52 protein-coding genes and 1 pseudogene (2 of these 53 only partly in view) are annotated in these 57,192 nt (G+C 69.6%); 33 read left to right on the plus strand and 20 right to left on the minus strand.

Annotated features, from left to right (window positions below):
* Window positions 1–1,673: the 3' portion of a Kelch repeat-containing protein gene (locus tag ACPCHZ_RS09210; RefSeq protein WP_423484440.1), read on the plus strand. 1,321 nt of this gene lie to the left of the window's left edge; only the last 1,673 of its 2,994 coding nucleotides appear in the window; its start codon lies off the left edge, out of view; its stop codon occupies window positions 1,671–1,673.
* On the opposite strand, the gene ACPCHZ_RS09215 is transcribed toward ACPCHZ_RS09210, so the two are convergent.
* From ACPCHZ_RS09215 to ACPCHZ_RS09225, 3 genes are all read right to left on the minus strand, one after another.
* Entirely contained in the window at window positions 1,666–2,274 is a 609-nt protein-coding gene (locus ACPCHZ_RS09215) for an FHA domain-containing protein (RefSeq protein WP_423484441.1), read from the minus strand. The two genes, ACPCHZ_RS09210 and ACPCHZ_RS09215, sit on opposite strands and share 8 nt — an antisense overlap.
* A gap of 127 nt (window positions 2,275–2,401) precedes the next feature.
* Entirely contained in the window at window positions 2,402–3,328 is a 927-nt protein-coding gene (locus ACPCHZ_RS09220; protein ID WP_423484694.1) for a hypothetical protein, read from the minus strand.
* Between the two features lie 207 nt (window positions 3,329–3,535).
* Window positions 3,536–3,931, minus strand: a complete 396-nt coding sequence (locus tag ACPCHZ_RS09225) for a hypothetical protein (RefSeq protein ID WP_423484442.1) — start codon at window positions 3,929–3,931, stop codon at window positions 3,536–3,538.
* 92 nt (window positions 3,932–4,023) lie between these two features.
* Here ACPCHZ_RS09225 and ACPCHZ_RS09230 point away from each other — a divergent pair, with 92 nt between their 5' ends.
* Together ACPCHZ_RS09230 and ACPCHZ_RS09235 are read left to right on the plus strand one after the other, a co-directional pair.
* Window positions 4,024–4,794, plus strand: a complete 771-nt coding sequence (locus tag ACPCHZ_RS09230) for a response regulator transcription factor (RefSeq protein WP_423484443.1) — start codon at window positions 4,024–4,026, stop codon at window positions 4,792–4,794.
* Window positions 4,791–6,305, plus strand: a complete 1,515-nt coding sequence (locus tag ACPCHZ_RS09235) for a sensor histidine kinase (RefSeq protein WP_423484444.1) — start codon at window positions 4,791–4,793, stop codon at window positions 6,303–6,305. The genes ACPCHZ_RS09230 and ACPCHZ_RS09235 overlap by 4 nt, the downstream gene beginning before the upstream one ends.
* Before the next feature lie 60 nt (window positions 6,306–6,365).
* On the opposite strand, the gene ACPCHZ_RS09240 is transcribed toward ACPCHZ_RS09235, so the two are convergent.
* The 3 genes from ACPCHZ_RS09240 to ACPCHZ_RS09250 form a co-directional block, all read right to left on the minus strand.
* A complete protein-coding gene (locus tag ACPCHZ_RS09240) occupies window positions 6,366–6,659 on the minus strand; it encodes a hypothetical protein (RefSeq protein WP_423484445.1) in 294 nt (97 codons plus the stop codon).
* Window positions 6,660–6,766: 107 nt separating this feature from the next.
* Window positions 6,767–7,528, minus strand: a complete 762-nt coding sequence (locus tag ACPCHZ_RS09245; RefSeq protein WP_423484695.1) for an SDR family NAD(P)-dependent oxidoreductase — start codon at window positions 7,526–7,528, stop codon at window positions 6,767–6,769.
* A gap of 5 nt (window positions 7,529–7,533) precedes the next feature.
* A complete protein-coding gene (locus ACPCHZ_RS09250) occupies window positions 7,534–8,739 on the minus strand; it encodes an MFS transporter (RefSeq protein WP_423484446.1) in 1,206 nt (401 codons plus the stop codon).
* An 85-nt stretch (window positions 8,740–8,824) separates the two neighbouring features.
* On the opposite strand from ACPCHZ_RS09250, the gene ACPCHZ_RS09255 reads away from it, so the two are divergent.
* The 3 genes from ACPCHZ_RS09255 (at window position 8,825) to ACPCHZ_RS09265 (ending at window position 11,725) form a co-directional block, all read left to right on the plus strand.
* On the plus strand, window positions 8,825–10,009 hold the full coding sequence (locus tag ACPCHZ_RS09255) for an ROK family protein (RefSeq protein ID WP_423484447.1): 1,185 nt from the start codon (window positions 8,825–8,827) through the stop codon (window positions 10,007–10,009).
* Between the two features lie 244 nt (window positions 10,010–10,253).
* Entirely contained in the window at window positions 10,254–11,141 is an 888-nt protein-coding gene (locus ACPCHZ_RS09260) for a helix-turn-helix transcriptional regulator (RefSeq protein WP_423484448.1), read from the plus strand.
* 188 nt (window positions 11,142–11,329) lie between these two features.
* Window positions 11,330–11,725, plus strand: coding sequence for a hypothetical protein (locus ACPCHZ_RS09265; RefSeq protein WP_423484449.1), 396 nt, complete (start codon window positions 11,330–11,332; stop codon window positions 11,723–11,725).
* A gap of 12 nt (window positions 11,726–11,737) precedes the next feature.
* Here the strand turns inward: ACPCHZ_RS09265 and ACPCHZ_RS09270 are convergent, their stop codons facing one another.
* From ACPCHZ_RS09270 to ACPCHZ_RS09285, 4 genes are read right to left on the minus strand one after another with little or no spacing between them, the layout of a single operon-like run.
* Window positions 11,738–13,615, minus strand: a complete 1,878-nt coding sequence (locus ACPCHZ_RS09270; protein ID WP_423484450.1) for a CheR family methyltransferase — start codon at window positions 13,613–13,615, stop codon at window positions 11,738–11,740.
* 24 nt (window positions 13,616–13,639) lie between these two features.
* Window positions 13,640–14,395: an STAS domain-containing protein gene (locus tag ACPCHZ_RS09275; RefSeq protein WP_423484451.1), complete on the minus strand. Its 756-nt coding sequence runs from the start codon at window positions 14,393–14,395 to the stop codon at window positions 13,640–13,642.
* On the minus strand, window positions 14,385–15,407 hold the full coding sequence (locus ACPCHZ_RS09280; RefSeq protein WP_423484452.1) for a chemotaxis protein CheB: 1,023 nt from the start codon (window positions 15,405–15,407) through the stop codon (window positions 14,385–14,387). Before ACPCHZ_RS09280 ends, ACPCHZ_RS09275 begins: the two co-directional genes overlap by 11 nt.
* 38 nt (window positions 15,408–15,445) lie before the next feature.
* Complete coding sequence (locus ACPCHZ_RS09285) at window positions 15,446–16,312, minus strand: TIGR03619 family F420-dependent LLM class oxidoreductase (protein WP_423484453.1); 867 nt, start codon at window positions 16,310–16,312, stop codon at window positions 15,446–15,448.
* Between the two features lie 89 nt (window positions 16,313–16,401).
* Here ACPCHZ_RS09285 and ACPCHZ_RS09290 point away from each other — a divergent pair, with 89 nt between their 5' ends.
* The 3 genes from ACPCHZ_RS09290 to ACPCHZ_RS09300 are packed head-to-tail and all read left to right on the plus strand — an operon-like array spanning window position 16,402 to window position 19,655.
* Window positions 16,402–16,671 carry a DUF4235 domain-containing protein gene (locus ACPCHZ_RS09290; protein ID WP_264010719.1) on the plus strand — a complete coding sequence of 90 codons (270 nt, stop codon included), beginning with the start codon at window positions 16,402–16,404 and terminating at the stop codon, window positions 16,669–16,671.
* Window positions 16,672–16,693: 22 nt separating this feature from the next.
* The gene (locus ACPCHZ_RS09295; protein ID WP_423484454.1) at window positions 16,694–17,893 is read left to right on the plus strand and encodes an MFS transporter; all 1,200 of its coding nucleotides are present in this window, start codon (window positions 16,694–16,696) and stop codon (window positions 17,891–17,893) included.
* The gene (locus ACPCHZ_RS09300; protein WP_423484455.1) at window positions 17,868–19,655 is read left to right on the plus strand and encodes a thiamine pyrophosphate-requiring protein; all 1,788 of its coding nucleotides are present in this window, start codon (window positions 17,868–17,870) and stop codon (window positions 19,653–19,655) included. Before ACPCHZ_RS09295 ends, ACPCHZ_RS09300 begins: the two co-directional genes overlap by 26 nt.
* Before the next feature lie 9 nt (window positions 19,656–19,664).
* Here ACPCHZ_RS09300 and ACPCHZ_RS09305 read toward each other — a convergent pair whose 3' ends face one another.
* Both ACPCHZ_RS09305 and ACPCHZ_RS09310 read right to left on the minus strand, forming a co-directional pair.
* Window positions 19,665–20,429, minus strand: coding sequence for a DUF4873 domain-containing protein (locus ACPCHZ_RS09305; protein ID WP_423484456.1), 765 nt, complete (start codon window positions 20,427–20,429; stop codon window positions 19,665–19,667).
* On the minus strand, window positions 20,426–21,334 hold the full coding sequence (locus ACPCHZ_RS09310) for an AurF N-oxygenase family protein (protein WP_423484457.1): 909 nt from the start codon (window positions 21,332–21,334) through the stop codon (window positions 20,426–20,428). The genes ACPCHZ_RS09305 and ACPCHZ_RS09310 overlap by 4 nt, the downstream gene beginning before the upstream one ends.
* A 125-nt stretch (window positions 21,335–21,459) precedes the next feature.
* On the opposite strand from ACPCHZ_RS09310, the gene ACPCHZ_RS09315 reads away from it, so the two are divergent.
* The 9 genes and pseudogenes from ACPCHZ_RS09315 to ACPCHZ_RS09355 all read left to right on the plus strand — a co-directional run bounded on the left by ACPCHZ_RS09315 (window position 21,460) and on the right by ACPCHZ_RS09355 (window position 28,755).
* Window positions 21,460–22,512 (plus strand): YihY/virulence factor BrkB family protein, encoded by a 1,053-nt coding sequence (locus ACPCHZ_RS09315; RefSeq protein WP_423484458.1) that lies wholly within the window; start codon window positions 21,460–21,462, stop codon window positions 22,510–22,512.
* Between the two features lie 183 nt (window positions 22,513–22,695).
* Window positions 22,696–23,514 carry a SigB/SigF/SigG family RNA polymerase sigma factor gene (locus ACPCHZ_RS09320; protein WP_423484459.1) on the plus strand — a complete coding sequence of 273 codons (819 nt, stop codon included), beginning with the start codon at window positions 22,696–22,698 and terminating at the stop codon, window positions 23,512–23,514.
* A gap of 202 nt (window positions 23,515–23,716) precedes the next feature.
* On the plus strand, window positions 23,717–24,454 hold the full coding sequence (cobF, locus tag ACPCHZ_RS09325; protein WP_423484460.1) for a precorrin-6A synthase (deacetylating): 738 nt from the start codon (window positions 23,717–23,719) through the stop codon (window positions 24,452–24,454).
* A gap of 31 nt (window positions 24,455–24,485) precedes the next feature.
* Entirely contained in the window at window positions 24,486–24,878 is a 393-nt protein-coding gene (locus ACPCHZ_RS09330; RefSeq protein ID WP_423484461.1) for a phage holin family protein, read from the plus strand.
* A gap of 16 nt (window positions 24,879–24,894) precedes the next feature.
* Window positions 24,895–25,137, plus strand: a pseudogene (locus tag ACPCHZ_RS09335) (DNA-formamidopyrimidine glycosylase family protein); the annotation flags it as partial.
* Between the two features lie 153 nt (window positions 25,138–25,290).
* Complete coding sequence (locus tag ACPCHZ_RS09340) at window positions 25,291–25,758, plus strand: zinc finger domain-containing protein (protein ID WP_423484696.1); 468 nt, start codon at window positions 25,291–25,293, stop codon at window positions 25,756–25,758.
* A 55-nt stretch (window positions 25,759–25,813) separates the two neighbouring features.
* Entirely contained in the window at window positions 25,814–27,382 is a 1,569-nt protein-coding gene (locus ACPCHZ_RS09345; protein ID WP_423484462.1) for a succinic semialdehyde dehydrogenase, read from the plus strand.
* Between the two features lie 29 nt (window positions 27,383–27,411).
* Window positions 27,412–28,161 (plus strand): SDR family oxidoreductase, encoded by a 750-nt coding sequence (locus ACPCHZ_RS09350; protein WP_423484463.1) that lies wholly within the window; start codon window positions 27,412–27,414, stop codon window positions 28,159–28,161.
* Window positions 28,162–28,371: 210 nt separating this feature from the next.
* Window positions 28,372–28,755, plus strand: coding sequence for a hypothetical protein (locus ACPCHZ_RS09355; RefSeq protein ID WP_364975081.1), 384 nt, complete (start codon window positions 28,372–28,374; stop codon window positions 28,753–28,755).
* Window positions 28,756–28,817: 62 nt separating this feature from the next.
* Here the strand turns inward: ACPCHZ_RS09355 and pgi are convergent, their stop codons facing one another.
* Window positions 28,818–30,482, minus strand: a complete 1,665-nt coding sequence (gene pgi, locus ACPCHZ_RS09360) for a glucose-6-phosphate isomerase (protein WP_423484464.1) — start codon at window positions 30,480–30,482, stop codon at window positions 28,818–28,820.
* A 49-nt stretch (window positions 30,483–30,531) separates the two neighbouring features.
* Between pgi and ACPCHZ_RS09365 the strand changes: the two genes are divergently transcribed.
* Together ACPCHZ_RS09365 and ACPCHZ_RS09370 are read left to right on the plus strand one after the other, a co-directional pair.
* Window positions 30,532–31,980, plus strand: coding sequence for an NAD-dependent succinate-semialdehyde dehydrogenase (locus ACPCHZ_RS09365; RefSeq protein WP_423484465.1), 1,449 nt, complete (start codon window positions 30,532–30,534; stop codon window positions 31,978–31,980).
* A 118-nt stretch (window positions 31,981–32,098) separates the two neighbouring features.
* Window positions 32,099–34,126 carry an acyltransferase family protein gene (locus ACPCHZ_RS09370; RefSeq protein ID WP_423484466.1) on the plus strand — a complete coding sequence of 676 codons (2,028 nt, stop codon included), beginning with the start codon at window positions 32,099–32,101 and terminating at the stop codon, window positions 34,124–34,126.
* 97 nt (window positions 34,127–34,223) lie between these two features.
* On the opposite strand, the gene ACPCHZ_RS09375 is transcribed toward ACPCHZ_RS09370, so the two are convergent.
* Window positions 34,224–34,523 (minus strand): chorismate mutase, encoded by a 300-nt coding sequence (locus ACPCHZ_RS09375; protein ID WP_364975070.1) that lies wholly within the window; start codon window positions 34,521–34,523, stop codon window positions 34,224–34,226.
* Window positions 34,524–34,722: 199 nt separating this feature from the next.
* Here ACPCHZ_RS09375 and pcrA point away from each other — a divergent pair, with 199 nt between their 5' ends.
* Entirely contained in the window at window positions 34,723–37,053 is a 2,331-nt protein-coding gene (pcrA, locus tag ACPCHZ_RS09380) for a DNA helicase PcrA (protein ID WP_423484467.1), read from the plus strand.
* Here pcrA and ACPCHZ_RS09385 read toward each other — a convergent pair whose 3' ends face one another.
* The 4 genes from ACPCHZ_RS09385 to ACPCHZ_RS09400 are packed head-to-tail and all read right to left on the minus strand — an operon-like array spanning window position 37,054 to window position 40,288.
* A complete protein-coding gene (locus ACPCHZ_RS09385; RefSeq protein ID WP_423484468.1) occupies window positions 37,054–37,563 on the minus strand; it encodes a hypothetical protein in 510 nt (169 codons plus the stop codon).
* Window positions 37,564–37,592: 29 nt separating this feature from the next.
* A complete protein-coding gene (locus ACPCHZ_RS09390; protein ID WP_423484469.1) occupies window positions 37,593–38,525 on the minus strand; it encodes a hypothetical protein in 933 nt (310 codons plus the stop codon).
* Between the two features lie 2 nt (window positions 38,526–38,527).
* Window positions 38,528–39,187 (minus strand): hypothetical protein, encoded by a 660-nt coding sequence (locus ACPCHZ_RS09395; protein WP_423484470.1) that lies wholly within the window; start codon window positions 39,185–39,187, stop codon window positions 38,528–38,530.
* On the minus strand, window positions 39,188–40,288 hold the full coding sequence (locus ACPCHZ_RS09400; RefSeq protein WP_423484471.1) for a M23 family metallopeptidase: 1,101 nt from the start codon (window positions 40,286–40,288) through the stop codon (window positions 39,188–39,190). It lies immediately after the preceding gene.
* A 248-nt stretch (window positions 40,289–40,536) separates the two neighbouring features.
* Here ACPCHZ_RS09400 and sucC point away from each other — a divergent pair, with 248 nt between their 5' ends.
* From sucC to ACPCHZ_RS09415, 3 genes are all read left to right on the plus strand, one after another.
* Entirely contained in the window at window positions 40,537–41,700 is a 1,164-nt protein-coding gene (gene sucC / locus ACPCHZ_RS09405; protein WP_423484472.1) for an ADP-forming succinate--CoA ligase subunit beta, read from the plus strand.
* Window positions 41,701–41,713: 13 nt separating this feature from the next.
* Window positions 41,714–42,613 carry a succinate--CoA ligase subunit alpha gene (sucD, locus tag ACPCHZ_RS09410; protein WP_423484473.1) on the plus strand — a complete coding sequence of 300 codons (900 nt, stop codon included), beginning with the start codon at window positions 41,714–41,716 and terminating at the stop codon, window positions 42,611–42,613.
* Between the two features lie 144 nt (window positions 42,614–42,757).
* A complete protein-coding gene (locus ACPCHZ_RS09415) occupies window positions 42,758–44,290 on the plus strand; it encodes an acetyl-CoA acetyltransferase (protein WP_423484474.1) in 1,533 nt (510 codons plus the stop codon).
* Window positions 44,291–44,369: 79 nt separating this feature from the next.
* Here ACPCHZ_RS09415 and ACPCHZ_RS09420 read toward each other — a convergent pair whose 3' ends face one another.
* Window positions 44,370–45,218 carry an LLM class F420-dependent oxidoreductase gene (locus ACPCHZ_RS09420; protein WP_423484475.1) on the minus strand — a complete coding sequence of 283 codons (849 nt, stop codon included), beginning with the start codon at window positions 45,216–45,218 and terminating at the stop codon, window positions 44,370–44,372.
* 107 nt (window positions 45,219–45,325) lie between these two features.
* Here ACPCHZ_RS09420 and ACPCHZ_RS09425 point away from each other — a divergent pair, with 107 nt between their 5' ends.
* From ACPCHZ_RS09425 to purH, 7 genes are all read left to right on the plus strand, one after another.
* Window positions 45,326–45,859 carry a hypothetical protein gene (locus ACPCHZ_RS09425; RefSeq protein WP_423484476.1) on the plus strand — a complete coding sequence of 178 codons (534 nt, stop codon included), beginning with the start codon at window positions 45,326–45,328 and terminating at the stop codon, window positions 45,857–45,859.
* Entirely contained in the window at window positions 45,819–47,009 is a 1,191-nt protein-coding gene (locus ACPCHZ_RS09430) for a type III PLP-dependent enzyme (protein WP_423484477.1), read from the plus strand. The genes ACPCHZ_RS09425 and ACPCHZ_RS09430 overlap by 41 nt, the downstream gene beginning before the upstream one ends.
* 57 nt (window positions 47,010–47,066) lie before the next feature.
* The gene (sfnG, locus tag ACPCHZ_RS09435; RefSeq protein ID WP_364975045.1) at window positions 47,067–48,197 is read left to right on the plus strand and encodes a dimethylsulfone monooxygenase SfnG; all 1,131 of its coding nucleotides are present in this window, start codon (window positions 47,067–47,069) and stop codon (window positions 48,195–48,197) included.
* Window positions 48,198–48,367: 170 nt separating this feature from the next.
* The gene (locus ACPCHZ_RS09440) at window positions 48,368–49,231 is read left to right on the plus strand and encodes a DUF5336 domain-containing protein (protein ID WP_364975043.1); all 864 of its coding nucleotides are present in this window, start codon (window positions 48,368–48,370) and stop codon (window positions 49,229–49,231) included.
* Between the two features lie 60 nt (window positions 49,232–49,291).
* The gene (locus ACPCHZ_RS09445; RefSeq protein WP_423484478.1) at window positions 49,292–50,710 is read left to right on the plus strand and encodes a DUF6350 family protein; all 1,419 of its coding nucleotides are present in this window, start codon (window positions 49,292–49,294) and stop codon (window positions 50,708–50,710) included.
* Between the two features lie 10 nt (window positions 50,711–50,720).
* Complete coding sequence (gene purN, locus ACPCHZ_RS09450) at window positions 50,721–51,350, plus strand: phosphoribosylglycinamide formyltransferase (protein WP_423484479.1); 630 nt, start codon at window positions 50,721–50,723, stop codon at window positions 51,348–51,350.
* Window positions 51,347–52,912, plus strand: a complete 1,566-nt coding sequence (gene purH, locus ACPCHZ_RS09455) for a bifunctional phosphoribosylaminoimidazolecarboxamide formyltransferase/IMP cyclohydrolase (RefSeq protein WP_423484480.1) — start codon at window positions 51,347–51,349, stop codon at window positions 52,910–52,912. The genes purN and purH overlap by 4 nt, the downstream gene beginning before the upstream one ends.
* A gap of 10 nt (window positions 52,913–52,922) precedes the next feature.
* On the opposite strand, the gene ACPCHZ_RS09460 is transcribed toward purH, so the two are convergent.
* Window positions 52,923–54,809 carry an LpqN/LpqT family lipoprotein gene (locus ACPCHZ_RS09460; protein ID WP_423484481.1) on the minus strand — a complete coding sequence of 629 codons (1,887 nt, stop codon included), beginning with the start codon at window positions 54,807–54,809 and terminating at the stop codon, window positions 52,923–52,925.
* 153 nt (window positions 54,810–54,962) lie between these two features.
* Here ACPCHZ_RS09460 and ACPCHZ_RS09465 point away from each other — a divergent pair, with 153 nt between their 5' ends.
* A complete protein-coding gene (locus tag ACPCHZ_RS09465; RefSeq protein WP_423484482.1) occupies window positions 54,963–56,348 on the plus strand; it encodes a sigma 54-interacting transcriptional regulator in 1,386 nt (461 codons plus the stop codon).
* Window positions 56,349–56,431: 83 nt separating this feature from the next.
* Window positions 56,432–57,192: the start of a vWA domain-containing protein gene (locus ACPCHZ_RS09470; protein WP_423484483.1), read on the plus strand. 1,219 nt of this gene lie beyond the right edge of the window; the window shows 761 of its 1,980 coding nt (coding positions 1–761); the start codon lies at window positions 56,432–56,434; the stop codon falls past the right edge of the window.

Here is a 57,192-nt window from a genome sequence, read left to right on the forward strand (position 1 = left end):
GCACCATCTGGATCTTCGGCGGCGTGGGCGCGGACAACCGCGTCAGCGGCGGCCACGAGGGCTTCGACCCCGCCATCGACAGCTGGAAGGGTGGCGAGGACCTGCCCGTCCCCGTCCAGCACGCGGCGGCGGTCACCTGGCAGCACACTCCGGTGGTGCTCGGCGGCTGGCGCACCGAGGGCGCCGACGAGAGGATCGCCACCAACCGGGTCTGGCGGGTGGTCAACAGCCGCTGGGTGGAGCTCCCGCCGCTGCTGCAACCGCGGGCCGCCGCGGCGGCCGCCGTGGTCGGTGACCGCATCGTCGTCACCGGCGGGGTGGACTCCGGCGGCAGACTGCTGAACACCACCGAGGTCTACGACGGCACCTCCTGGAAGCCGGCTGCCCCCATCCCCACGCCGCGGCAGCTGCTGGGCGCGGCGTCGGACGGCAAGCTGATGTACGCGGTGGGCGGCACCAACGGCACCGCCGACCTGGCGGCGGTCGAGGCCTACGACCCGATCGCGGACAGGTGGTCGGCCATGCCCGATCTTCCGCTGCCGCGCAGTGATTTCGGCGTGGCCGTCACCGACGCCCGGCTGGTGGCGGTCGGGGGCATGTCCCGCGGGCGGGTCCTCGACAGTGTCGCCGCGCTCGATCTCACCACCTCCACGTGGAGCGACCTGCCGGATCTCGGCACCGCGAGGCACGGTTCGGGGGTCGCGGCGGTGGGCAAGACCGTGTACGCGATCAGCGGGTCGACCGGCGCAGGCGACGACCAGGTCACCTCGTCCGCCGAAGCGCTGGAGCTGGCGCCGCGCAGGCCACAGCCCGCCGCGGCATGGCGGGCGCTGCCGGACGCGCAGACGCCGCGGCTGATGATGGCATCGACCGTGCTCGACGACGAGATCTGGATCGCAGGCGGCATGCTGGGACACTCGCAGTCCCTCGACACCGTCGAGAGCTATGACCCGAAAACCGGTGCGTGGCAGAAGCATCCGCCACTACCGATACCCCTGCACCACGCGACGGCGGCGGCCTTCCGCGGCGAGATGATCGTGATCGGCGGCGCCACCGACACCGTCGCCGAGGCGTCGAACAAGGTCTTCGCGTTGCGCGGCGGCGCGTGGGAGGAACTGCCGAGCCTCGGATTCGCCCGCGCGGCACCGTCGGCGGCCGTCGTCGACGACAAGCTCGTCGTCGTCGGTGGGCAGAACGACAAGCAGCTCGTCACGGCGACCGAGGTGTTCGACGGCGAGTCCTGGACCACGGCGGCCGACCTGCCCACTCCGCGTGAGCATCTCGTGGCGGTGTCGGACGGCACCTACGTCTACACGGTGGGCGGGCGGGCACTGACCGCCGACGAGAACTCCTCGGCGGTCGAGCGCTTCGACCCGGAGGCCGGGACGTGGGAACGGTTGCCGGACATGCCGACTGCGCGCGGGAGCTACGGCGCCGCGCTGGTCGACGGGCGGATCGTGGCCGTCGGTGGCGAGGAACCGACGCGCGTGCTGGCCACCGTCGAGATCTACGACATCGACACCGGCAAGTGGTCCACCGTGGCGCCGATCAACACCCCGGTGCACGGTCAGGTGGTGGCCGCCGTCGGCTCCACCGTGTACTGCATCGGGGGCGCCGACCGGCCGACGCACGAAGGCCCGGTCGCGACGGTCGAGGCGCTCGACTTCACGTAGCGCGCAGCTGAGCGAGGGTGACGGCGCCACGCCGCAGTGCCTCGTTGGCCAGCCGCACCCGCCGGTCGCCCTCGGCGGGGACGGCGAACTTGTCGTAGAGATTCTGCAGGTGTTGTTTGACGGCCGCCTCGGAGACGAACAGTTCGCCGGCCATCTTCCGCACCGATGCCGGTTCCGGGAACGGGTCGTCGGAGACCAGGGGCCGGCACAGGACGACGAGCACGTCGACCTCACGCGGGGTCAGCCGCGGCGGCACCTCGGCGGGCTGGGCGGTGACGGTCTCCTCGTCGAGGGCGCCGCCGGAGTCCCTGACCTCCCAGAAGACCAGCTTCGTCTTCCCGATGCGCACCTCGTCCCCGGACCGCAGGACGCGTTCGGCGGTGATCTTCTCGCCGTTGAGGTGGGTCCCGTTGCGGCTGCCGAGGTCCCGGATGGACCAGGCGAACCCGAGGTTCTCCAGGACGGCGTGCAGGCGCGACACGGTCTCGTCGTGCTCGAGCGCCACCACGTTGGTCGACGACTTGCCAAGGGTCACCCGCTGGCCGGTCAGCGGGACGAGCTCCCGCCCCGACGGCCGGAGGACTTCCAGGTGCGACGACATGACAGTGGGGACCTCCTTCGCAGCAATCTTCGCCCACGGAGCCGGTCCTTGCGCGCAAACACGGCGGACGCGCCACCGCGGGCCGTCGGAGTGGTCCCCGACGACCCGCGGCTCGCCCACCGTCAGATCACGCGCGCGGCGCGCGGTGGGTGGCTCTCCATGCCTGCGGGATCATCCGCTTGACCTTCGCCGACTCCAGGATCGGCGGCCACGGCCATTCGCTGTGCCCGGCGCCGCGCGGCGCCTTCAGGAACGCCAGCCCGAGCACCAGACCGAAGATCACGTGCCCGACCAGCGTGATGGTGAACGTGGCGGGATTCAGGTCGAACATCATCTCCTCGCCGCGCGGCGCCACGACGACGGTGCCGATCAGTCCGCTCCACAGCGGGAAGACGGACATCGCCACGAAGGCCAGCACCGCGTAGACGCTCTTCCACCGGTCGATGCCCAGCGCGAACGCGGCGATGAAGAACGCCACACCCATGCCGCCGCCGTCGCCGATGTAACGCCACACGTAGCCGACCGCGGCACTGCCGTTGGTCTCGGGCTCTCCGGTGACGAACGAACCCATCACGGGGATGAAGTCGCCCATCAGTTTCAAGACGTGCACGGCGAACAACCTCGCCGCGTCGTAGACGATGCAGGCGACCATGCCGGCGATCAGGCCACGCCCGACCACCATGTCGATCCGGTGCGGCGCGAACGCGATGATCGCGCCGAGCACGGCCAGCAGCGCGATGATGACGATCGACGTCGTGCTCTGGTGAACCAGGCCGAACACCTCGACCGGAATGGCCAGGATCGGCATGGATGCCAGCAACAGCACGAACAGCACCCGGGCGATGGCCCACTTGGTGGGCGGGCTCGGCTTCTTGGCCAGGTCGATGTAGCGCTGCCGGACGGTGTCCGACACGGTGCCGATGATCTCGACGGGCCGCAGCCGCACGGTCTTGCCGTCGAAGCCGCTGACGGCCTTCGGCAGCGCCTTCATCGGCACGTCGGGGGAGGGGACGTGAGTCACGAGCGGCTTCACCGGCAGGTCGGCGGTACGCATGCGCACGGTTTCGTCGTATACGGGGCGGCTCGGGCCGGTCGGTGTTGTCGCGAACATCAGACTTCCTTGATTCTGTGCGGTGTACAGCAGGACGTCATCCATCGTCGCGAGGGCGTCCCGCCCGGGTAATCGCCGCCGAGCCAGAATCTCGCGCCGTGGGGGAAGGGTTTGCTGTCCGCCGGGTAAGGGTCGCCGCAGCGCCGGCCGTCAGGGCAGGCGCTCGCGCACCGCGGCGGCGAATCCGTCGCAGTCGGCGACGGTGACCGTGAGGCTGGGATGCCGGAGGCGTCCGGTCGGTTCGATGCCCGGCACCGGCGCCCGGAACTGCAGGCACACCCCGCGGTCGCCGTTGGTCGCGAAGGTGAGGCCGCGGTCGGCGATCGACAGGTGCGCGGCGCCTGCCGTCTTGATGAACTGGTACGGCCCGGTGATCTCGACCTCGGCGACGTTGTCGAACGTCGTCTCCAACCGCCATGGCCCGAACCGGGCGGTGATGCGATCAGGGCCGAGATCGACGCCGCATCGCGAAGGCCAGATGCCGAACGGCAGCGCCGCGATCCGATAGCGGGGGTCGAACCGGAAGTCGAAGGACTGATCTGCCACGGCGACCGCATACCCGCGCGGGCGAGCCGGCGCACATGTGAAATCTCTATGAGACGCGTGACCGGCCCCGTGGCGCTCGCGAGAATGATCGGATGACGACTGTGCCGACCGACAGCGGTACCGGTCCACGCCGGCCCGTCCTCGGGCAGCTGCCGCGGATGTACCGGCCCGACGGGTCACCCATCCGCGTCCTGCTGGTCGACGACGAGCGCGCGCTGACGAATCTGGTCCGGATGGCGCTGCAGTACGAGGGCTGGGCCATCGAGGTCGCGCACGACGCCCGCGAAGCGGTGGACAAGTACCGCGAGCACGGTCCGGACGTGCTGGTGCTCGACATCATGTTGCCGGACACCGACGGCTTCGGGGTGCTGCAGCAGATCCGGTCGTCGGGGACCTACACGCCGATCCTCTTCCTCACCGCGCGGGACTCGGTGCGCGACAGGGTCACCGGGCTGACCGCCGGCGGCGACGACTACATGACCAAGCCGTTCAGCCTCGAGGAGCTGGTCGCGCGACTGCGGGGGCTGTTGCGGCGCAACGCCTACCTCACCCCGGACTCCGAAGAGCACCTGACCGTCGGGGATCTCGAGCTCGTCGGAACGAGCCGGGAGGTGTACCGGGCCGGCGTCCCGATCCCGCTGACCTCGACCGAGTTCGAGCTGCTGCGCTACCTCATGCAGCATCCTCGGAAGGCATTGAGCCGCAACGAGATCCTCCGCCGGGTGTGGGACTACGACTTCGGCGGCAAGTCGAGCGTCGTCGACCTGTACGTGTCCTACCTGCGCAAGAAGATCGACGCCGGCCGGGACCCGATGATCCACACCGTGCGTGGGGTCGGCTATCTGCTGCGGCCCGCGGAATGAGACGCATCTGGCGAAGCTGGACCCTGCTGCGGCAACTCGTCGTCGGCGTCTCGCTGGTGGTGATGCTCGCCGTGGCGACCATCGGGACGATGTCGGTGCTGACGCTGCGGACCTCGGTGCTCGGGATCATCGACGGCCAGTTGTCGGGCGCCGCCGACAACTTCGGCAACGGCGTGGCCAAGTACCGCAGCACGCCATTGCCCACGACGGGTGAGCTGCCGCCGCCGGGCACCACGAAGCCGCTGGCGAACTTCGTCGGCCAGGCGCCCGGGAACGTCATCGCGCTGATCCGCGGCGGCGAGGTGGTCGACTCGGCGTACTTCGTCGACGGCGAGGCGCAACCGGTTCCCGCCGACGCCGTGGAGGCCGTTGCCGACACGGCGCCCGACGGCGCCGAGGCACGCAGCGTCGAACTGCCGGGTCTGGGTTGGTACCGGATGACCAGTCGTCCCGGTGACGGCGGGGAGATCCTGGTGACCGGGGTGTCACGCACCCCGGCGTGGGAGGCGATGATCCGGGAGACGGCGATCGTCACCGGCCTCACCGTGCTTGCGCTGCTGATCACGGCGGGCAGCACGGTCGCCATCGTCCGCTTCGCCCTGCGCCCGCTGCGCCGCGTCGCGGCGACCGCCGCCGAGGTGGCGCTGATCCCCCTCGACCGGGACAACTACGCGATCACCCCGCGGGTGCCCGCGGGGGACACCGATCCGCGCACGGAGGTCGGCCTCGTCGGCGACACGCTGAACCGGCTGCTCGACCACGTGGAGCGGGCGCTCGGCGACGTGGCCGCCTCGGACCGCCGGATGCGGCAGTTCATCACCGATGCCAGCCACGAACTGCGCACCCCGCTGGCGGCGATCCAGGGCTATGCGGAGCTGACCCGGCAGGACAGTGCGGTGCTGCCCGAGACGACGGAGTACTCGTTGGCCCGCATCGAGGCCGAGGCGCTCCGGATGAACGCGCTCGTCGCCGACCTGCTGTTGCTGGCCCGCCTCGACGAGGGGCACGACCTCGACCGCACCGATGTCGACCTCGCCGACGTGGTGGTCGACGCCGTCAACGACGCCGCGGTCTCCGCACCGGCGCACCGCTGGGTGACTGACGTCACGGGCCCGGTTCTCGTGCGCGGCGACCGGGCGCGGCTGCACCAGTCGGTGGCCAACCTGCTGGCCAACGCGCGGGTGCACACCCCGGCCGGCACCACGGTCACCACCGCGCTGACCGTCGGCCGGGACGGTGACGGGGCCGGGCACGTGGAGCTGACGGTCGTCGACGACGGGCCGGGCATCCCGCCCGATCTGCTCCCGCATCTGTTCGAGCGATTCGTCCGGGCGGACAAGTCACGCTCCCGGGAGGCCGGCAGTTTCGGCCTCGGACTGTCCATCACGGCGTCGATCATCGAGGCTCACGGCGGGTCGATCACGGCGGATTCCGGCGGCGGCACGACCACATTCCGCATTCGATTGCCGGCGCTGATCGCGGCGCACGAATTGAAGCCCGTATTGAAATAGAAATGCGAATTCATGGCACGGGAGTCCATGCCATGAATTCGCATCGGTGCGACGCCGGATTCAGCAATTAGCGTCGACCACCACCGTCACCGCCATGTTCCGGGTATCCGAGGGAGGCCCGACGTTGGGGCCGATGGCGGTTGGTCCCCTGCGCACCGAGTCGACCGTGCACTCGGACAGCGGAGCGGTGCCGCTACGATTGACCTGGACGCGATACCCGCTGCTCCGCAGCGTGTCCACGGTCTGCTCGGCGTCCGACCACCCGGTCGGAGCCGCGGTGGCGGTAGCGGCGAGCGCCGGCGTCATCGAGGCCAGGGCGCTCGCGGTGATCGCGGCGACGGCGAATTTCTTCATTTCTTCGTACCTCCGAGAGATTGGTTGGAGAAGCTCGTACAACCAATCTATGAAGGCGTCGAAGAATAGCCCAGCAGCTCATAGGAAACGCATAAAGAATGGTGCGGTCAGGTGATGGTGACGCCGCCGTCCACCACGATCGTCTGGCCCGTCACGTACCCGCCGGCCGGCGAGGCGAGCCACACCAGCGTGGCGGCCAACTCCGCCGGGTCACCGACGCGACCTAGGGCGGCCCGTTCGATCACGCTCTCGAGGTAGCCCGGCTTGTACTGGTCGGTCATCTCGGACTTGAAGAAACCGGGCGCGATCGCGTTGACCCGGATGCCCTTGCGAACGCCCCACTGCTGGGCCAGGTCCCGGGTCAGTCCGGAGATCGCGGCCTTGCTCGCGCTGTAGGCCGCCTGCGGCAGGCCCGCCGTGGTGATGCCGAGGATGCTCGAGATGTTGATCACCGAGCTGCCGGGCTCCATCACCCGTCCGCAGGCCTGCGCTGCCCAGTAGGAGCCGTTGAGGTTGATGTCCACCACCGCGCGGAACTCGTCGGGCGTCTCCCGGGTGGCGGGCACGGCGGTGCCGACACCGGCGTTGTTCACCAACACGTCGACGCGGCCGAACTCAGTCATCGCGGCGTCGACCAGCGCCTGGCACTGTTCTGGGACGACCACGTCGGTGGCGACGGTCAGCGCCCGGCGGCCCGCGCCGCGCACCAGTTCGGCGGTGTCGGCCAGTTTCTCCACTCGGCGGGCGGCGAGCACCACGTCGGCGCCTGCCTCGGCGCACGCCCGGGCGAACGACACCCCGAGCCCGGAGGAGGCACCGGTGACGATGACGACCTTGTCGTCCAGGCGGAACGCGTCGAGTACGGACATGGGGGTCATTTGATCAAATGTCGCCCCAGCGCCACCGAGAGGGTCAGCACGACGAGCCCCGCGACGGCCATCGCAGCCCCTGCGGCGGCGGGCGCGGTGTAGCCGTACCCGGCGGCGATCACCAGCCCGCCGACCCAGGCGCCGGTGGCGTTGGCGATGTTGAGTGCCGAGTGGTTCAGCGCCGCGGCCAGGCTCTGCGCGCCGTGCGCGACGTCCATCAGCCGGGTCTGCAGCGCCGGGGCGACCGCCGACCCGGCGGCTCCCACCGCGAACAGCCCGATCAGCGCGGTGACCGGGTGGTGGGCCGCCGCGACGAACAATGCCAGCACCACGGCGAGCGTCCCGATCGAGGCGTAGAGCGCGCGGACCACCGACCGGTCGGCGGCCCAGCCGCCGACGAAGTTGCCGACCACCATGCCGAGACCGAACATCATCAGCGCCAGCGGGACGAGTTGACGGGACAGGCCGGCGACGTCGGTCATGGTGGTCGCGACGTAGGTGTAGACGGCGAACATCCCGCCGAAGCCGACCATGCCGATGAGCAGCGCCAGCCAGACCTGGACCCGGCGCAGCGCGCCGAGTTCGGTCTTCGGACTCGTCGCGTGCATCGACCGCAGTGAGGGCAGCCAGAACCACAGCGCCGTCACGGTCAGCGCGCCGATGCCGACGACGAGGGCGAAGGCGGCCCGCCAGCCGAGCCACTGACCCAGCCAGGACGCCATCGGCACACCCAGCACGGTGGCCAGGGTCAGGCCGGTCATCACGTGCGCGACCGCCTTGGCGCGGTTCTTCGGCCCCATCAGGTGGGCGGCGACCAGTGCCGCGATCCCGAAGAACGCCCCGTGCGGCAGGCCCGCGACGAAGCGGGCCGCGATCAGGGTGCCGTAGGTGGGGGCGAGGACGGTGATGAGGTTCCCGACCGTGAACACCGTCATCAGGCCGAGGAGCAGCGTCCTGCGGTTCGTCCGGGCGGTCAGCGCGGTGATCAGTGGTGCGCCGACCACCACGCCCAGTGCGTAGGCGGAGATGACGTGGCCGGCGGTCGGCTCGCTGATGCCCAGGCTCGCCGCCATGTCGGGCAGCAGGCCCATCGCGACGAACTCGGTGGTACCGATGCCGAACCCGCCGAGTGCCAGGGCGAACACCGCGAGCCACCGCACGGCCGGGGCGGGCGCGACGACCGAGACAGGCCGATCCAGGGAAACACTCATGCGGCCACGGTAACGAGACTTCTGCCCGTTGGCCAACTGAGTTAGGCACTTGAAAGACGAAAGTGGTCGAGGTTACGCTGCAACTGTGCCCGCACTGCGACTCTCACCGGCGTCCGCCGGCGAGTTGTATGCGCTGATCAGGGAGCGGCGCGACGTCACGCGCGGCGAACTGGGTCAGCTGACCGGGCTGTCCCGTACGGCGGTGTCGGCCAGAGTGGTCGCGCTCGCCGCGCACGGCCTGGTCGACGAGCGGGAACAGGCACCCTCGACGGGTGGCAGGCCCGCGTCGTTCGTGTCGTTCAACGCCGACGCGGGCGTGGTGTTGTCGGCCGCAATCGGGCGCAGCCGGGTCCGCCTCGCGGTGTGCGACCTGGCGGGCGACATGCTCGCCGTCGGCGACATCGATCAGGACCCGGGATGCCGGCCCGACGACCTGATGCCACTGGTCACAGCCCGCCTCGACGAGCTGCTGCGCGAGTCCGGGCGGCCGCGCGACAGGGTCTTCGGTGTCGGGTTGAGCCTGCCCGGCAGCATCGACGGCACCCGCGGCGCGAGCCTGGACTCACCGGTCATGACGGGATGGGACGGCATCCCGCTCGCTCCCTACTTCCGCGACCTCACCGCGGCGCCGGTGGTGATCGACAACGACGCCAATGCCATCGCACTCGCCGAACGCCGCGGGGAGGGTCCGCCGATCGACGACCTGCTGGTGGTGAAGGCGTCGACCGGGCTGGGCGCGGGCATCATCGCCGGCGGCGCGCTCCTGCGGGGCGCCGCGCAGGCGGCGGGGGAGTTCGGCCACAACAAGACGGCGGCGGCCGCGGGCGCGCCCTGCCGCTGCGGCGACACCGGGTGCCTCGAGGCGATCGCCGGGGGCTGGGCCCTGGTCGCGGCGATGCGGGCGCAGGGCCGCGACGTCGGACACCTGCGCGACGTGGTCGACCTCGCCAATGCGGGGGACGCCGAGGCCCGCAGGCAGATCCGCGACAGCGGCCGCCACGTCGGCGAGGTGCTCGCCGGCGCGGTCAACCTGCTCAACCCGGCGGTGCTGGTGGTGGCGGGCGACATGGTGGGCGCCTACGACATCTTCGTCGCGGGCATGCGCGCGAGCCTGTACGGCAATGCGACGGCGCTGGCGACGCGGACGCTGCAGGTGGTGCCCTCGACCTACGGTGACCGGGCCGGCGTCATCGGCAGCGCCGCCATGGTGCTCGACCGGGTGCTCAGCCCGTCGGCGATCGATGCCGCGCTGGCCCGGCCGGCAGATTAGACCACCGTGCCGATGGGCTGGAGAAGTCTGACAAACGTGTGACATCCGGGCCGGGAACGCTGGTACCGGCTAAGCTGGGCGGCAGTCCCGGGGGTTCAGCATAAGCTCCGAACTGCGTCACCCCGCTGAGGTGATCATCATCGACAAACACACGAACATCCACAGCCGGCCGACTCGATCCAGAGTCGAACTGAGCGATCCCACAGAGGTCGGGCCGTATCTCGACGCGGCCTATCAGGCGCGGATGCGTCTCCATCGCACGACCGAACCAGCCGGCGAGTCGCCACTGCTCCGCCACGGGCGGACCGATGCCGGCGCGTTCGTCATCGACGAGATGCGGATGCCGGGCACGGTGGAGGCCAAACCCGACGCGCTGAACCGGGTCATGGTGGTCTGGCCCAGTGCCGGGCGGGTGTCCGGCCACTGCGACGGAATCGACGGCGCGGCAGGTGCGGGCGACGTCGCACTGATGTCTCATCCCGCTCTGCCGTACGACGCACTCTCCGAGGACCTCACCGCGACGGTGCTGCTGCTGGATCCCGCGCTCGTCGTCGGTGCGGCACACGGCAAGCTCCAGTCCGTCCGGTCCCGTTCGCTGCGCTTCGAGCAGTTCACCCCGGTCAACGCGGCCGCCGCCAAGATGTGGCGCGACACCGTGACCTACATCCGGGACAGCGTGCTCGCCGACGATGCGAAGGCGACGCCGCTGGTGCTGGGGCATGCCGGGCGACTGCTCGGCGCGGTGACACTGTCGACCTTCCCGGGCGTCGTCCCGGACGACTCGCCGGCGCATGACCGCACCGACGCCACGCCGCTGCTGCTGCGTCGTGCCATCGCCTACATCGAGGAGAACGCGACCAGCGACATCGCGCTCAACGACATCGCGCTGGCCGTGCACGTCTCGCCGCGGGCGGTGCAGTACATGTTCCGCCGCCACCTGGAGACGACACCGCTGCAGTACCTGCGTCGCATCCGCCTGGCTCAGGCGCACCGCGACCTGATCGCCGGTGACCGCAAACGCGACACCGTGACCGCCATCGCCGCGAAGTGGGGTTTCGCCCACACCGGCCGGTTCGCGGTGATGTACCGCGAGGCGTACGGGCGCAGCCCGCACGCCACCCTTCGAGACTGACGCATCACCTGACGGGGCCTCGATTCGGCGTAGCGTTGGGCTGACTCACCAACGGAACGGATCGCCGTGTCGGCAGCATCCCAGGAGAAGATCGCGCAGCAGCTCGCCGAGGTGACCCGCGAGCTGGGTCGGATCTCGGGTGCCGACCCAGCCGCCGACCGACTCGTCGACAGAGATCATCCTGTCCGATGACGCCCGAGCCGGAGCCCGACGCCGAATCGCCGATCGCCCGCGGCCGGGCCGCCGCCGCCCGTGCGGACGAACTGCGCAGGCGCGGCGACCAACTCGCCCATGGCGTGACGTCCACCGCGAAGACAGTCGAACAGGCTCGCCGCCGTGCCGAACAGGCGCTCGCCCGGGCCGTCGAGGCGCACAAGGCGTCCGCGGGCAGGCACGCGGAGGCGGGCGAGTCGCACCGCCGCGCGGCGGCGGCGCACGAGCAGGCCGCCATGTCCGCCGGTGAGCGCGACACCGGCGACCACCAGGACGCCGCGGCGCGCCACCGGGCCGCCGCGGAACACCACGACGCCGCGGCCGTCGAGCAGACCAGACTCGAGAACGAGGACTCCCGCAGGCTCAATTAGACGCCTACGCACTCATCCTTTCGCCTCCATCAGCAGCAGCGCGCCATTGACGGCACCGCTTTCGACGAAGGCCCGGCAGGTGACCCGTAGCGAGATGGTGCGACCACGTCGGTTCATCGCTTCGATGACGGTCTCGTCGGTGGCGTCGGGGTCGACGAACGCCCGCCCAATCAGTGGCTTCACCTCGGCCATCGGAAGGCCGATGTCCAGGCCGCCGAGCGGCGCACCGGTAGCCTCGTCCGACCGGATGCCCCACAGGTCCTCGGAGCCGCGGTTCCACACGACGACCCGCATCTCCCGGTCCACCACGATGACTCCCAGATGGATCGACGTGAGCAGCGAACCCAGAAAGGATCTCGCCTGGTCGAGTTCGATGCCGCGCTCCCGCAGCGCGTCGTTGATCGTGTGCAGCTCGTCGTTGGTGGACTGCAGCTCCTCGTTCATCGTCTCGAGCTCTTCGTTGGTGGACTGCAGTTCCTCGTTGGTGGTTTCGAGTTCCTCGATGGTGGACTGCAGCTCTTCGTTGGTGGTCTCGAGTTCCTCGTTGGTGGATTGCAGCTCCTCGTAGGCGGATTCGAGTTGCCTGCTGCCCTCGGTCACCTTGTCCAGCAGTCCGCGGGTGGTGGTGACGTCGAAGAACGCGATGGACACCCCGACGGCCGTGTTGTCGGGATCGAGCAGCGGATTGACGTGCACCTCGTACCAGGTGGTGGCGGATCCGGCACGTTGCCACTGGACGTCCTGGATGATCGCCGACCGGCGCTCGGCCTTGGCCTGCTCCAGGTAGTTCCGCAGCTCGATCGGCCGGTAGGACACCTCGAGGTCACGCAGCAGCCGGCCCACGTCGCGTAGCGACAGGCCGAAGATGCGCTCGGCCTGCTCGTTGATCATCGCGACGGTGTCGTCACCGGTCACCACGATCTGCGGCACGGGACCGGTGCGAAAAGCCATGTCGCGCAACGGATCCAGACCGGACAGATCGCCCTGGCGGGCCCTGGGCTTGTTCGGGTTGTACCGCTCCAGATTGGTGTGCGAGCCCGGCGCCTTGCGGAAGACCCGGCTGTCCATGTCCATCGCGGTGAACCGGTCGGTGTGGCTCAGCAGCATCTCGGCGTGCCCGAGGAAGATCACGCCCTGGGGCGCGAGCGCGAAATGGAGCCTGTCGAGCACGTTCTTCTGCGTTTCGGCGTTGAGGTACATCAGGGTGTTCCGGCAGCTGAGCAGGTCGACACGGGAAATCGGCGCATCCTTGACCAGGTCGTTGCGTCCGAAGATCACCCCGCGGCGGAGATCTTTGCGGAAGCCGAACCGGCCGTTGCTGGCCTCGAAGTACTGCTCCCGCAACGCCTTCGGCACCGCCTCGAGGTCCTTCTCGGAGTAATAGCCCGCCCGCGCCGCGGCGAGAGCATTCTCGTCGACGTCGGTGGCGTAGATCTTCACCCGGCGCCGGAAGGCCTCCGGTCCGACGGCTTCGGCCAGCAGGATGGCCATGCTGTACGCCTCTTCACCCGACGCGCACCCGGCGCTCCACACCCGGATGGGGTCGTTGGGTCCGCGATCGGCGAGCAGGGCCGGGATCACGTGATCCCGGACGAAGTCCCACGCCGGCGGGTCGCGGAAGAACGCGGTGACGTTGATCAGGATGGTGTTGAACAGCGCCGCGAACTCGTCGGCGCTGGCCTGCAGCACATCGAGATACTCCTCGAAGCTCTGGTAGCCGGCCTGGTCCATTCGGTGCCGCACCCGCCGCATCAGCGACGTCCGCTTGTAGCCGGTGAAGTCGAAGCCCCGGGAATCGCGCAGGAAGCGCAGCAGGGCCTCGAATGCCTCGTCTGTCTCGCCGTTAACGGTGATGTCCCCGCTGTCCGATTCGTGCCGTGCGCCGACCATACGCCGCGTTCCGAAGGCTACGCGCTACAACCGGTTCTCCGAGCCCACCACCGCCCACACCGTCTTGCCCGTCGGCGTCGGCGCGGTTCCCCACATCCGGGACAGGGCGGCAACCACCTGGAGGCCGGACGGGCCGGGGTCGGCCGCGGGATCCTCGCGCAGGCCGGGCTGGACATGGCTGGCGTCGGCGACCGCCACGGTCACCGCGGTGCCATCGGTCTCCACCCGCAGGTCGGCCGGGCCGTCGGTGTGTGCGAGCACGTTCTCGATCAGGACGGTGACCACCACTTTGGCGACCGGCACCAGATCCTGGTGCGACCACGCCGTCAGCCACAGCGCCACCAGGTCGCGTGATCGCCGCAGGCTCGACGCATCGGCGGGGAGCTCGGTGCGGGCGCGACGCCGGTACGGCCTGGCCGGACCGGACAACGCCTGCAGCGCCTCGTCGACGGTCGGATACACCGGGACATAGCGCGCGACCCCGTTCTGTACGACGGCATCCCGGGAGTCGGCGTGCTCGCAGACCAGTGCGATCGGCACCTCCGGCCAGCGCTGCACGTGCCAGCGGGCACTGGTGAACACCGCAAGCGCGGACTGCGCGGGCACCTCCAGGTGCGCGATGTCCACGATCACCGCGCGCGGTTCGTCCAGGGCGGCCTTGATGATGCTGTCTCGCAGTGGCAGATACGTGGTGGTGTCCAGCACGCCGTCGGGGGTGAGCACCGTCGCCTCGGCCACCGAAGTGGTGGCCACGGTCAGCTCGCCCGGGTCAGCGGTCACCCTGCCCCCCTGCCGACGGGGTCACGGCCGCGAGTCGTTGCCCCAGCACCGTCGCCGCGTGCTCGGCCTCGTCGGCCACATCGGAATAGCGCTTGCCCAACAGACCGGGACCCACATTGTCCGCCAGCTTTCGCGCCATCCGAGCCTTCTCCTGCAGGCTGCGCAGGGCGATCCACAACGCGTTGTCGATCTCGTCGTCGCGCGCGGCGAGCAGCGTCTCGGCCGACCAGGCGTGACCGACCCGGCAGCGGAAGCCGGTCTCGCTCACCGTCATCAGGGAGCCGTTGCAGTCCGGGCAGGTGTACCCCGACGGCGGGCCGAGGGCCTCGGAGTCGATGGACATGTCGAATCTGCTGCCCATGGCGATGCGGTTCTCGAGTTCCATGCCGATGTCGGGTTCCATCTCGCGTTCCTCGGTCTCTCGGTCGGCCAGCGTGGCCAGCAGCGCGCCGATCTCGGTGGCTCGCGCCTGGTGATGGACGACGCCGGCGTTGATGGCGTTGCGCGGCATCGCCGGGAACGCCGCGTCGTCGGGATCCTGGACGACGGTGGTCCCGCCCCGGGAACGGATCGCGGCCAGCCCCAGCACGCCGTCGTCGAGCACGCCGGACATCTGCACTCCGAAGGCCTGCGGCCCGAACGCCAGGGCGACCGAGCGGAACAGGGCGTTGATCGCCGGGCGATGGCCGTTCTCCGTCGGGCCCTCCGAGAGCCTCACGTGATGGCCGACGACGAGGAGGTGGCGGCCTGGTACGGCGACGGTGATCTGGCCCGGCTGCAGGTGTGCGCCGTCGGCGGCAGGGACGGCGGACAGGGGTCCGGCGCGGTCGATGATCCTGGGCAGCACGCTGGGGGAGGTCGGCGGAAGGTGCAGCGTCATCACGACCGCGTAGGGGAGGTCGGCGGGGAGGCCGGCGGCCAGCGTGCTCAACGCCTCCACTCCACCCGCCGATGCGCCGACGGCCACCACGCCCCTGAGGGCGCCGTTGTGCTGCTCGTCCGTACCGGCCATCTATGAGCGGTTACCCATACGGCCGCATCGCAACCGGATTACAGCTTGGCGATCACGTTCTCGGCGAACCACTCCAGATTGCGGATCTTCGCGTCGAGCGGCTCGGTGTCCGGTCCCTTGATGTAGGGGATGCGGAAGCCGACGATGACGTCGGTGACGCCCTTGTCCTCCAGGCGCTTGACGCCGTCGGCACTGAACCCGTCGATCGAGATGACGTGGATCTGGAACGGGCCGTCGCGGCCCTCCTCCTCGCGCAGCTGCTGGATGCGCTTGATCAGGCCGTCGAGTTCCTCCGGGTCACCGCCGCCGTGCATCCAGCCGTCGTTGCGGGCGGCGCGCTTGAGCGCCGCCTCGGCGTGCCCGCCGATCAGGATCGGGATCGGCTCGCTCGGGGCGGGGGTCATCTTGGTCTTCGGGATGTCGTAGAACTCGCCGTGGTACTCGAAGTAGTCGCCGGTGGTGAGGCCGCGGATGACGTCGATGCACTCGTCCATCCGCTTGCCGCGGCGGGCGTACGGCACCCCCATCACCTCGTAGTCCTCCTTCCACGGGCTGGTGCCGACGCCGAGGCCGAGCCGGTTGCCGAACAGCGCGGCCAGCGAGCCGGCTTGCTTGGCCACCAGGGCGGGCGGGCGGATCGGCAGCTTGAGTACGAAGATGTTGAAGTGCAGCCGCGTGGTCACCGCGGACAGCGCACCGATCAGCGCGAAGGACTCGATGAAGGCCTTGCCGTCGAGGAACGTGCGGTCGCCGTCGGGGGTGTACGGATACGTCGAGTCCGACTCGTACGGGTAGGCGATGCTGTCCGGGATGGTCATGGCGTGGTAGCCCGCCTCGTCGGCCGCCTTCGCCAAGGGAATGTAGAACGTCGGGTCGGTCATGGCCTCGGCGTAGGTGAACCGCACGTCGTCTCCTCGTTGTCGGGTGTCCCCGGAATACTAGAACGTGTTCTAGTTCGAGGTTTGGCTTTGGCTCACCCGGGAACTTCGTCAGCGTGAGCGCCGCCAAAACCATGTACAAGCCGTTAGCCCTTGCCAGCAGCATCGTCGGAGGTCTGCTGGCCGGGAAGATCTTCACCGAGATCTGGCAGCGGGCGAACCCGTCCGGCCAGGAGCCGCCGGAACCGATGGATCTGCAGAGCTCCGCGAAGGAGATCTTCATCGCCGCCGCCGTGCAGGGCATGATCGTCGGCCTGGTCCGTGCGTCCCTGGCCCGCGCCCAGGCGAAGGGATTCCACGCGCTGACGAACGAGAATCCCAGCTGAGTCGTCGGGCATCATGACCTAGGTGCACACCCCCCGGCCCAGGGGCTGGCTCACCCGCAACGTCCGGGTGCTGTCGGCGGTGTCGTTCCTGCAGGACTGCGCCAGTGAACTGCTCTACCCGCTGCTGCCGATTTACCTCACCTCGGTGCTGGGTGCGCCGGTTGCCGTTGTCGGCGCTGTCGAGGGTGCCGCCGAGGGCGCCGCGTCTCTGACCAAACTGGCGGCAGGCCCGCTGGGGGACCGGTTCGCCCGCAGGCCGCTCATCGCGACCGGGTACGGCGTGGCCGCGCTCGGCAAGGTGATCGTGGCCGCCGCGGGTGCCTGGCCCGGTGTGCTGACCGGGCGGGTGGTCGACAGGCTCGGTAAGGGTCTCCGCGGTGCCCCACGCGACGCACTGCTGGTGGTGGACGTCGACGTCACCGCACGCGGCCGGGTATTCGGCTTTCACCGGGCGATGGACACCCTCGGCGCGGTGGTGGGACCGCTGCTCGGGCTCGCCGGATACCACCTGCTCGACGAACAGATCGCCCCGCTGCTGTGGGTGGCGGCCGTGCCGGCCGTGCTGAGCGTCGCGCTGGTGTTCCTCGTCCGGGAGAAGCGCCGCGTCGCGCCGCGGCCGCACCGGCAGCCGTTGTTCTCCCGCGTTCGCGACCTGCCGCGGCGGTACTGGCGTGTCACCGCACTGCTGGTGGTCTTCGGCCTGGTGAACTTTCCGGACGCGCTGTTGCTGTTGCGGCTCAACGAGATCGGCTTCTCGGTGCCCGAGGTGATCCTGGCCTATGTCGCCTACAACCTGGTGTATGCGGTGGCGAGCTTCCCGGCCGGGCTGCTCGCCGACCGGATCGGGCGGCCCGCGGTGTTCGGTGTCGGGCTGGTGTTCTTCGCGATCGGGTACGCCGGCCTGGGTCTCACCACCGACCCGATGCTGGCGTGGCTGCTCATCGGCGCGTACGGACTGTTCACCGGCTGCACCGACGGCGTCGGCAAGGCCTGGATCTCGTCGCTGGTCGGTGACGACGTGCAGTCCAGCGCGCAGGGCCTGTTTCAGGGCCTGAGCGGATTCGCCGTCCTGACGGCGGGATTGTGGGCCGGGTTCGCCTGGGGCACCGACGGAACGGTGCCGCTGCTCGTCTCGGGCGCCGTCGGCGCAGTGCTCGCGGTGGTGTTGATCGCGGCCGCCGGGGTAAGCCGACGGCATGGCATCGGAGCAGACAGTCGCTGACGCGCTCGTGGCGCGACTGCGGGACTGGGAAATCACCCGCGTGTTCGGCTATGCGGGGGACGGCATCAACACCCTGCTCGGCGCGCTGCAGCGCTCCGGTGAGCCGGAGTTCGTCGCCACCCGGCACGAGGAGATGGCGGCATTCATGGCATGCGGACACGCCAAATACACCGGTTCTGTCGGCGTCTGCACAGCCACTCAGGGACCGGGCGCGATCCACCTGCTGGCCGGCCTCTACGACGCCAAGCTCGACCGCAGGCCGGTGGTGGCGATCGTCGGGCAGGTGGTCAGCACCGCCCTCGGCAGCGGCTACCTGCAGGAGGTGGACCTGCACGCGCTGTTCAAGGACGTCTGCGCGCAGTACGTGCAGACGGTGTTCGCCCCCGAGCAGGCGTTGATGGCCCTGGACAACGCGATGCGCACCGCGCTGGCGACCTCGACGCCGACGTGTCTGATCGTGCCGCACGACGTGCAGCAGGCGGCGATGCCCGAGCAGCTCGAACACAGTCACGGGGTGGTGCCGTCGGCCGCCGTCGCGGCCAGGCCGCAGGTGCGTGCACCGGAACCGCAGTTGCGCGCGGCCGCGGACGTGCTGAACGCGGGGGAGCGGATCGCCCTGCTGGTGGGCCGCGGCGGCGCAGGCGCGGCCGACGAGATCGCCGCGGTCACTGACATTCTGGGCGCGGGCGTCACCGTGTCGCTGCTCGGCAAGCCGGTGCTCGACGAGTCGGCGCCCTGGCACACCGGCGTGATGGGCCATCTGGGCACCACGGCGAGCGCGCACCTGATGGCCGAGTGCGACACGCTGCTGATCGTCGGCTGCAACGACCCCTGGACGGAGTTCTACCCCGCACCCGGGCAGGCCCGCGCGGTGCAGATCGACGTCGAGGCGCGCGTCGTCGGCGCCAAGTACCCCGTCGAGGCGCCGGTGATCGGCGATGCCGCACACGTTCTTTCGGCCCTGCTACCCATGCTCGCCCGCAAGGACGACCGCGACTGGCAGCGCCGCGTACACGACTGGGTGCGGCACTGGACGGAGATCGCGGCCGACCGCCGCGGCGTGGTGGGAACGGACGCCAACCCCGAGGCCGTGGTGGGCGCGCTGTCGGAGATGCTGCCCGATGACGCACGGGTGGCCGTCGACGTCGGGTCGTCGACGTACTGGTACGCCAGACATCTGCGGCTTCCCCGCGGCGTGCCCGCCCACGTGTCGAGCTACCTGGCGTCGATGGGATGCGCACTGCCCTACGGCATCGCCGCGAAACTCGACGCACCCGACCGGCCCGTCGTGGCGCTGGTCGGCGACGGCGCCATGCAGATGAGCGGACTGCTCGAACTCATCACCCTCGCCGACCGGTGGCGCGAGTGGTCCGACCCGCGATTCGTCGTGCTGGTGCTGCACAACCGCGACCTGACCGAGGTGTCATGGGAGCAGCGGGAGATGGAGGGCAACCCCAGATTCCCGGCCTCTCAGAATGTTCCGGAGTTTCCCTACGCTGCATACGCCGAGCTGCTCGGACTGGGCAGCGCCCGCATCACCGAATCCGGTCAGGCCGCAGAGGCCTGGGAGCGGGCGCTGAGCGCCGACCGACCGTTCGTCATCGAGGCGATGGTCGACGCCGCGACGCCGCTGCTGCCCCCACTGATGCCCGACGAGAAGACGGACAAGGTCGTCGATGCGCTGAGCCGCGAGGACGACGGCGGAACCGCGAGCGATCGGGTCGGCGCTCAGGTCGCCGCCGAGCGCGGTGGGCCGTCTTAACCCGCCGCATCAGGTTTGCGGCAGCGTGACCTCGACGTCGTCGAGCGGGAAGGGCGGAGCGCCGGCGCCCGTCACCGAGTAACCCGTCGGCGTGCGCTCGGTGATGCGGCCATCGGCGTGGCGGTCGCCGATGCCGACGGTCACGGTGCTGCTCACCAGCTCCTCGGGAAGATCACCGAAAAGCGTTCCCTGCCAATGGTATCTGCCGTCGATGGGATCGAGGTGGCCGGAAAGGCGGGCCCGTACGTCGAACTCGTCGTCACCGACGCGCAGCCGGGCCGGTCCGTCGAAGACCTCGTCGTCCAGCGTCGGGTAGGAGCTCATGTGGAACGCCGAGGGGATCTTCCTGGCCAGCCGCCGCCAGGGGATCACCTCGCGGCCGCTGCCGGACTTGTCGTTGTACACCTGCTGGGTGCTGTGGCGCACCTCGATGCGGGTGCTGCCACGGCTTTCCATCGTGCGCAGGCATTCGACGATGTAGCGCGACTTTCCACCGTGGTCTGCTCCGTTGAGCAGGAAGTGGTTCGGCATCCCGTGCACGGCGATGCCGAGGTAGGGCGCGGGGGTGTGCTCGGCCGGCTGCTCATCGACGACGATCTGCGCGTGATGCTCGGCGCCGTCGGCGGTGCGCAGGGTCCACGTGTGCGCGGTGCTGTCGAAGGACCGGTCGGTCACCCCGTTGAGGACGATGACGTCGGTGAGGCCGCTGTGCTGCAACACATCTCGCGTGCGGGAGCCTGATCCGGTGCTGACGATGGCGACGCGGTGGGTCATTGCGGCAGGAAGCCGGTGCGCCGCCACAGCCGCCGCGCGACCGGCCCGAGCAGCCCGACCTCGTCGAGGAAGGCGGCCAGCGGGGCGAAGCCGGTGATCTGCACCTCGCGGCGGTGTGCGCTGGCGCGGACCAGGCGGCGCGCCTCGCGTGCGTCGAGGCCGGCGCGTGCGTAGGGCACCGGGTTGCTGAACAGGTGGCGGAAGAACAGTCCGCCCGCGCCGTTGATGTTGGCCGCCCACACCCTGCCGGCGCGCCGCATGTGAGGTGCGCGCTTGCGCAGTCCGTCGCGGGCGAACTGGATGTGGCGGGCTTCCTCGGTGACGTGGATCCGCATCAGCCGCTGCACCATCGGCTGCAGTTCGGGGTCGTCCATCATCTGGCGCTGCAGCGAGTCGAAGATCTCCTCACCGATCAGGGCGGCGACCCACAGCAGTGAGCCCTGGAACGCCATCGGCAACATGTTGATGATGACGCGCTGGTAGAGCTTCGGGCGGACCGGCCTCGCGCCCACCCGCTCGATCGCCCTGCCGAACATGATCATGTGGCGCGTCTCGTCGCCCAGCTCGGTCAGCTCGTAGTGGGTGGAGCGGGCGGTCGGGTCCTGGTGCATCATCTTGCGCAGCAGTGCCTGGTTGAGGATGTTCTCGAACCAGATGCCCGCCGAGAGTGTGTTGACCAGTTCCTGTCGCGACAGCTCGATCTGCTGCTTGCGGGACATGGTGTCCCACAGCGGAGTTCCGTACAGCGACACGATTCTCGGCGGCAGGTAGAACTTGTCCGGATCGAGCGGTGCGTCCCAGTCGATGTCGACGACCGGGGCGTAGGACTTCTTGACCGAGCCCTTCAGCAGCCGCTCCGAGAACTCCGCGCGGGTAGGGCCAGTGGGCTTCACCGATGCCGTCATCGTCGACTTCCCTTCCGGTCGGTATGTAAGTGAAGCTAGTGACGGAACCGATCCCGGTCAATACCCGCGGTACCGGATACCCACGGTAGGCGTTTGACACCGGATGCCCGGGGTAACGCGCCGGTATGACCGCCACGGCTGACGAACGGAACCGGGTGCCGGACCCCGACGACCCGCGCAAACCAGACTCACCGACCGACCTCACCAAGCGGTCCTGGTTCTACGTGCTGCGCAAGACCGCCCGCGAGTTCCAGCAGGACCAGTGCACCGATCTGGCGGCCGCGCTGACCTACTACGCGGTGCTGTCGCTGTTCCCGGCGTTGGTGGCGATGGTGTCGCTGCTCGGCGTCTTCGGCCAGGGTCAGCGCACCACCGACGCCGTGCTGCAGACCGTCGACGACGTCGCCCCGTCGTCGGCGCTGGACACGCTGCGCGGGCCCATTCAGCAGCTCGTCGAGTCGCCGCAGGCCGGTCTCGGCCTGATCCTGGGCCTGGCCGGCGCGCTGTGGTCGGCATCCGGCTACGTCGGCGCGTTCGGCCGGGCGATGAACCGCATGTACGAGGTCGAGGAGGGCCGCCCGGTGTGGAAGCTGCGGCCGCTGCAGCTGGTGCTGACGCTTGCCGGCGTCGTGTCGGTGGCCGCGGTGGCGTTCATGCTGGCGGTCAGCGGCCCCGTCGCCCGCGCGGTCGGCGATGCGATCGGTGCGGGCAGCGCCGCGGTGACGCTGTGGACCGTGGTGAAGTGGCCGGCGATCCTGCTGTTCGTGGTGCTGGCCGTGGCGGTGCTCTACTACGCCACCCCCAACGTGAAACAGCCGAAGTTCAAGTGGATCAGCATCGGCGCCGGCGTGGCGATCCTGACGTGGATGCTCGCGTCGCTCGGCTTCGGGCTCTATGTCGCCAACTTCAGCAGCTACAACAAGACCTACGGCGCGCTGGCCGGCGTGATCGTCTTCCTGCTCTGGCTCTGGCTCACCAACCTGGCGCTGCTGTTCGGCGCCGAACTCGACGCCGAACTCGAGCGGGGCAGGCAGCTGCAGGCCGGCCTGCCCGCCGAACGCGAGTTGCAACTGCCCCCGCGGGACACCCGCGTCCTCGAGAAGAACGAGGCCGCCGAGGAGAAGGACATCGAGCGCGCCGCCGCGCTGCGCCGGAGCAGGGGCGGCGACCAGGCCTGACCGCAGGTGCGATTAGCGAAGCCAGGTGCACTCCGGTAGCCAATTCACGCAGCGTTCTCTGACGCACAGCTACCGTCGTCAACTGGGATAGCACCTGCATAGGGCAACTTATGGTGATGGTCGGCTACGCCAATTGACGGTCGTCAGCGAAATGCGACCGCGTGCTCTGGGTACTCCTGAGCCATGACCACAGTCGAGCGGACGCGCGAGGAGAGAGTGGGGCGCCGCCGGCCCCAGTCCAAGCCGTCCGATTACGCTGACGTTCTCGTGCTGTTCGCCGGGCTCGCGTCGCTGCCGGAAGGATCGCCCGAACAGCAGCGCCAGCGCGACCGCATCATCGCCCGCTGCCTGCCCTTGGCCGAACACTGCGCTCAGCGGTACGTCGGTCGCGGCGAGCCCCGCGACGACCTGGTGCAGATCGCCCGGCTGGGACTCGTCAACGCGGTGAACCGGTTCGACGTGGACAAGGGCGTCGACTTCCTGTCCTTCGCAGTGCCGACGATCATGGGCGAGATCAAGCGGTACTTCCGCGACAGCGGCTGGTCGGTGAACGTTCCGCGACGGTTGAAGGAGCGTCATCAGCAGCTCGGCGCGGCGGTGGCCGATCTGTCCCAGCGGCTCAACCGCGCACCCACGCCGAGTGAGATCGCCGCTGAACTCGGACTCGACCGCGCCGAGGTGGTGGAAGGGCTGATCGCCGGGAGCTGTTACCGCACGCTGTCCACCGACGCCACGACCGGCGGCGGAGATGACGACAGCGCACCGGCACTGGCCGACACCCTCGGCGGCAACGACCCCGACATGGCGAAAATCGAGAATCGGGAAGCGCTGCGCCCGCTGCTGGCCGCCCTGCCCGAACGGGAGCGCACGATCATCCGGCTGCGGTTCTTCGAGTCGCTCACCCAGACCCAGATCGCGGACCGCCTCGGCATCTCGCAGATGCACGTGTCACGCCTGCTGGCGAAGTCACTGGGCAAGCTCCGCGACGGCATGCAGGCCTGAGCCACGAAATTCGTCGCTGTTGCGGTGTTGGCGTACGGAATCCGTAGACGGCCCCCGAAGTGCGGCGTACCGTCGGACGGGCGGCGGGTGAGCAGGTTGCGTTCCATCCCTTCGTAAGGTGACTACCGGATGCAACCGCAGTGTTGAGACCACAGCCTGGGCCAAAGTCGCCGCCCAATCCCGGTGCCGGATACTTCGCTGCGTGACCCGACGCATCCACGTCATCGGCATCGGCGCGGGCGACCCCGGCTACGTCACCGCCCAGGCCGTCGACGCGCTCAACGACACCCAGGTCTTCTTCGCCGCCGACAAGGGCGACATCAAGAGCGACCTGGTGGCGCTGCGCCGCGACATCTGCGAGCGATTCATCACCACGCCCGGCTACCGGTTCGTCGAGATGCCCGACCCCAAGCGCGCGAACGACGGCGACTATCGGCGCAACGTCGCCGACTGGCACGCCGAGCGCGCCCGGATCTGGGCCGAGGCGATCACGACCGAACTCGACCCGGACGGCGTCGGCGCATTCCTCGCCTGGGGTGACCCGTCGCTCTACGACAGCACGCTGCGCATCCTCGACCTGGTCGGCGAACACCTCGACATCGACTACGACGTGGTGCCCGGCATCACCGCCGTCCAGGCCCTCACCGCGCGACACCGCATCCCGCTCAACGACGTCGGCGAGCCGGTGCTGATCACCACCGGCCGCCGGTTGCGGGAGCAGGGACTGTCCGGCGCCGCGGTGGTGATGCTCGACGCGGACTGCGCCTTCCGGCAGTGTCCGCCCGCGACGCGGATCTGGTGGGGCGCCTACCTCGGCACGCCCGACGAGATCCTGGTGGCGGGCACCGTCGGCGAGGTCGGACAGACGATCGCCGACATCCGCTCCGAGGCCCGTTCGCGACACGGCTGGATCATGGACACCTACCTGCTGCGCCCCTGAGGCACGTCCCGATCGTGGCAGGATCACCGGCATGGGCTTCCTGCTCCGCACCGCGGTCACCGGATTCGCGCTGTGGCTGGTCACCTGGTTCGTGCCCGGGATGAGCTTCGTCGGCGCGGACAACCGGCTGCAGGAGATCGGCATCATCGGTGTGGTCGCACTGATCTTCGGGGTGGTCAACGCGATCATCAAGCCGATCGTGCAGGTGCTCTCGATTCCGCTGTACATCCTCACGCTCGGCCTGTTCCACGTCGTCATCAACGCCTTGATGCTGTGGATCACCGCGTCGATCACCGACCACACCACGCACTGGGGCCTCGCCATCGACCACTTCTGGTGGACGGCCATCTGGGCGGCGATCGTGTTGTCCCTCGTGAGCTGGGTGCTGTCGCTGCTCACGGGCGGGTTGCTGACCGACCGCTGACGGGCACACTGGTCTCATGCCTGAACTCCCCGAAGTCGAGGCACTCGCCGACCACCTGCGTCGCCATGCCGTCGGGCTGCCTGTCGGCCGTGTCGACGTCTCGGCCTTCTCGGTGCTCAAGACCTTCGATCCGCCCGTCACCGCGCTGCACGGTCGCGAGGTCACCGGCGCCAACCGGTGGGGCAAGTACCTCGGCCTGCAGATCGGCGACCTTCATCTGATCACCCACCTGTCCCGGGCCGGCTGGTTGCGCTGGTCGGACAAGCTCGCGGGCGCGCCGCTGAAACCGGGCAAGGGGCCGATCGCCCTGCGCGTCCATCTCGGCACGCCCGGCGAGGCGCCCGGATTCGATCTCACCGAGGCCGGCACCCAGAAGCGGCTGGCGGTCTGGCTCGTCACCGACCCGGACACGGTGCCGGGCATCGCCGGCCTCGGGCCCGATGCGCTCGAACTCACCGTAGAAGACCTGGGCCGGCTGCTGGCAGGCAACAGCGGCCGGCTCAAGACCGTCATCACCGACCAGAAGGTGATGGCCGGGATCGGCAACGCCTACAGCGACGAGATCCTGCACGTGGCACGCCTGTCGCCGTTCGCGACCGCCAGCAAGCTGACCGCCGCGCAGCTGGGCTCGCTGCACGACGCGATGATCTCGGTGCTCACCGACGCGGTGTCCCGGTCGGTGGGGCAGCAGGCCGCAACCCTGAAGGGCGAGAAGCGATCCGGGCTGCGTGTCCATGCCCGCACCGGTCTGCCCTGTCCCGTGTGCGGTGACACCGTGCGCGAGGTGTCGTTCGCCGACAAGTCGTTCCAGTACTGCGCGACGTGCCAGACCGCAGGCAAGGTGCTCGCCGACCGGCGGATGTCGCGGCTGCTCAAGTAGTGCGCTTGCCGGTCACCCGTTCGGGTATCCCTGTCGCCTGACCGGAAGGACTGTCATGACGACATTCAGCACCACCCATCCCCGCGTCGCCGCGCTCCTCACCGACCTGCCCGGCCGGGTCCGCGCGGCCGACCCCAGCCGAAAGCGCGACATCACCGACGCGATGACGGGCCGTCCGCTCGGGCAGGTGCCGCACTGCACCGCCGAGGACGGCGCCGCGGCGGCGGAACGCGCCCGCGCCGTGCAGCAGGAGTGGGCGGCCCGTCCGGTCGCCGAACGGGCACAGGTGCTGCTCCGGCTGCATGACCTGGTCCTCGAACACCAGGACGAGGTGCTCGACCTCATCCAGCTGGAGAACGGCAAGGCCCGCCGGCATGCGTTCGAGGAGGTCATCGACGTCGCGCTGACCGCCCGCTACTACGCCAACACCGCCGAGAAGTACCTCCGGCCGAAGCGCCGCCAGGGTGTGCAGCTGATGCTCACCGAGGTGTGGGAGCACCACCATCCGAAGGGGCTGGTGGGCGTCATCTCCCCGTGGAACTACCCGCTGACCCTCGGCATCAGCGACGCGCTGCCTGCACTGGTCGCGGGCAACGCGGTGCTGGCCAAGCCCGACGACCGCACGCCGTTCTCCCACCTGTGGGCGGTGCAACTGCTCGAACGGGCCGGAATGCCCCCGGGGCTGGTGCAGACCGTCACCGGGCCTGGATCAGAACTCGGCACACCGATCATCGAACAGTCCGACTTCCTGATGTTCACGGGTTCGACGAGCACCGGGCGGACCGTCGCCAAGCAGGCCGCGGAGCGGCTGATCGACTACTCGATGGAACTGGGTGGCAAGAACGCACTGCTGGTGCTCGACGACGCCGATGTCGCGAAGGCGGCCCGCGGCGCGGTCAAGGCGGCCTTCTCCAACGCCGGGCAGCTGTGCATCTCCATCGAGCGGATCTACGTGCCCGATGCGCTGTGGGACACGTTCATCGGGCGGTTCGTCGAGTACACGCGGGCGCTGAAGCTGACACCCGACCTCGACTACTCCGCGGACATGGGCACACTGATCAACGAGAACCAGCTGAAGACGGTTCGCCAACACGTCGACGACGCGCAGTCGAAGGGGGCGACCGTGCTCACCGGCGGTCAGCCGCGGCCGGACATCGGACCGTACTTCTACGAGCCGACGATCCTGACCGGAGTGCGCGAGGGCATGGACGTCTACGAGGACGAGACCTTCGGACCCGTGGTCTCGGTCTACCGGGTGAACTCCGAGGACGAAGCGATCGCCAAGGCCAACGACAGCCGGTTCGGCCTGAACTTCAGTGTGTGGACCAATGATCCGGCACGCGGCAGGCGGGTGGCGGCGAAGCTGCAGGCGGGCACGGTCAACGTCAACGAGGCGTACGCCGCCGCGTGGGCGTCGGTGGACGCGCCGATGGGCGGCATGAAGGACTCCGGCGTCGGCCGCCGCCACGGTGAACACGGCATCCTCAAGTACACCGAGTCCCAGACCATCGCCACCGAGCGTGGGCTGCCCGTCGGTGCACCGCCATGGATCCGCGCGGACCGCTACGCCACGGTGATGACCGCGGGACTCAAGGCGCTGCGCCGCATCCCGGGCGTCAAGTAGCGCAGGCGGCCGGTCGCTACGCTGCTCCGATGACCAGGCAGAGGATCCTCATCACCGGCGCCAGTTCCGGCCTGGGTGCCGGAATGGCCAGGGTGTTCGCCGCCAAGGGCCGTGACCTCGCACTGTGTGCGCGCCGGATCGACCGCCTCGAGGAACTCAAGGCCGAACTGCAGGAACGGCATCCGGCGATCCAGGTGGCCGTCGCCGCACTCGACGTCACCGACCACGACCGGGTGCCGCAGGTGTTCACCGCGCTGGCCGAGGAACTGGGCGGGATCGACCGCATCATCGTCAACGCCGGCGTCGGCAAGGGCGCGCGGTTGGGGACGGGAAAACTGTGGGCGAACAAGGCCACCATCGAGACCAATCTGGTGGCCGCGCTGGTGCAGATCGAGACGGCGCTGGAGATGTTCACCGCCGCGGGCGGCGGGCACCTGGTGCTGGTGTCCTCGGTGCTCGGCAACAAGGGCGTCCCCGGAGTGCGGGCCGCCTACGCCGCCAGCAAGGCCGGTGTCTCCTCGCTCGGCGAATCGCTGCGTGCGGAGTACGCCGGCAGTCCGATCACGGTGACGGTGCTCGAACCCGGCTACATCGAGTCGGAGATGACCGCCAAGGCCGAGACCACCCGGCTGATGGTCGACACCCAGACCGGGACGGTGGCGATGGTCGACGCCATCGAGCGTGAGCGTGGCCGCGCCGCGGTGCCGACATGGCCGTGGGCACCCCTGGTGCTGTTGCTCAAGGTGCTGCCACCGAGGGTCGCCGCGAAGTTCGCCTGAAACGTGACACCGCTGCCAAGATCAAATTCTCGGTAGCCGGTTTAATCACCGCAGCGGCGTGGAAACCCTTCGATCATGAACGCGAAACTTTCGAAGCTCACACCAGTCCTGTTCGCCGGTGTCGCTGCCGCAGGAATCGCAGCTGCACCTATCGCTCTCGCTCAGCCGCCGGCCCCGCCGCCGTGCGCGCCGGGCGTCGCATGCGGTCCCGTGGGTGACGCGGGTCCGAACGGCGCCCAAGCCGCGGTCCCCGGTGGCCCGGCCGCTGCGGCGGGTCCCAACGGCGCTGCGGCTGCCGCTCCCGGTGGCACGGGCGCTGCGGCGGGCCCGGGCGGCGCTGAGGCCGCGGTTCCGGGTGGCCCGGCCGTTGCGGCGGGTCCGGACGGCGCCAACGCTGCCGCGGTTCCCGGTGGCCCGGCCGCCGCGGCAGGCCCGGGCGGCGCTGAAGCCGTGGTCCCGGGTGGCCCGGCCGCCGCGGCAGGACCCGATGGCGCTGAGGTCGCGATCCCGGGTGGACCGTCCGGCTCGGCCGGTCCCGGCGGCGTCAGCGGCTGCATCGTCCCGGGCGCCTGCGGCACCATCCCGGCCGGCTGACACACACTAGCGATTCGGCGCGGAAACCCATGCGCAACGTGGGTTTCCGTGCCGAACTGCCTTCAGGCTGATCGGCCCCGCTCCGTTCGGTAGCGCCGGACGAGGGCGTCGGTGGAGCCGTCGGACAGCGCCTCGGGGGACGCGTCGGCGGTGATCACCGGCAGCAGCGCCTTGGCCTGGGTCTTGCCCAGTTCCACGCCCCACTGGTCGAACGAGTCGATGCCCCACACCACGCCCTCGGTGAACACCTGGTGCTCGTAGAGCGCGATGAGCTGTCCCACCACCGACGGGGTCAGCTTGGTGGCCAGGATCGACGTCGTCGGCCGGTTGCCGGGCATCACCTTGTGCGGCACCACCTCAGCCGGGGTGCCCTCGGCGGCGATCTCGTCGGCCGTCTTGCCGAACGCCAGCACCTGCGTCTGGGCGAAGAAGTTGCTCATCAACAGGTCGTGCATGCTGCCGTCGCCGTCGGCGGTGGGCAGGTCGTCGGTGGGCTGGCTGAAGCCGATGAAATCGGCGGGCACCAGGCGGGTGCCCTGGTGCAGCAGTTGGTAGAACGCGTGCTGGCCGTTGGTGCCCGGCTCGCCCCAGAAGATCTCCCCGGTGTCGGTGGTGACGGGGGTGCCGTCGGCCCGCACCGACTTGCCGTTCGACTCCATGGTGAGCTGCTGCAGATACGCCGCGAACCTGGACAGGTCGTTGGCGTAGGGCAGCACCGCCCGCGACTGCGCGCCGAAGAAGTCGGAGTACCAGAGCCCGATCAGTCCGAGCAGCACCGGGGCGTTGGCCTCCAGCGGTGTGTACTTGAAGTGCTCGTCGATCAGGTGGAAGCCGGCCAGGAAGTCGGCGAAGCGTTCCCTGCCGATCGCCGCCATCACGCTCAGCCCGATCGCGCTGTCGACGGAGTACCGGCCACCGACCCAGTCCCAGAAGCCGAACATGTTGTCGGTGTTGATGCCGAAGTCGTCGACCAGCTTCTTGTTCGTCGACACCGCGACGAAGTGCTTGGACACCGCGGCGTCGCCGAGTGTGTCGGTGAGCCAGCGGCGCGCGGCCGTCGCGTTGGTCAACGTCTCCAACGTCGAGAAGGTCTTCGACGCGACGATGAAAAGCGTTGTGGCCGGGTCGAGTCCGTCCAGCTTGGCGACGAGGTCGGCGGGGTCGACGTTGGACACGAAGCGTGCGGAGATCCCGGCGTCGGCGTAGTGCCGCAGCGCGTCGTACACCATCACCGGGCCGAGGTCGGACCCACCGATGCCGATGTTGACCACCGTCGTGATGCGTTCACCGGTTGCACCCGTCCACTCGCCGCTGCGCAGCCGGTCGGTGAAATCGCCCATCCGGTCGAGCACGTCGTGCACGTCCTTGACGATGTTCTGCCCGTCGACCTCCAACTCCTCACCGCGCGGCAGCCGCAGCGCGGTGTGCAGCACCGCACGGTCCTCGGAGGTGTTGATGTGCAATCCCGAGTACATCGCGTCGCGGCGCTGTTCCAGGCGGGCGGCGCGGGCCAGGTCGAGCAGCAACTCGAGTGTCTTGCGGGTGACGCGGTGCTTGCTGTAGTCGATGTACAGGTCGCCGACCTTCAGCGTCAGTTCGGTGCCGCGTGCCGGGTCGTCGGCGAAGAGCTCACGCAGGTGCACACCACGGATCTCGTCGTGATGGCGCTGCAGCGCCTGCCACGCGGGAGTCGCGGAGATGTCGGGAATGGTGGTGTCGGCACTCATGTTCCCGACCCTAGTGCGGTCTTCCCGCCGGAGGGTTGATGATGGATGCATGGACACCACCGCGCTGCTGAAGTCTGTTCCCACCGGCCTGTGGATCGGCGGTGAAGAGCGCACCACGACGTCGACGTTCAACGTGCTGGACCCCAGTGACGACCAGGTGATCGCGACGGTGTCGGACGCGACCGCCGAGGACGCCGTCGCCGCCCTGGACGCCGCGTGCGCGGTGCAGGCGGAGTGGGCCGGCACCGCACCGCGCAAGCGCGGCGAGATCCTGCGGTCGGTGTTCGAGGCGATCACCGAGCAGGCCGACGACATCGCCGCGCTGATGACCCTCGAGATGGGCAAGGTCTTCGCCGAGAGCAAGGGCGAGGTGACCTACGGCGGCGAGTTCTTCCGGTGGTTCGCCGAGGAGGCGGTGCGGATCGGCGGCCGCTACACGCCGAGCCCGGCGGGCACCGGTCGCATCATCGTCACCAAGCAGGCCGTCGGACCGTGTTATGCGATCACCCCGTGGAACTTCCCGCTGGCCATGGGCACCCGCAAGATGGGTCCGGCGTTCGCCGCGGGCTGCACGATGATCGTCAAGCCGGCGCAGGAGACGCCGCTGACGATGCTCTACCTGGCCAAGCTGATGGACGAGGCCGGACTGCCCAAGGGCGTGCTGTCGGTGCTGCCGACCAGCAGCCCGGGTCCGGTCACCGAGGCCCTCATCGACGACGGCCGGCTGCGCAAGCTGACGTTCACCGGCTCGACGGGCGTGGGCAAGTCGCTGGTCAAGCAGTCGGCAGACAAGCTGCTGCGCACGTCGATGGAACTCGGCGGCAACGCACCGTTCGTGGTGTTCGACGACGCCGACATCGACGCCGCGGTCGACGGCGCGATCCTGGCCAAGATGCGCAACGGCGGCGAGGCGTGCACGGCGGCCAACCGCTTCCACGTCGCCAATTCGGTGCGCGAGGAGTTCACCGAGAAGCTGGTCAAGCGGATGAGCGAGTTCACCCTCGGCAAGGGCCTCGACGAGTCGGCGACGCTCGGCCCGCTGATCAACTCCAAGCAGCTGTCGAAGGTCACCGAACTGGTCTCCGACGCGGTGTCGCGCGGCGCGACGGTGGCCGTCGGCGGCGTCGCGCCCGGTGGTCCGGGCAACTTCTACCCGGCGACGGTGCTGGCCGACGTGCCCGCCGACGCCCGGATCCTCAAGGAGGAGGTGTTCGGCCCGGTCGCACCCATCACCGGCTTCGACACCGAGGAGGAGGGCATCGCCGCGGCCAACGACACCGAATACGGGCTGGCCGCCTACATCTACACGCGCTCGCTGGACCGGGCGCTGCGCGTCGCCGAGGGCATCGAATCGGGCATGGTCGGCGTCAACCGCGGGGTGATCTCCGACGCCGCGGCTCCGTTCGGCGGCATCAAGGAATCCGGCTTCGGTCGCGAGGGTGGCACCGAGGGCATCGAGGAGTACCTCGACACCAAATACATCGCGCTGACGCGTTAGCGCGGGCGGACATCGCGCTGTGACGAAGTAGCCGTGAACGCGCCGCCGCGCCTTCACGATCGGGGCCGCGGCGGCCCATAGACTTCCATGCTCGGGGCTCGACATGGGAGGGCATGGCATGACTGCGGCGCCGGTCCGCGTCGGCGGTCGACGCCGATGGGTGGCCCCCGCAGCCGACCCCCCGCGTCGCAGCCCGGCGAAGGGCCGCGACATCCCCGCCCTCGACGGTCTGCGTGCGATCGCGGTGGCGCTGGTACTCGCCCAGCACGGCGGACTGCCGGGAGTGCCCGGCGGCTTTCTCGGTGTCGACGTGTTCTTCGTCCTCAGCGGATTCCTGATCACCTCGCTGCTGCTCGACGAACTGGGCCGCACCGGCCGCATCGGGTTGCGCGACTTCTGGATTCGCCGCGTCCGCCGTCTGCTCCCCGCGCTGCTGGTGGTGGTGGCGGCCGTACTGCTGGTGCGTGACCTCTTCCCGCCCGACGCGGTGACCGCACTGCGCGACGACGCCGTCGCGGCATTCTTCTGGGTGTCCAATTGGGCGTTCGTCGCCCAGCGCACCGACTACTTCGCGCAGGGCAGTCCGCCGTCGCCGCTGCAGCACATGTGGTCACTGGGGGTCGAGGAGCAGTTCTATCTCGTCTGGCCGCTGCTGCTGCTCCTCGTCATCGGAGTGCTCGGCGTCCGGCGGCGGGTGCCGAGCCTGCGGACGGTGCGCTGGACGGTGTTCGCGGTCGCGACCGCAGGCGCCGCGGCGTCGGCCGTCGCGGCCGTGCTGCTCACGTCGGACGCGACGGCCAACCGGGTGTACTTCGGCACCGACACCCGGGTGCAGGCGCTGCTGCTCGGAGCGGCCGCCGCGGCCCTTCTGGTCCGCGACTGGTCGACCGTCACGATGGGCACGCCGATCCGCGCGCGGTGGGCCCGCCTGCTGGCTCGGGTGCTCTCGGTGGCGGGGGTGGCCGGCGTCGCGGTGCTCGCCCACTACGCCACCGGCAGCCCCGCCGAGTACCGGGCGGGACTGTTCACCGCTGTCGCGGCCGCCGCGGTGCTGGTGGTCGCGACCGTCGCGCTCGACCAGCGTGGTCCCGTCGCGCGGATCCTGGCCTGGTCGCCGCTGGTGTGGCTGGGCGCGATCTCCTACGGCGTCTACCTCTGGCACTGGCCGGTGTTCCTGGTGCTCAACGGCGAACGCACCGGGTGGTCGGGCTGGCCGTTGTTCGCGGCCAGGTGCGCGGCGACGCTGCTGGTGGCCGCGCTGTCCTGGTGGCTGATCGAGCAGCCGGTCCGGCGCTGGCGGCCGTCGTCGGTCCCGATGCTGCCGCTCGCGGTGGCCACCATGGCGACGGCCGCGGTGGTGACCGTGTCCGTCGTGCCGGTGGGCTTCAACCCGGCCGACGACGCGGAACCCCCGCTCGAGGTGGCGTCGGCGGCGGCGGTGCTGCCGGAGATCCCGGTCGCCGTCGGCGCGCAGGATGCCCAGCGCGCGCCGGGCACGCGCACCGTCGCGGTGTTCGGGGACTCGGTCGCCTGGACGTTGATGCGCTATCTGCCGTCGACCCCGGGTCTGCGCTTCATCAACTACACGACCATCGGCTGCGGCATCGCCCGCGGCGGCCCGTACCGGATGACCGGCGAGACGCTCAACCAGAAACCCGAATGCGACTCCTGGCCGGCCCGGTGGGCGCAGCGGATCAACCACGACCGCCCCGACGTGGTGCTGCTGATGGTCGGCCGCTGGGAGGTGGTCGACCGCGTCAACGAGGGCGAATGGACCCATGTGGGCGAGTCCGGTTACGACGCCTACCTGCGCGGCGAGCTGCAAAGGGCGCTCGACATCGTCGGCTCGACGGGGGCCAAGGTGCTGGTGACCACGGCGCCGTACAACCGGCGCGCCGAACAGTCCGACGGCAGCCTGTACCCGGAGGACGACCCCGACCGCGCCGACGAGTGGAACGACCTGCTGCGCGACGTCGTCGGCGACCGCCCGAACGTGTCGGTGCTGGATTTCAACAAGAAGTTGTCGCCGCGCGGCTACTACACCACCCGCGTCGACGGCATCCGGTTACGCAGCGACGGCGTGCACCCCACGCCCGAAGCGGTGGAGTGGCTGACGCCGTGGCTCACCGACGCCCTCCGCAAATGACCCCGTAGCTTCTCGCCACCATTGCGCGGAACTGCATTCCTGGTCATCAAGCGCGCGCCTTGCCAACCGGGAATGCCGTTCCGGCGGAAACGTGCGACTAGTGGCCGAGGCGGCCGCGGCCCATCCGCAGCAGCAGCATCGCCAGGTCTTTGCCCTCGGGGCCGAGCCTGCTGTAGCGCTCGAGGACCTTCATCTCGCGGCTGTGCACCAGGCGGGTGCCACCGGAGGCCATGCGGGCCTTGCCGATGAGCTTCGACACCTCGGTGCGGCGGGCGACGGCCTGCAGGATCGTGGCGTCGAGCTGGTCGATCTCCAGCCGCAGCGCCTCGATGTCCGGAACGGTTTCAGATTGGACTGACATCGGTGACTCCTCGTTGTGTGTATTAGATGGTGTCATCCGCAGCCGGGTCCCACACAGCAAACGAGCCCCGGATCCGGATGCGGACCGCGGGGCTCTTGAAAAAGCAGCTAGACCACGGGCACCGCTGGCCGGTACCCGTAAAAAAATCGCCGCTCGCTGAGCACGCGAATCAGTGTGCCACCAACTGCCACATCGGCGCAAAGGTGTCGGCCTGCGGCGGTAGATTTGGAGCAGTATGACTGTCGCCCCGCACCACACCTCCCACACCTCCGAAACCGACCAGTTGCTCGACGGGCTCAATCCGCAGCAGCGACAGGCGGTGCTGCACGAGGGATCGCCGCTGCTGATCGTCGCAGGCGCCGGGTCGGGGAAGACGGCGGTGCTCACCCGCCGGATCGCCTACCTGCTCGCCGCCCGCGAGGTCGGGGTGGGCCAGGTCCTGGCGATCACGTTCACCAACAAGGCCGCCGCCGAGATGCGTGAACGCGTGGTCGGGCTGGTGGGGCCGCGGGCCCGGGCGATGTGGGTGTCGACGTTCCACTCCACGTGCGTGCGGATCCTGCGCAACCAGGCCTCGCTGCTGCCCGGGCTGAACTCCAACTTCTCGATCTACGACGCCGACGACTCGCGGCGGCTGCTGCTGATGATCGGCAAGGACATGGGGCTGGACACCAAGCGGTACTCACCGCGGTTGCTGTCCAACGGCATCTCCAACCTCAAGAACGAACTCATCGACCCGGAGCAGGCGGCCTACGACGCCTCCAACGCCGACGAGGACCTGCCGCGCATCATCTCGGAGGTCTACGCCGAGTACCAACGCAGGCTGCGGGGCGCCAACGCGCTCGACTTCGACGACCTGATCGGCGAGACGGTCGCTGTGCTGCAACGGTTCCCGCAGATCGCGCAGTACTACCGGCGACGCTTCCGGCACATCCTCGTCGACGAGTACCAGGACACCAACCACGCCCAGTACGTGCTGGTGCGCGAGCTGGTGGGCCGGGCCGCCCCGGGCGACGATGCAGATGGCGTACCGCCGGCCGAGCTGTGCGTGGTGGGTGACGCGGACCAGTCGATCTACGCGTTCCGCGGCGCGACCATCCGCAACATCGAGGACTTCGAGCGCGACTACCCGAACGCGACGACCATTCTGCTGGAACAGAATTACCGCTCGACGCAGAACATCCTCAACGCCGCGAACTCCGTCATCGCACGGAACACGGGCCGGCGCGAGAAGCGGTTGTGGACCGACGAGGGCGCAGGCGAACTGATCGTCGGCTACGTCGCCGACAACGAACACGACGAGGCCCGCTTCGTCGCGCAGGAGATCGACGCCCTGGCCGACCGCGGCGACATCACCTACAACGACGTGGCGGTGTTCTATCGCACCAACAACTCCTCCCGCGCGCTGGAAGAGGTGTTCATCCGCGCCGGCATCCCCTACAAGGTCGTCGGCGGCGTCCGGTTCTACGAGCGCAGGGAGATACGCGACATCGTCGCCTACCTGCGGGTGCTCGACAACCCCGGTGACTCGGTGAGCATGCGGCGCATCCTCAACACTCCGCGGCGCGGCATCGGCGACCGTGCCGAGGCGTGCGTCGCGGTCTACGCCGAGAACACCGGCTCGAGCTTCAACGACGCCCTGCAGGCCGCCGCCGAGGGCCGGGTGTCGATGCTCAACACCAGGGCGGAGAAGTGCATCTCGGGCTTCGTCACGATGCTCGACGAGCTGCGCGGCCGCCTCGACGACGAACTCGGTGACGTGGTCGAAGCCGTGCTCGACCGCACCGGCTACCGCGCCGAGCTGGAGGCGTCCAGCGATCCGCAGGACCTGGCCCGCCTCGACAACCTCAACGAATTGGTCAGCGTCGCACACGAATTCAGCATCGACCTGGCGAACGCCGAGGCGCTGGCCGACGACGAGCCAGTCGACGAGGACATCCCCGACACCGGCGTCCTCGCGAAGTTCCTGGAGCGGGTGTCCCTGGTCGCCGACGCCGACGAGCTGCCGGAGCACGGCGCGGGCGTGGTGACGATGATGACGCTGCACACCGCGAAGGGCCTGGAGTTCCCGGTGGTGTTCGTCACCGGCTGGGAGGACGGCATGTTCCCGCACATGCGGGCGCTGGGCGATCCGACGGAACTGTCCGAGGAACGGCGGCTGGCCTACGTCGGCATCACCCGGGCACGCCAGCGGTTGTACGTCAGCCGGGCCAAGGTGCGGTCGTCATGGGGGCAGCCGATGCTCAACCCGGAGTCGCGGTTCCTGCGCGAGATCCCCCAGGAGCTCATCGACTGGCGGCGGACCGACCCGGCGCCGTCGTACTCGGCGCCCGTCAGCGGCGCCGGCCGGTTCGGCACCCCGCGTCCGGCGCCGGCGCGGTCGTCGGCGGCCAAGCGCCCGATGGTGGTGCTGGAACCCGGTGACCGGGTCACCCACGACAAGTACGGCCTCGGCCGCGTCGAAGAGGTGTCGGGCGTCGGGGAGTCGGCGATGTCGCTGATCGACTTCGGCAGCGCAGGCCGGGTGAAACTCATGCACAACCACGCGCCGGTGAGCAAGCTCTAGTCAGCGCCTGCCGCGCGCGGCGCACCACCGTCCGGTCGACGGCAGCAGCGCCAGCACGGCCGTCACGACGTAGAGCACCGACCAGGTGGCGTCGGACGTGTCGATCCGACCCGTCGACGGCCCGGTCACCAGCTCGACGATGCTGTATGCCACCAGCGCCCCGCACACCACGGCGACCACGTAGCGCGCCGCCGCGACGCGCAGCAGCATCACCGCCGACGCGATCATCAGAACCACCGAGCCGACCAGTGGGACGATCACACCGATGGCCAGCAGGCTCATGAACGCGACGGCCTCACCCTTGGCCTCCGATCCGCCGAACAGCACCGTGAGCAGGCCGACACCGGCGAGGGCGAGCAGCATGCCGATCAGCGGCAGGGCGCCTCCGACGAAGCCGAGGACGCCTGCGGTGATGGCCGTCGCACCGCTCGGCCGCCGGGCGACCGGGGGAGCGAACGGTGGGTATCCCGGCGGTGCGACGTAGGGCTGCTGGGGCTGCCACGGGTTCACCGCCTCACCGTAACAGCGGAAAGGCCCGGTCAGCGCGCCGATTTCGGCGATGGCAGAACCGCCAGCACCGCGACGACGAGCGGTGCGACCACCGTGAACAGTACGGCTGCGGCGGTCTGCGGGGCGAAGATGCGGAGAAGGTCAGGGGCGCCGAGTTCGGTGAGGAGCAGGGCGAAGTCGGTCGAGCCGTACACCGTCTGCCCTAGCGTGAACGCGGCGGCCGCGACCAGGAGCCAGCGGCCGACCGCCGCGCCGAATAGCAGCGCCATCCACGCTGCGACGAGCACTGCGGCGGTCACCACCGCCGCAAGGAACGTCTCCAGCATCACCCGCGACCACACCGAGCCGATGTCCGATCCGAACACCCCGCCCATCTCAACGAAGCCCCAGCCCAAGTCGTACTGCCGCCAGGCAAGCCAACACAGGTAGGCCGCCATCGGCAACGACACGGCTGCCGCCGCGATGGCCGCGGCGTCGCGACGCCGTGCGGACACCGGCGGGCGACCGCTGCACCAGCGTCGCGTGCCGGGCAGCGATGCGAGGACCATCGTCGTGATCGCGATTGCCGTCCAGCCCCACCGATGAGCGCCGATCACCACGTCGTTCGACCAAGCGACGCGGTCGAACCCGAACCACATCACCAGATCGGCGGCGGTGACCAGGAGCACCACGGTCCCACCCGCAACCAGCAGTAGCCGTCCGGCGGGCTGCTTCCCGTGCAACAGCACCACGCCTGCGAACAGGGTGGCCGTCACGCCCGCAGGCACTCCTGCGCTGACGAACGCGTACGCCCGCTGCATCGCGCTCGCGTCGACAGCCTGGGACATCTGAAACATCAGCAGGGCCCGCAGCGTCGCGGCCACGCCGAACGCGGCGGCGAGCACGCCCGAGATCGACGCTGCCGTCGCGATTGTCGCCGCCCCCGCCGTCGACTCCGCGCGCACGGCGCGTGCCTCTTGCACTTCTACGCCGTGGGCGCAGCGTCGACGTCGGGGGAGGACCGGCTCCACCGGGCCGTCGACGGCAGCATCGTCAGCGCGATCCCGGCCAGCGGCAGCACCGGGATGGCGTACACGACCGGCGGCAGCTTCGCGCCCGCGACGAAGAGGCTGGCGAAGATGAGCAGGCTGATCACCGAGCCGACCACGATCAGCAGCCGTCCCATGCGGCGGCGCAGCAGCAGCAGGACCAGCCCGCCGATGATCGCCGCGGCGGTGATCGCGGTGAGGAATCCGACGGCCACACAGAACAGCCGGTCGGTACGCCACCACCCGGTGATCAGGTCGGTGGCGATGACGGCGGTGGACCACCCGCTGACGATGCTGACCACTGCGGCGGCCACGGCAGTCCGGGGGTCGGCGTCGTCCCCCTGCTTCGGGATGGCCGTGGGCCTCGGCCGCGGGATGTAGCCGGTCGCCTGCAGCGACGCCGGTTCGATGTAGCTGGTCTGGGGTTCGCTCGCGGGGACGGCGGGCAGCTCGCCGGTGGGGTGGCGCCGGATGATGCCGGTCCGCGACTCGTCCTGAACGGGAACAGGAGTCGACGGGGTCGCGCTTTCGGGCTGACGCCGGATGATGCGCGTCTGGTCTGAAGAAGGGCCGCTCGGGAAGACTCCGTCGCTCACTCAGCCAACATAGCTGCCGGCGTTGACGCCGCCTTTGGCCAGCCAGCCGACCGGGTCGACGCGGTTGGAGCCGTTCTGCAGCACCTCGAAGTGCAGGTGCGGACCGGTCGAGTTGCCGCGGTTGCCCATGGTGGCGATCTGGTCGCCGGCCATGACCCGCTCGCCCATCGAGACGTCCCAGGTGTTGATGTGACCGTAGAGGGTGACGGTGCCGTCCGAGTGGCGCAGTTTCACCCAGGCGCCGTATCCGGCGGTCGGGCCGACGTCGACCACGACGCCGTCGGAGGCCGCCAAAATCGGGGTGCCGACCGGCCCCGCGATGTCGATGCCGCCGTGCAGCACGCCCCACCGAAGGCCGAAGCCCGACGTCCACACGCCTCGGGTAGGCATCACGAACAGCGGGCGCATCTGGCGCGCCTCCCGCTCGGCGCGCTCCTGGGCGAAGGCGGCGGCCTTGGTGATCTCCTCGGCGTGAACCGATCCCACGACGTTCGACGCGACCGTGACGATCTGCATGCCGTCGACCGAACCGGTGACCGAAGCGCCGTTGACGGCCGTCTCGCCGGCGGCCAGCACGGTGTCGCCGGGGACCGGCTCGGTGGCGTTGCTGAGCGTGTAAGCGCCAGCGGCGGTCGCGCCCGCGGCCATGGCGGCAATCATCAGGCGGCTCTTGACGGCACCCGCGGATTCTTTGCGGTGGACGCCGCGCCTGCCGGCCATGTCGATGATGTCGGTGGCGGCCGATCCGTCGCTGACGTCGGTGTGGCTGTCGCGGTAGGCGTGGGTGGACTGCCGGGCGCGCCGCGAGTGGGCGGTGCGGGAATCGGTAGCCACGTCGGCGCGGAACTCGGACGGGACCGCCAGCCGCAGCGGCGTCTCGTTGCAATCGTGAAGATCGTCGAGCTCAGGAGCGTGGATGACCTGCGATTCCCGGTCGAACGCGGTGTGGTCGCGGAACTCCAGGTCGCCGAGACCGCCGAACTCGTTGAACGGGATGATGTCGGTGATCTCGGTCTCGTGTTCGAGGTACGGGCTGATCCGCCGTTGCCGAGCGTTCGTCGAGGCTCCCTGCGGAGTGGGGGACGAACGGTGCTGCGCCAACCTGAATAGTCCTTCTATCCGTGACCTGAACGTTATCGAAGACCAGAGGCACGTTAACCAAAATCCAATGTTGGTGGCAACCTGTGGGACTATTCCGGCAGGTTTTGTGACCTGTATCACTGAAGGACCGCGGTGAGATCTGCCACATGAGCGGTAGGCGGTGCCGACGCGTCACTGCGGTGTCGATAAGGTTCCCACGAGCCGTCAGGCGCAACCCTCGACGTCAACCCAAGACAGACAGTGAGCCCATGGATCTCTTCGAATACCAGGCGAAAGAGCTATTCGCCAAGCACAACGTGCCCACCACGCCCGGCCGGGTGACCGATACCGCCGAGGACGCGAAGACCATCGCCGAGGAGATCGGCAAGCCCGTCATGGTCAAGGCACAGGTCAAGGTCGGCGGCCGCGGCAAGGCCGGTGGCGTGAAGTACGCCGCCAACGCCGACGAGGCCTTCACCCACGCGCAGAACATCCTCGGCCTGGACATCAAGGGTCACGAGGTGAAGAAGCTCCTCGTCGCCGAGGCCAGTGACATCGCCGAGGAGTACTACATCTCCTTCCTGCTCGACCGCTCCAACCGCACCTACCTGGCGATGTGCTCGGTCGAGGGCGGCATGGAGATCGAAGAGGTCGCCGAGACCAAGCCCGACCGGCTCGCTCGCGTCCCCGTCGACGCGACCAAGGGCGTCGACGAGGCCTTCGCCCGCTCGATCGCCGAGCAGGGCCACCTGCCCGCCGAGGTGCTCGACGCCGCCGCGGTGACCATCGCCAAGCTGTGGGAGGTGTTCGTCAAGGAGGACGCCACCCTGGTCGAGGTGAACCCGCTGGTACGTACGCCCGATGACCAGATCCTGGCCCTCGACGGCAAGGTCACTCTCGACGCCAACGCCGACTTCCGGCACGAGGACCACGAAGAGTTCGAGGACAAGGACGCCACCGATCCCCTCGAGCTCAAGGCCAAGGAGAACGACCTCAACTACGTCAAGCTCGACGGTGCCGTCGGCATCATCGGCAACGGCGCGGGCCTGGTGATGTCCACGCTGGACGTCGTCGCCTACGCCGGCGAGAAGCACGGTGGCGTGAAGCCCGCCAACTTCCTGGACATCGGCGGCGGCGCCTCGGCCGAGGTGATGGCCAACGGCCTCGACGTCATCCTGAACGACAGCCAGGTCAAGAGCGTGTTCGTCAACGTGTTCGGCGGCATCACCGCCTGCGACGCGGTGGCCAACGGCATCGTCAACGCGCTGAAGATCCTCGGCGACGAGGCCAACAAGCCGCTGGTCGTCCGGCTGGACGGCAACAACGTCGACGAGGGCCGGCGCATTCTGGCCGAGGCCGATCACCCGCTGGTGATCCAGGCCGACACCATGGACGCGGGCGCCGACAAGGCCGCCGAGCTGGCGAACAAGTAAGGGGAAGCACCAGATGTCTATCTTCCTGAATAAGGACAGCAAGGTCATCGTCCAGGGCATCACCGGCGGTGAAGGCACCAAGCACACCAAGCTGATGCTCAAGGCCGGCACGCAGATCGTCGGCGGGGTGAACGCGCGCAAGGCGGGCACGACCGTCAAGCACGAGGACAAAGACGGCAACGAGGTCGAGCTGCCGGTGTTCGGCAGTGTCGCCGAGGCGATGAAGGAGACCGGCGCCGACGTGTCGATCGCCTTCGTGCCGCCCTCGTTCTCCAAGGACGCGATCATCGAGGCCATCGACGCCGAGATCCCGCTGCTCGTCGTGATCACCGAGGGAATCCCGGTGCAGGACAGCGCGTATGCGTGGGCCTACAACGTCGAGAAGGGCGAGAAGACCCGCATCATCGGGCCGAACTGTCCCGGCATCATCACCCCCGGCGAGTCGCTGGTCGGCATCACCCCGAACAACATCACCGGCAAGGGCCCGATCGGCCTGGTGTCGAAGTCCGGCACGCTGACCTACCAGATGATGTACGAGCTGCGCGATCTCGGCTTCTCCACCGCGATCGGCATCGGCGGCGACCCGGTCATCGGCACCACCCACATCGATGCCATCGAGGCGTTCGAGAAGGATCCCGAGACCAAGATCATCGTGATGATCGGCGAGATCGGTGGCGACGCCGAGGAGCGGGCCGCCGACTACATCAAGGCCAACGTCTCCAAGCCGGTCGTCGGCTACGTCGCGGGCTTCACCGCGCCGGAGGGCAAGACCATGGGTCACGCGGGCGCGATCGTGTCCGGTTCGTCGGGCACCGCGTCGGCCAAGAAGGAAGCCCTCGAGGCCGCGGGCGTCAAGGTCGGCAAGACGCCGTCGGAGACCGCCACGCTGGCTCGCGAGCTCCTCGACAGCTGACACCCTTCCGCGAGCGTGCGTGTCGGTACCTCGACGCGCCGTCGAAACCGGCGCAACGCGCACGCTCGCGGACGGCCAGTGCGATTGGAACACGTTCCAGTTTTCGGTTAGCCTGACGAAGTAACACTTCTCAGGAGGTCCGTGATGGCGGTTGATCCCCGCACGCCCGTCGTCGTCGGCGTCGGCCAGTTCACCGAGCGGATCGACGACCCCGACTACCGCGGGCTGTCGGCGGTCGACCTCGCCACCGCCGCGGTGCGGGCGGCGTTGACCGACACCGGCGCCCGGGCCGACGACGTGGCCGCGGCGATCCAGGTGTTCGTCGGGCTGCGCCAGTTCGAGATCTGCACGCCGTTCGCCGACCCGCCGCTCGGCGCCTCGGACAACTACCTGCGCTCGGTCGCCCAACGCATCGGCGCCGACCCCGAGCGGGCGGTGCTCGAGCCCATCGGCGGCAACGGGCCGCAGAAGGTGATGACGGAATTCGCCGGGGCGATCGCCGCGGGCGAGATCGAGGTGGCGTTGATCGTCGGCTCCGAGCCGGGGTCGACCGCGAAGTACTTCTCGAACCGAGACCACAAACCCGACTTCACTGAGCACGTCGGCGGACAGCTCGAGGACCGCGGTTACGGCTTCGAGCAGTACATGAGCGAGTACACCGCGGGGCACGGACTGACGGGCGCCCCCGTGCAGTACGGGCTGCTCGACAACGCGCGCCGTGCCCGGTTGGGGCTCGGTGTCGCCGAGTACCGCCGCGCGATGGCCGAACTGTTCTCACCGTTCTCGAAAGTCGCTGCGAAGAACCCGTTCTCGTCGTCGCCGGTGGAACGGTCGGTCGACGAGATCGTCACCGTCACCGACGAGAACCGGATGATCTGCGACCCGTATCCGCGGCTGCTGGTGGCTCGCGACACCGTCAACCAGGGGGCGGCGGCGCTGGTCATGTCGGTGGCCGCGGCACGCCGGCTCGGTGTGCCGGAGGAGAAGTGGGTGTACCTGCGCGGGCACGCCGACCAGACCGAGCAGGATCTGCTGGACCGCCCCGACGTCAGTGTGAGCATCTCCGCGAAACAGTCTGTCGCGGAAGCGCTCCGGGTTGCGGGCATCGGCATCGACGACGTAGCGACGTTCGACCTCTACAGCTGCTTCCCGTTCCCGGTGTTCGCCGTGTGTGACGAGTTCGGGCTGGCGCACGACGATCCGCGGGGACTGACCCTCACCGGCGGCCTGCCCTACTTCGGCGGTCCCGGCAACAGCTACTCGCTGCACGGCATCGCCGAGACCGTCGCCCAGATGCGGGACAAGCCGGGCAGTTTCGGCCTGGTCGGCGCCAACGGCGGCGTGATGAGCAAGTACTCGGTCGGCGTGTACTCCACCGAGCCCGCCGACTGGGCGCCTGACCGCAGCAAGGAGTTGCAGGCCGACATCGCCGCGCTGCCGAAGGTCGCGGTCACCCGCAATGCCGACGGCCGCGGCACCCTCGAGACCTACTCCGTGCGTCACGACTGGCCGGACACCACCGGCATCATCATCGGCAGGCTCGACGCCGACGGCAGCCGGTTCATGGCGGTCACCACCGATGCGGACCTGGTGGCGCTGATGACCGAGGGCGACCCGCTGGGTACGGCGATCGCCGTGACGAACGACGGCACCACGAACGTCGCGACCCTGGCTTGACGCCCGTCGCGCGCGAACGTGAGCTCGTGCGCGAGATTCGAGGGAATCTTCGAACGCAAGCTCACATTCGGCGCGAGAACTACACCAGCGCGGCGAGCTTCCCGGCCAGCCGTTCGACGTAACCCGCCACTTCGGCGTCGGACTTGTCCGGCAACCCGAACAGCACCTCGGTGACGCCGAGATCGCGCCACCGCGCCAGCTTGTTGGGGTCCGGCTTGAAGTCCAGCGCGACGATCTGTGGGGCGCCGTCGCGACCCGCCGCCGCCCAGGTGTCCTGCAGCAGCTTCACCGGCTCGTCGATGTCGAAGTCGCGCGGCGTGGTGATCCAGCCGTCGGCGCTGCGGGCGATCCACTTGAAGTTCTTCTCGGTGCCGGCGGCGCCCACCAGAATCGGGATGTGTGACTGCACCGGCTTCGGCCACGCCCACGACGGCCCGAACTTGACGAATTCGCCGTCGTAGGAGGCTTCTTCCTCGGTCCACAACGCCCGCATCGCCTCGAGGTACTCGCGCAGCATCGTCCGCCTGCGGCCGGGCGGCACGTTGTGATCGGCGAGTTCGTCGGTGTTCCAGCCGAATCCGACGCCGAGCGACACCCGCCCGCCGGACAGGTGGTCGAGTGTCGCGATCGACTTGGCCAGGGTGATCGGGTCGTGTTCCACCGGCAGCGCCACCGCCGTCGACAGCCGCACCCGTGACGTCACCGCGCACGCCGTGCCCAGCGACACCCACGGGTCGAGCGTCCGCATGTAGCGGTCGTCGGGCAGCGACTCGTCACCCGTCGTCGGATGCGCCGCCTCCCGCTTGATCGGGATATGCGTGTGCTCGGGCACGTAGAAGGTGCGGAAACCGTGGTCGTCGGCGAGCTTGGCGGCCGCCGCAGGCGCGATGCCCCGGTCGCTGGTGAAGAGAACGAGCCCGTAGTCCATGCCGTGAATTAGAACGTGTTCTAGTCCCAAGGGCAAGGCCGTCGCGGGCGCAGAGGAGTAGCGCACTACGCATGACGGTGGCCGCGCGGCCGACGAACGTCTCTGCCATGGGGATTCGGCGCCGAGCCCGCGGCAAGGTCATGGAATGGGTTCGGCGTTATCTGCCGAACGAACTCGCGGGATGGACGGCCGAGGTCGGCAGCGCGCTGGCGACCTATCAGCTCACCGGTTCCTACGCCGCCGCGGTCGTGGCGGGCACCATCGGCTCGTCGGCCGGCTACTACGCCACCGCCTACGTCAACGGCGTGCGGTGGGCCTACCGATCGCTGGCGGGCCGCAACACCGTGCTGCGGATGGCGCTCGCCAACGGGCTCGCCGTCCGCAGCATCGCCGTGGAATTCGGCCCGGCCGAGGCGATCGACAGCGTCATCCTGCGGCCGGCCGCGTTGTTCGCAGGCCCGTTCCTCGTCGGTAACACCGCGGTGGGCTGGGTTCTCGGCAGCCTCGCCGCCGACCTCGCCTTCTACGTCTTCGCGATCTTCAGTTACGAGCGGTTCAGCACCCTGCTGGTTCGCCGCCCCGCCACAGAGGAGGTAACGGATGGATGCGACGGTCCGGTCACGTCGGTCGCTGCTGCGTGAGGAACTGCGCGGCAGCTCCGGTACCGGGGCCGCCCGCTACCGGGCGCTGGCCGCACAGCACGGCACCCCGGTGCTGCTGCTCGACGCGGGCCGCGTCACCGCCCGTTACCGCGAACTCGCGGCCCATCTGCCCGGCTTCGGCCTGCACTACGCCGTCAAGGCCGCGCCGCACCCGTCGGTGCTCGCTGCCGTCGCCGCGTGCGGCGGTGGCTTCGACGTCGCCACGAATGGCGAGATCGACCTGCTGCGGTCGCTCGGACTGTCGACGGCACGCTGCATCCACACCCACCCGGTGAAGAAGCCGGCAGACATCGACCACGCCTACGCGGCCGGGGTCCGCACCTTCGTGGTGGACAACCCCGTCGAGGCGCAGAAGTTCACCGGCCGCCCGGACGACATCCAGGTGTTGGTGCGCCTGGCGTTCCGCAACCCGACGGCCAAGTCCGACCTGTCGGCCAAGTTCGGCGTCGAACCCGATGAGGCCGAACTGCTGGTCAAGCACGTCCTCGCGGCGGGCGTCCAGTTCGCCGGGTTCAGCTTCCACGTCGGCAGCCAGGGATCGACGGCCGAGCCGTACCGCACCGCGCTGCGCGGCACCCTCGACCTCGTCGGCCACATCGCCGACACCCTGGCGGTGCCCACCCGGGTGATCGACATCGGCGGCGGGTTCCCGGTCAGCTACCGCGAACCGATGCCCGCCCTGGCCGCCGTCGCCGAGATCGTCGACGAGGTGCTCGGCGACCGCCGCGGCGAGTTCACCCTGCTGGCCGAGCCGGGCCGCTTCCTCGCCGCCGACTCCATGACCCTGCTCACCAGCGTCGTCGGCAGCGCCGAACGCGGCGGCCGGCAGTGGCACTACCTCGACGACGGCGTCTACGGCAGCTACTCCAACGTGATGACCGAGGACGTCCACCCGCCGATCCTGGCGCTGAGCGAGCTCGAGGACGCCACGGCCGACGACGTCGTCACGCTGGCCGGGCCGACGTGCGACAGCGTCGACGTCGTCGCCCGCGACTACCCGATGCCGCCGCTGGCCGTCGGCGACCTCCTGGTCAGCCCGATGATGGGCGCCTACACCGCGGTGACGGCGTCGCGCTTCAACGGGATCGCCGCGACACCGATCGTCGAGTACACGAGCCCGGCCACATAACTTCAGCCAGAGCCATACCCGCGACGGCCGTCGCTCCCGCTGCTGGGATGGCTGACCATGACGACCGAACGGATCGCCGACCACGTCAAGTTCGCCTACTGGGTGCCCAACGTCAGCGGCGGCCTGGTGACGAGCACCATCGAGCAGCGCACCGACTGGAACTACGAGTACAACAAGAAGCTCGCGCAGACCGCGGAGAACAACGGCTTCGAGTACGCGCTGAGCCAGGTCCGCTACGAAGCCAGCTACGGCGCCGAGTACCAGCACGAGTCGACCAGCTTCAGCCTCGCGCTGCTGCTGGCCACCGAGCGGCTGAAGGTGATCGCCGCCGTGCACCCGGGGCTGTGGCAGCCCGCGGTGCTCGCCAAGCTCGGCGCCACCGCCGACCACCTGAGCAACGGCCGGTTCGCGGTCAACGTGGTGTCGGGCTGGTTCAAGGACGAGTTCACCCACCTCGGCGAACCGTGGCTCGAACACGACGAGCGCTACCGGCGCAGCGCGGAGTTCCTGCAGGTGCTGCGCAAGATCTGGACCGAGGACGACGTGGACTTCCGCGGCGACTTCTACCGCATCCACGACTTCACGCTGAAGCCGAAACCGCTCAACACCGCCGAGCGGCCCAACCCGGAGATCTTCCAGGGCGGCAACTCCACCGCCGCCCGCCGCAACGGCGGCCGCCACTCGGACTGGTACTTCTCCAACGGCAAGGACTTCGACGGCGTCACCGAGCAGCTCGTCGAGGTGCGCGACCACGCCCGTGAGGTGAACCGCGAGGTGCGCTTCGGGCTGAACGGTTTCATCATCGCCAGGGACACGGAGAAGGAGGCGAAGGACGTCCTGCGGGAAATCGTCGACAAGGCCAACCGCCCGGCGGTCGAGGGCTTCCGCGGTGCCGTCCAGCAGGCGGGGAACTCGACCGGCGACAAGAAGGGCATGTGGGCCGACTCGAGCTTCGACGACCTCGTCCAGTACAACGACGGCTTCCGCACCGGGCTGATCGGCACGCCCGAGCAGATCGCGGAACGCATTGCGGCATACCGCAAACGCGGCGTCGACCTGATCCTCGGCGGGTTCCTGCACTTCCAGGAGGAGATCGAGTACTTCGGCGCCCGGGTGCTGCCGCTGGTCCGGGAAATCGAGGACAGCGAACGGGATTCGACCGACGCGCCGGTGCTGGTGTCGGCCTGAGCGGACGCCCGCCGCGCACTGGCCGCGGCTTCCCACCCGTCGTTGGCCGCACTCGCAGGTCGGTGCGCTAGCGTGGGGAACGAATCGCTCACGGTTGTCCGTGCCGGCCGGAGGTCACCACATCTGCGCCGTGCACATCTTCCCGACGCCCGACCAGTACAGGAGAGGCCATGTCGTACCCACCCGGTAGCCCCGGTTACCCGCCGTCCCAGCAGCCGACCACCCAGTTCAGCGCGCCGACGCAGCAGTTCGGGAAGGTGCCCGACGCCGCAGGTGACACGGCCGCAGGACCGAACAAGCTGCCGTCCTACCTGCTGCTCGCCGCAGCGGTGCTCGGACTGCTGACCTTCCTGCTGAACGCGTTCGCACCGGTCTTCGAGGCCAACGTGCCCACCGAGTACGAGAACATCCCCGGCATCGGCGGGGATGCGGGCACCACCGAGGGCATGACGCTGGCGGTGGCCGCGCTGCTGCTGGCCGGCCTCTTCGCCGCCGTCGCGACGCTGCCCAAGCAGCGCAACTACACCGCCCTGGTCGCGGTCGTCTCGGTGCTCGGATTCCTGCTGGTCCTCACCAACATGTTCCAGACGCCGGACAACGTGGACTACGGCTGGGCGTTGTGGCTGATCCTGATCTTCGCGCTGCTGCAGACCGGCGCCGCGATCGCCGCACTGCTGTTCGACTCGGGCATCCTCACCCCGCCCGCGCCGAAGCCGAAGTACGACCAGCAGCAGCAGTTCGGCCAGTACGGCGCGCCGGGCGGCTACTACGGCGGCCCCCAGCAGCACCCGGGTCAGCAGCAGCTGCCGCAGCAGCGTCCCGGCGGCTACCCGACGCAGTACGGCGGCGGCTACCCCGGGCAGCCCACCACCGGCGGTTTCCAGGCCGGCGGCCCCCAGGGTGGTTCGCAGAGCGGTCCGCCCACCCCGCCCACCGGGTTCCCGACGTACGGCCAGCCGCAGCAGCCGTCGCCGCAGAATCCCGGGCAGCAGCAATCGCCGTCATCGCAGCAGTCCGGCCCCGCGCCGTCGTAAGCTGAGCCGCGCGTGCGTGAAGTGCGCGCACGTCAGCCTGCGCGAGGAGCTGCCCCGCTAGTGGAGAACCGGCCAGTCGCGACCCGCCAGGCGCGGGACCTGCTTCGGGTCGCGTTCGGGCCGTCCGTGGTGGCGCTCGTCGTCATCGCTGCGGTGACCCTGATCCAGCTGGTCATCGCCAACAGCGACATGACCGGCACGTTCGGCGCCATCGCGAGCATGTGGCTCGGCGTGCACGGCGTGCCGGTGTCGATCGGCGGCAGCGAACTGGGTGTGATGCCGCTGCTGCCGGTGCTGCTGATGGTGTACGGCGCGATGCGCACCACCGCGGCCGCGACGTCGCAGCGAGCGTCCTGGTTCGTCATCCGCTGGGTGGTCGCCTCGGCGCTGGGTGGCCCGCTGCTCATTGCCGCGATCGCGCTGGCGGTCGTGCACGACGCCTCCTCGGTGCTCACCGACCTGCAGACCCCGCACGCGCTGCCCGCGTTCGGCTCGGTGCTGGCGGTGCATGCGATCGGGGCGGCCCTCGGCGTGGCGTCCCAGGTCGGTCGCCGCACGGTGCTGCGCTCGCCACTGCCCGACTGGCTGCCCGACGCGTTCCGCGCCGCGACGGCCGGGGTGCTGACGCTGGTCGGCCTTTCGGGCGTGGTGACCGCCGGATCCCTGGTGGTGCACTGGGCGACGATGCACGACCTCTATGCCATCACCGATTCGGCGTTCGGCCAGTTCAGCCTCACGGTGCTGTCTGTGCTGTACGCGCCGAACGTCTTCGTCGGCGCATCGGCGGTGGCCGTCGGGTCCAGCGCGCACGTCGGCCTGGCCACGTTCAGTTCGTTCACGGTGCTCGGGGGCGACGTGCCCGCGCTGCCCGTGCTCGCCGCGGTGCCCGCACCGCCGTTGGGTCCGGTGTGGGTGGCACTGCTCATCATCGCGGCGGCCGCAGCGGTCGCGGTCGGCCAGCAGTGCGCCCGCAGGCCCGTGCCGCTGCCCTCCGCGGCGGCGAAGCTGGTGGTCGCGGCGGCCGCGGCGGCGGCGACGATGGCGCTGCTCGGCCACGCCGGCGGGGGACGGCTCGGCAATTTCGGCGACGTCGGCGTCGACCAGGCCACCTTCGGGCCCGCGGTGTTCCTGTGGTTGGTCGGTATCGGCGGACTGACGGTGTCGATGGCCGGCGGCATCGCGCGCCGCCCCAGGCCCGCGAAGGTTCCCAAGCCGGCGCCCGCGGACGAATCGGCTGCGCCGGACGACGCCGTGCCGGACACCGACGTGGCGCCGATCCCCGAACCCGATCCAGTCGCGGGACCCACCGAGCCCGAGCCCGAGCCGCTGCTGCCCGAGGCGGATGAGCCGCTGGGCGACGAGCCGGCCGCCGAGGAGCCCGGGGAACCCGTCGACCCGGAGGACCACTTCATCACCGACGAGGACATCGCCGTCGACGGGGACGCGTCCCGCGATCAGCCGCACAGACCCGCCGACTAGGCTGCTGCGGGTGCAGCAACCGCTACGTGTGCCCCCGAGTGCACCTGCGCGGCTGGTCGTTCTCGCTTCGGGCACCGGCTCGCTGCTCGCATCGCTACTCGGCGCCGCGGTCGGTGACTATCCCGCCCGTGTGGTCGCCGTCGGCGCCGACCGGGCGTGCGCGGCCCTCGACATCGCCGCTGAGGCCGGGGTGCCGTCCTACACGGTCCGTCTCGGCGACCACCCCGATCGGGCCGCCTGGGACGCCGCGATCACCGAGGCCACCGCCGCGCACCAGCCCGACCTCGTGGTGTCGGCCGGCTTCATGAAGATCCTGGGCGCGCAGTTCCTCGGCCGGTTTCCGGGCCGCGTGGTCAACACGCACCCGGCGCTGCTGCCCGCGTTTCCCGGCGCGCACGCCGTACCCGAGTCGCTGGCCTACGGTGTCCGGATCACCGGCTGCACGGTGCACCTGGTCGACGCCGGAATGGACACCGGGCCGATCCTCGCCCAGGAGCCCGTCGCGGTGCTCGACGGCGACGACGAGGCCGCGTTGCACGAACGAATCAAGACAGTCGAACGACGGCTGCTGGTAGATGTGTTGGCCGCGTTGGCGACTCGCGGCGTGACCTGGAGCGGACGAAAGGCAACCATAGGATGACCGAGGGACGCAAACCGATCCGGCGTGCGCTGATCAGTGTCTACGACAAGAGCGGGCTCGGCGAGCTCGCCCGCGGCCTGCACGAGGCCGGCGTGGCCATCGTCTCCACCGGGTCGACCGCCAGAACCATTGCCGACAGCGGAGTTCCGGTGACCCCCGTCGAGGACGTCACCGGTTTCCCCGAGGTGCTCGACGGCCGGGTCAAGACGCTGCACCCGCACGTGCACGCCGGTCTGCTCGCCGACACCCGCAAGCCCGAACACGTCTCGGCCCTCGAGAAGCTCGGCATCGAGGCGTTCGAACTGGTGGTGGTGAACCTCTACCCGTTCACCGAAACCGTCGACTCCGGCGCGTCGATGGACGAGTGCGTCGAGCAGATCGACATCGGCGGCCCCTCGATGGTGCGCGCCGCCGCGAAGAACCATCCCAGCGTGGCGGTGGCGGTCGATCCGCTCGGCTATGACGGTGTGCTGGCCGCGGTGCGAGCAGGCGGGTTCACCCTCGCCGAGCGGAAGATCCTCGCATCGTTGGCTTTTCGGCACACCGCGGAGTACGACGTCGCGGTCGCGTCCTGGATGGGATCGACGCTGGCGCCCGAGGAGCCCGCACAGCGGCTGCCTGCCTGGGTGGGTGGCACGTGGCAGCGCACCGCCGTGCTGCGCTACGGCGAGAACCCGCATCAGCAGGCGGCGCTGTACCGCGACGCGGCGGCATGGCCGGGCCTGGCGCAGGCCGAGCAACTGCACGGCAAGGAGATGTCCTACAACAACTACACCGACGCCGACGCGGCCTGGCGAGCGGCGTTCGACCATGAGCAGATCTGCGTCGCGATCATCAAGCACGCCAACCCCTGTGGCATCGCGATCTCGTCGACGTCGGTCGCCGACGCGCACCGCAAGGCCCATGAGTGTGACCCGCTGTCGGCGTTCGGCGGCGTCATCGCGACCAACACCACGGTGAGCGTCGAGATGGCAGAGACCGTCGCCGACATCTTCACCGAGGTGATCATCGCGCCGGCCTACGAACCGGGTGCGGTGGAGATCCTGCAGCGCAAGAAGAACATCCGCATCCTCGTCGCGTCCGAACCGCAGCCGGGCGGCAATGAGTTCCGCCAGATCAGCGGGGGCCTATTGGTGCAGCAGCGGGACGCGCTCGACGCCGCAGGCGACGATCCCGCGAACTGGACGCTGGCCACCGGTGAGCCGGCGGGCCCGGACACGCTGACCGATCTGGTGTTCGCCTGGCGGGCCTGTCGCGCGGTCAAGTCCAACGCGATCGTGGTCGCCGCCGACGGCGCCACCGTCGGCGTCGGTATGGGGCAGGTCAACCGGGTGGATGCGGCGAAGCTCGCGGTGCAGCGCGGCGGCGACCGGGTGCGCGGTGCGGTGGCCGCCTCCGATGCGTTCTTCCCGTTCCCCGACGGGCTCGAGACGCTGGCCGAGGGCGGTGTGACGGCAGTGGTGCATCCGGGCGGGTCGATGCGCGACGACGTCGTCACCGAGGCCGCGGCCAAGGCCGGTGTCACGTTGTACCTGACGGGTTCCCGGCACTTCGCGCACTGAGCGCGGCCGGCTACCGGCTGATCTTCGTCTGGGTGTCGATGGCGCCCATCACCTCGTCGAGCACCTGTCTCTGCGGTTCGGCAACGTCGGCGTTGATCTGCAGCACGAAGAGGCCGTTCGGCGACGGCACCACGGCCGTGGTCTGCGCGATGTCGCGCCGTAACCCGTCGCGTAGGAACGTCCCGCGCACGTGGACGGAGACCAGGCCGTCGAGCTGTCCCTTTCTGCCGCCGCCGGACTCGTAGCCCGGCAGATTCTTCAGTTCGTTCGGCGCGTACTCGAGCAGGCGCTGCGCGTCGACGTCGCCCTCGAGCTTGGACACCAGCAGGGTCACCGTCGGCGGCTCCGGATTGCCCGGCGTCTCACGGATGATCGCCGAGTACGCCCACGCCGGCCGGCGCGGACCCGCGTCTGACCACCCGGGCGGTATCGGCATGGTGATCACCGGGGCGCCCGGCGTGGTCCGCTGGATGTTCGTCTCGTCGATCCGGTTCTCCCGGATGTAGTCGGCGATGGTGAACGCCCTGGCATTCGACGGCGCAGGCGGCTCTGTCGTGGACGTGCGGGTGGTGGTCGTCGAGGTGTCGTCGGATGCGGTGGGCGGCGGCGACGGCGCCGGATCGGATCCACCGATACGGGTCAGGCCGAAGATGCCCGCGCCGATGAGGATCAGCACGGCGACGATGCCGCCGGCGATCAGCAGTGGGCGTCGCTTCCCGGGTGGCTTCGGACGTGGTGGCGGTGCGCCGAATCCGGCGGCGTGCGACGGTTCGTTCGTCGGCGGCGTCCACGGCGACACGTACACCGGCGGTGCGGGATGCTGACCCGGCGACCGCGGCAGCGGCGGCCGGGCGTGCGGACCGGCCTGCGGCGGCACCGGCGGTCCGTGCGGCGCACTGATCACCGGCGGCCCCGACGGCTTGGGCGTGACCGGCGGACGCGACTGCGGCCGGGGCGGCACGTAGGGCGGCGCCGCCGATTTCTGCATCGTCGGGATCGGTTGTGTCGGTGGAGCGGGCGGTGGGACCGGCAGTACCGGCCTCGTCTCGGCCGCCTTCTGATTGCCGGCCTCGGCCAATGCGACCGCGAAGTCGTGGCAGGTGGCGTATCTGGCCTCGGGATCCTTCGCCAGCGCCTTGGCCATCACGGCGTCGAAGGCGGCCAGTTCGGGCTTCTTCTCGCCCAGCTTGGGCGGCGGGGTGTTGAGGTGGTGGCTGATGACCACGGCCGGATTGGTGTGCGGGAAGAGCAGTGTGCCGGTGAACAGCCGGAATGCCGTTGCCGCCAGCGCGTACTGGTCGGCCCGGCCGTCCATCGGCTGGCCCATCAACTGTTCGGGCGCCGTGTAGGACATCGAGCCGACGGTGATGTTGGTCGACGTCAGGCCGTTGACGTCGTCGGTGCGCCGGGCAATGCCGAAGTCGGTGAGCAGGATTCGGCGCTTGGCCCGCTCGGCGCTGGTGAGCAGGATGTTCGCCGGCTTGATGTCGCGATGCAGCAGCAGCCGCTGGTGTGCGTAGTCCAGCGCATCGGCGACGGCGGTGACGATCTCGACGACGTCGGTCGGCGGCATGCCGCTCGGGTGCCGGTCGACCAGGAGCCGCGCCGCGTCGTAGCCGTCGACGAAGTCCATCGAGATCCACAGCCGGCCGTCGAACTCGCCGCGGTCGTGCAGGCCGACGATGTGCGGATGCCACAGCGTGGCGGCCAGGTCGGCTTCGCGCTGGAAGCGCTGGCGGAACTCGCCGTCGGCGCTGAACGATGCGGGCAGCACTTTGAGCGCGTCCTGACGGGGCAGTCGTGGATGCTGGGCGAGGTAGACCTCGCCCATACCGCCGGAGCCCACCAGTCGGACGATGGTGTAGCCCGCGAAGACCTGACCGCTTTCCAACGGCATGGCCGCAGACTACCGGCCCCGACCTTGATCCTTGGACCGAGTCGCCGGTCGGCGTGCGCCGCGTTCAGTGCGCCGGACCTCTTACGAGCGCGTGACGTTGCGTTCGCTGTGGGGGGAAGAAGTGCCGCCCGACGCCGGCAGTCGTAGCGTGGAGTGGTGACCCAACCTTCTGATCTGCCCCGGACCGTCGGCGAGCTGCGTGCCTCCGGTCATCGCGAGCGGGGAGTCAAACAGGAAATCCAGCACAACCTGCTGGCCGCGCTGGCCGAGGGCCGCGACTCGTGGCCCGGCATCCTCGGCTTCGAGGACACCGTGATCCCGCAGCTGGAACGCGCGTTGATCGCCGGCCACGACATCGTGCTGCTCGGCGAGCGCGGCCAGGGCAAGACCCGGCTGCTTCGCGCACTGACCGGCCTGCTCGACGAGTGGACACCGGTGATCGCCGGCTCGGAACTCAACGAGCACCCGTACACCCCGATCACGCCCGAGTCGATCCGCCGGGCCGCCGATTCGGGCGACGACCTGCCGGTGGCGTGGCGGCACCGCAGTGAGCGCTACACCGAGAAGCTGGCCACCCCGGACACCAGCGTGGCCGACCTCGTGGGCGACATCGACCCGATCAAGGTGGCCGAGGGCCGCAGCCTGGGCGACCCGGAGACCATCGCCTACGGGCTGATCCCGCGGGCGCACCGCGGCATCGTCGCGGTCAACGAGCTGCCCGACCTCGCCGAGCGCATCCAGGTGTCGATGCTCAACGTGATGGAGGAGCGCGACATCCAGGTGCGCGGCTACACGCTGCGGCTCCCGCTCGACGTCCTGGTCGTCGCCAGCGCCAACCCCGAGGACTACACCAACCGCGGACGCATCATCACCCCGCTCAAGGACCGGTTCGGCGCCGAGATCCGCACCCACTACCCGCTGCAGCTCGACGCCGAGGTCGGCGTCATCAGCCAGGAGGCCGAGCTGGCCGCCGACGTGCCGGTGTACCTGCTGCAGGTGCTGGCCCGGTTCGCGCGCAACCTGCGCGAGTCGAGTTCGATCGACCAGCGCTCCGGTGTGTCGGCGCGGTTCGCGATCGCCGCGGCCGAGACCGTCGCGGCCGCCGCGAGGCACCGCTCCGCGGTCCTGGGCGAGCAGGAGCCGGTGGCCCGGGTCTGCGACGTCGGCACGGTCATCGACGTGCTGCGGGGCAAGCTGGAGTTCGAGTCCGGCGAGGAGGGCCGCGAACAGGCGGTGCTCGAGCACCTGCTGCGCCGCGCCACCGCCGACACCGCGCAGCGGATGCTCGGTGGCATCGACGTCGGCCCGCTGGTGGCCGCGGTCGAGGAAGGCTCGCCGGTGACGACGGGCGAGCGGGTGTCCGCCAAGGACGTGCTGGCCGCGCTGCCCGACCTGCCGGTGATCGACGTGATCGCCGAGCGGCTGAACGCGCAGACCGACGGTGAGCGCGCCGCCGCGATCGAGCTGGCGCTCGAGGCGCTGTATCTGGCGAAGCGGATCGACAAGGTGTCTGGAGAAGGCGAAACCGTTTATGGCTGACAGCCGTACGACGATCAAGCAGCGAGGGACGAGCTGCGTTGCGGGGGTACCTCCCACGCGGAGCGTAGGGGGCGAGTGCGGCCATGGCTAGACGCGTCTCCCGTTACTCCTCGTACACGGGTGGGCCGGATCCGCTGGCCCCGCCCGTGGATCTGCGCGAGGCGCTCGCGCAGATCGGCGAGGACGTGATGGAGGGCAGCTCACCGCGGCGGGCGCTGTCGGAGCTGTTGCGGCGCGGTACCAAGGAGATGCGCGGCGCCGATCGGCTCGCGGCGGAGGCCAACCGGCGGCGACGGGAATTGTTGCAGCGCAACAACCTCGACGGCACACTGCAGGAGATCAAGAAGCTGCTCGACGAGGCGGTGCTGGCCGAGCGCAAGGAGCTGGCCCGCGCACTGGACGACGACGCCCGGTTCGGCGAACTGCAGATGGAGGCGTTGTCGCCGTCGCCGGCCAAGGCCGTGCAGGAACTCGCCGAGTACGACTGGCGCTCCCCGGAGGCCCGGCAGAAGTACGAGCAGATCAAGGACCTGATGGGTCGGGAGATGCTCGACCAGCGTTTCGCCGGGATGAAGGAGGCGCTGGAGAACGCCACCGACGAGGACCGTCAGCGCGTCAACGACATGCTCGACGACCTGAACGACCTGCTGGACAAGCACACTCGCGGCGAGGACACGCAGCAGGACTTTCAAGACTTCATGAACAAGCACGGCGAGTTCTTCCCGGAGAACCCGCGCGACATCGACGAACTGCTCGACTCGCTCGCCCAGCGCGCGGCCGCCGCGCAGCGGTTCCGCAACAGTCTGTCGCCCGACCAGCGGGCCGAACTGGACGCGCTGGCGCA

The sequence above is a fragment of the Mycobacterium sp. NPDC050041 genome, from assembly GCF_049541695.1.
Lineage (GTDB): Bacteria > Actinomycetota > Actinomycetes > Mycobacteriales > Mycobacteriaceae > Mycobacterium.

Bases quoted from the DNA above. Each gene is read 5' to 3' on its own strand.
- ACPCHZ_RS09430 (WP_423484477.1), top strand. From the start codon at position 45,819: ATGGATGCGACGGTCCGGTCACGTCGGTCGCTGCTGCGTGAGGAACTG.
- ACPCHZ_RS09365 (WP_423484465.1), top strand. From the start codon at position 30,532: ATGGACACCACCGCGCTGCTGAAGTCTGTTCCCACCGGCCTGTGGATC.
- ACPCHZ_RS09240 (WP_423484445.1), bottom strand. From the start codon at position 6,659: ATGAAGAAATTCGCCGTCGCCGCGATCACCGCGAGCGCCCTGGCCTCG.
- ACPCHZ_RS09235 (WP_423484444.1), top strand. From the start codon at position 4,791: ATGAGACGCATCTGGCGAAGCTGGACCCTGCTGCGGCAACTCGTCGTC.
- ACPCHZ_RS09320 (WP_423484459.1), top strand. From the start codon at position 22,696: ATGACCACAGTCGAGCGGACGCGCGAGGAGAGAGTGGGGCGCCGCCGG.
- ACPCHZ_RS09270 (WP_423484450.1), bottom strand. From the start codon at position 13,615: ATGGTCGGCGCACGGCACGAATCGGACAGCGGGGACATCACCGTTAAC.
- ACPCHZ_RS09230 (WP_423484443.1), top strand. From the start codon at position 4,024: ATGACGACTGTGCCGACCGACAGCGGTACCGGTCCACGCCGGCCCGTC.
- ACPCHZ_RS09425 (WP_423484476.1), top strand. From the start codon at position 45,326: ATGGGGATTCGGCGCCGAGCCCGCGGCAAGGTCATGGAATGGGTTCGG.
- purH (WP_423484480.1), top strand. From the start codon at position 51,347: ATGACCGAGGGACGCAAACCGATCCGGCGTGCGCTGATCAGTGTCTAC.
- ACPCHZ_RS09375 (WP_364975070.1), bottom strand. From the start codon at position 34,523: ATGACACCATCTAATACACACAACGAGGAGTCACCGATGTCAGTCCAA.
- ACPCHZ_RS09265 (WP_423484449.1), top strand. From the start codon at position 11,330: ATGACGCCCGAGCCGGAGCCCGACGCCGAATCGCCGATCGCCCGCGGC.
- ACPCHZ_RS09350 (WP_423484463.1), top strand. From the start codon at position 27,412: ATGACCAGGCAGAGGATCCTCATCACCGGCGCCAGTTCCGGCCTGGGT.
- ACPCHZ_RS09460 (WP_423484481.1), bottom strand. From the start codon at position 54,809: ATGCCGTTGGAAAGCGGTCAGGTCTTCGCGGGCTACACCATCGTCCGA.
- ACPCHZ_RS09280 (WP_423484452.1), bottom strand. From the start codon at position 15,407: ATGGCCGGTACGGACGAGCAGCACAACGGCGCCCTCAGGGGCGTGGTG.
- ACPCHZ_RS09250 (WP_423484446.1), bottom strand. From the start codon at position 8,739: ATGAGTGTTTCCCTGGATCGGCCTGTCTCGGTCGTCGCGCCCGCCCCG.
- ACPCHZ_RS09300 (WP_423484455.1), top strand. From the start codon at position 17,868: ATGGCATCGGAGCAGACAGTCGCTGACGCGCTCGTGGCGCGACTGCGG.
- ACPCHZ_RS09310 (WP_423484457.1), bottom strand. From the start codon at position 21,334: ATGACGGCATCGGTGAAGCCCACTGGCCCTACCCGCGCGGAGTTCTCG.
- sfnG (WP_364975045.1), top strand. From the start codon at position 47,067: ATGACGACCGAACGGATCGCCGACCACGTCAAGTTCGCCTACTGGGTG.
- sucC (WP_423484472.1), top strand. From the start codon at position 40,537: ATGGATCTCTTCGAATACCAGGCGAAAGAGCTATTCGCCAAGCACAAC.
- ACPCHZ_RS09215 (WP_423484441.1), bottom strand. From the start codon at position 2,274: ATGTCGTCGCACCTGGAAGTCCTCCGGCCGTCGGGGCGGGAGCTCGTC.
- pcrA (WP_423484467.1), top strand. From the start codon at position 34,723: ATGACTGTCGCCCCGCACCACACCTCCCACACCTCCGAAACCGACCAG.
- ACPCHZ_RS09305 (WP_423484456.1), bottom strand. From the start codon at position 20,429: ATGACCCACCGCGTCGCCATCGTCAGCACCGGATCAGGCTCCCGCACG.
- ACPCHZ_RS09315 (WP_423484458.1), top strand. From the start codon at position 21,460: ATGACCGCCACGGCTGACGAACGGAACCGGGTGCCGGACCCCGACGAC.
- sucD (WP_423484473.1), top strand. From the start codon at position 41,714: ATGTCTATCTTCCTGAATAAGGACAGCAAGGTCATCGTCCAGGGCATC.
- ACPCHZ_RS09260 (WP_423484448.1), top strand. From the start codon at position 10,254: ATGCGTCTCCATCGCACGACCGAACCAGCCGGCGAGTCGCCACTGCTC.
- ACPCHZ_RS09415 (WP_423484474.1), top strand. From the start codon at position 42,758: ATGGCGGTTGATCCCCGCACGCCCGTCGTCGTCGGCGTCGGCCAGTTC.
- ACPCHZ_RS09330 (WP_423484461.1), top strand. From the start codon at position 24,486: ATGGGCTTCCTGCTCCGCACCGCGGTCACCGGATTCGCGCTGTGGCTG.
- ACPCHZ_RS09440 (WP_364975043.1), top strand. From the start codon at position 48,368: ATGTCGTACCCACCCGGTAGCCCCGGTTACCCGCCGTCCCAGCAGCCG.
- ACPCHZ_RS09420 (WP_423484475.1), bottom strand. From the start codon at position 45,218: ATGGACTACGGGCTCGTTCTCTTCACCAGCGACCGGGGCATCGCGCCT.
- pgi (WP_423484464.1), bottom strand. From the start codon at position 30,482: ATGAGTGCCGACACCACCATTCCCGACATCTCCGCGACTCCCGCGTGG.
- ACPCHZ_RS09220 (WP_423484694.1), bottom strand. From the start codon at position 3,328: ATGCGTACCGCCGACCTGCCGGTGAAGCCGCTCGTGACTCACGTCCCC.
- ACPCHZ_RS09345 (WP_423484462.1), top strand. From the start codon at position 25,814: ATGACGACATTCAGCACCACCCATCCCCGCGTCGCCGCGCTCCTCACC.
- ACPCHZ_RS09370 (WP_423484466.1), top strand. From the start codon at position 32,099: ATGACTGCGGCGCCGGTCCGCGTCGGCGGTCGACGCCGATGGGTGGCC.
- ACPCHZ_RS09245 (WP_423484695.1), bottom strand. From the start codon at position 7,528: ATGTCCGTACTCGACGCGTTCCGCCTGGACGACAAGGTCGTCATCGTC.